General features: G+C 62.9%; 41 protein-coding genes and 2 tRNA genes (1 of these 43 only partly in view). 22 read left to right on the top strand and 21 right to left on the bottom strand.

Annotated features, from left to right (window positions below):
• Positions 1 to 66, bottom strand: partial view of a nucleotide exchange factor GrpE gene (grpE, locus tag ACY3GB_RS22010; protein ID WP_463090613.1) — the beginning only. The gene continues 480 nt to the left of window position 1, outside the view; only the first 66 of its 546 coding nucleotides appear in the window; it begins with the start codon at positions 64 to 66; its stop codon lies beyond the left edge, outside the window.
• A 441-nt stretch (positions 67 to 507) separates the two neighbouring features.
• Here grpE and aceA point away from each other — a divergent pair, with 441 nt between their 5' ends.
• Positions 508 to 1,806, top strand: a complete 1,299-nt coding sequence (gene aceA / locus ACY3GB_RS22005; RefSeq protein ID WP_463090612.1) for an isocitrate lyase — start codon at positions 508 to 510, stop codon at positions 1,804 to 1,806.
• Positions 1,807 to 1,902: 96 nt separating this feature from the next.
• On the top strand, positions 1,903 to 2,382 hold the full coding sequence (gene rraA / locus ACY3GB_RS22000; RefSeq protein ID WP_463090611.1) for a ribonuclease E activity regulator RraA: 480 nt from the start codon (positions 1,903 to 1,905) through the stop codon (positions 2,380 to 2,382).
• Here the strand turns inward: rraA and ACY3GB_RS21995 are convergent.
• The gene (locus tag ACY3GB_RS21995) at positions 2,379 to 2,786 is read right to left on the bottom strand and encodes a GFA family protein (protein ID WP_021478193.1); all 408 of its coding nucleotides are present in this window, start codon (positions 2,784 to 2,786) and stop codon (positions 2,379 to 2,381) included. The genes rraA and ACY3GB_RS21995 overlap by 4 nt on opposite strands.
• 166 nt (positions 2,787 to 2,952) lie before the next feature.
• Between ACY3GB_RS21995 and ACY3GB_RS21990 the strand changes: the two genes are divergently transcribed.
• Positions 2,953 to 3,750 carry a substrate-binding periplasmic protein gene (locus ACY3GB_RS21990; protein WP_463090610.1) on the top strand — a complete coding sequence of 266 codons (798 nt, stop codon included), beginning with the start codon at positions 2,953 to 2,955 and terminating at the stop codon, positions 3,748 to 3,750.
• Positions 3,751 to 3,820: 70 nt separating this feature from the next.
• Here the strand turns inward: ACY3GB_RS21990 and panD are convergent, their stop codons facing one another.
• The 7 genes from panD to ACY3GB_RS21955 all read right to left on the bottom strand — a co-directional run bounded on the left by panD (position 3,821) and on the right by ACY3GB_RS21955 (position 9,495).
• Positions 3,821 to 4,201: an aspartate 1-decarboxylase gene (gene panD, locus ACY3GB_RS21985; protein ID WP_046168240.1), complete on the bottom strand. Its 381-nt coding sequence runs from the start codon at positions 4,199 to 4,201 to the stop codon at positions 3,821 to 3,823.
• 63 nt (positions 4,202 to 4,264) lie between these two features.
• On the bottom strand, positions 4,265 to 5,098 hold the full coding sequence (gene panC, locus ACY3GB_RS21980; protein WP_463090609.1) for a pantoate--beta-alanine ligase: 834 nt from the start codon (positions 5,096 to 5,098) through the stop codon (positions 4,265 to 4,267).
• Positions 5,099 to 5,116: 18 nt separating this feature from the next.
• Positions 5,117 to 5,905, bottom strand: coding sequence for a 3-methyl-2-oxobutanoate hydroxymethyltransferase (gene panB / locus ACY3GB_RS21975; RefSeq protein ID WP_463090608.1), 789 nt, complete (start codon positions 5,903 to 5,905; stop codon positions 5,117 to 5,119).
• Between the two features lie 51 nt (positions 5,906 to 5,956).
• Complete coding sequence (locus tag ACY3GB_RS21970; protein WP_021478188.1) at positions 5,957 to 6,592, bottom strand: deoxynucleoside kinase; 636 nt, start codon at positions 6,590 to 6,592, stop codon at positions 5,957 to 5,959.
• Positions 6,589 to 7,101: a 2-amino-4-hydroxy-6-hydroxymethyldihydropteridine diphosphokinase gene (gene folK, locus ACY3GB_RS21965; RefSeq protein ID WP_463090607.1), complete on the bottom strand. Its 513-nt coding sequence runs from the start codon at positions 7,099 to 7,101 to the stop codon at positions 6,589 to 6,591. The genes ACY3GB_RS21970 and folK overlap by 4 nt, the downstream gene beginning before the upstream one ends.
• Positions 7,098 to 8,450 carry a polynucleotide adenylyltransferase PcnB gene (gene pcnB / locus ACY3GB_RS21960; RefSeq protein WP_463090606.1) on the bottom strand — a complete coding sequence of 451 codons (1,353 nt, stop codon included), beginning with the start codon at positions 8,448 to 8,450 and terminating at the stop codon, positions 7,098 to 7,100. The genes folK and pcnB overlap by 4 nt, the downstream gene beginning before the upstream one ends.
• Before the next feature lie 115 nt (positions 8,451 to 8,565).
• Positions 8,566 to 9,495 carry a LysR family transcriptional regulator gene (locus ACY3GB_RS21955; protein WP_463090605.1) on the bottom strand — a complete coding sequence of 310 codons (930 nt, stop codon included), beginning with the start codon at positions 9,493 to 9,495 and terminating at the stop codon, positions 8,566 to 8,568.
• Between the two features lie 123 nt (positions 9,496 to 9,618).
• On the opposite strand from ACY3GB_RS21955, the gene ACY3GB_RS21950 reads away from it, so the two are divergent.
• From ACY3GB_RS21950 to mobA, 6 genes are all read left to right on the top strand, one after another.
• Positions 9,619 to 10,632 carry a zinc-binding alcohol dehydrogenase family protein gene (locus ACY3GB_RS21950; RefSeq protein WP_463090604.1) on the top strand — a complete coding sequence of 338 codons (1,014 nt, stop codon included), beginning with the start codon at positions 9,619 to 9,621 and terminating at the stop codon, positions 10,630 to 10,632.
• Positions 10,633 to 10,729: 97 nt separating this feature from the next.
• Complete coding sequence (locus ACY3GB_RS21945; protein WP_463090603.1) at positions 10,730 to 11,503, top strand: glycine betaine ABC transporter substrate-binding protein; 774 nt, start codon at positions 10,730 to 10,732, stop codon at positions 11,501 to 11,503.
• 214 nt (positions 11,504 to 11,717) lie between these two features.
• A complete protein-coding gene (locus ACY3GB_RS21940) occupies positions 11,718 to 13,217 on the top strand; it encodes an efflux transporter outer membrane subunit (protein WP_463090602.1) in 1,500 nt (499 codons plus the stop codon).
• Between the two features lie 77 nt (positions 13,218 to 13,294).
• Positions 13,295 to 14,401, top strand: coding sequence for an efflux RND transporter periplasmic adaptor subunit (locus ACY3GB_RS21935; protein WP_463090601.1), 1,107 nt, complete (start codon positions 13,295 to 13,297; stop codon positions 14,399 to 14,401).
• Positions 14,402 to 14,410: 9 nt separating this feature from the next.
• The gene (locus tag ACY3GB_RS21930) at positions 14,411 to 17,467 is read left to right on the top strand and encodes an efflux RND transporter permease subunit (RefSeq protein WP_463090600.1); all 3,057 of its coding nucleotides are present in this window, start codon (positions 14,411 to 14,413) and stop codon (positions 17,465 to 17,467) included.
• Between the two features lie 73 nt (positions 17,468 to 17,540).
• Positions 17,541 to 18,137 (top strand): molybdenum cofactor guanylyltransferase MobA, encoded by a 597-nt coding sequence (mobA, locus tag ACY3GB_RS21925; protein ID WP_463090599.1) that lies wholly within the window; start codon positions 17,541 to 17,543, stop codon positions 18,135 to 18,137.
• 6 nt (positions 18,138 to 18,143) lie between these two features.
• Here the strand turns inward: mobA and fdhD are convergent, their stop codons facing one another.
• Complete coding sequence (fdhD, locus tag ACY3GB_RS21920) at positions 18,144 to 18,956, bottom strand: formate dehydrogenase accessory sulfurtransferase FdhD (protein WP_463090598.1); 813 nt, start codon at positions 18,954 to 18,956, stop codon at positions 18,144 to 18,146.
• Between the two features lie 114 nt (positions 18,957 to 19,070).
• Between fdhD and ACY3GB_RS21915 the strand changes: the two genes are divergently transcribed.
• Both ACY3GB_RS21915 and ACY3GB_RS21910 read left to right on the top strand, forming a co-directional pair.
• A complete protein-coding gene (locus ACY3GB_RS21915; RefSeq protein ID WP_463090597.1) occupies positions 19,071 to 19,352 on the top strand; it encodes a hypothetical protein in 282 nt (93 codons plus the stop codon).
• Positions 19,353 to 19,485: 133 nt separating this feature from the next.
• Positions 19,486 to 21,789 carry an FdhF/YdeP family oxidoreductase gene (locus ACY3GB_RS21910; RefSeq protein WP_463090596.1) on the top strand — a complete coding sequence of 768 codons (2,304 nt, stop codon included), beginning with the start codon at positions 19,486 to 19,488 and terminating at the stop codon, positions 21,787 to 21,789.
• Between the two features lie 28 nt (positions 21,790 to 21,817).
• Here ACY3GB_RS21910 and ACY3GB_RS21905 read toward each other — a convergent pair whose 3' ends face one another.
• The 5 genes from ACY3GB_RS21905 to ACY3GB_RS21885 all read right to left on the bottom strand — a co-directional run bounded on the left by ACY3GB_RS21905 (position 21,818) and on the right by ACY3GB_RS21885 (position 32,499).
• Entirely contained in the window at positions 21,818 to 27,025 is a 5,208-nt protein-coding gene (locus ACY3GB_RS21905) for a PAS domain S-box protein (RefSeq protein ID WP_463090595.1), read from the bottom strand.
• Positions 27,026 to 27,152: 127 nt separating this feature from the next.
• Positions 27,153 to 29,603, bottom strand: a complete 2,451-nt coding sequence (locus ACY3GB_RS21900; protein ID WP_463090594.1) for a GGDEF/EAL-containing response regulator — start codon at positions 29,601 to 29,603, stop codon at positions 27,153 to 27,155.
• 412 nt (positions 29,604 to 30,015) lie between these two features.
• On the bottom strand, positions 30,016 to 30,408 hold the full coding sequence (locus tag ACY3GB_RS21895; RefSeq protein ID WP_463090593.1) for a hypothetical protein: 393 nt from the start codon (positions 30,406 to 30,408) through the stop codon (positions 30,016 to 30,018).
• Positions 30,409 to 30,554: 146 nt separating this feature from the next.
• Entirely contained in the window at positions 30,555 to 32,066 is a 1,512-nt protein-coding gene (locus ACY3GB_RS21890; protein ID WP_463090592.1) for a tyrosinase family protein, read from the bottom strand.
• 271 nt (positions 32,067 to 32,337) lie between these two features.
• Complete coding sequence (locus ACY3GB_RS21885; protein WP_463090591.1) at positions 32,338 to 32,499, bottom strand: hypothetical protein; 162 nt, start codon at positions 32,497 to 32,499, stop codon at positions 32,338 to 32,340.
• 153 nt (positions 32,500 to 32,652) lie between these two features.
• Between ACY3GB_RS21885 and ACY3GB_RS21880 the strand changes: the two genes are divergently transcribed.
• The 6 genes from ACY3GB_RS21880 to ACY3GB_RS21855 all read left to right on the top strand — a co-directional run bounded on the left by ACY3GB_RS21880 (position 32,653) and on the right by ACY3GB_RS21855 (position 44,604).
• Complete coding sequence (locus tag ACY3GB_RS21880; RefSeq protein ID WP_463090590.1) at positions 32,653 to 33,105, top strand: MarR family winged helix-turn-helix transcriptional regulator; 453 nt, start codon at positions 32,653 to 32,655, stop codon at positions 33,103 to 33,105.
• 28 nt (positions 33,106 to 33,133) lie between these two features.
• On the top strand, positions 33,134 to 33,484 hold the full coding sequence (locus ACY3GB_RS21875) for a hypothetical protein (protein ID WP_463090589.1): 351 nt from the start codon (positions 33,134 to 33,136) through the stop codon (positions 33,482 to 33,484).
• Between the two features lie 256 nt (positions 33,485 to 33,740).
• Entirely contained in the window at positions 33,741 to 35,486 is a 1,746-nt protein-coding gene (locus ACY3GB_RS21870) for an Eco57I restriction-modification methylase domain-containing protein (protein ID WP_463090588.1), read from the top strand.
• A complete protein-coding gene (locus ACY3GB_RS21865) occupies positions 35,479 to 38,136 on the top strand; it encodes a hypothetical protein (RefSeq protein ID WP_463090587.1) in 2,658 nt (885 codons plus the stop codon). The genes ACY3GB_RS21870 and ACY3GB_RS21865 overlap by 8 nt, the downstream gene beginning before the upstream one ends.
• A gap of 7 nt (positions 38,137 to 38,143) precedes the next feature.
• Positions 38,144 to 42,310: a helicase-related protein gene (locus tag ACY3GB_RS21860; RefSeq protein WP_463090586.1), complete on the top strand. Its 4,167-nt coding sequence runs from the start codon at positions 38,144 to 38,146 to the stop codon at positions 42,308 to 42,310.
• A complete protein-coding gene (locus tag ACY3GB_RS21855; protein WP_463090585.1) occupies positions 42,307 to 44,604 on the top strand; it encodes a hypothetical protein in 2,298 nt (765 codons plus the stop codon). Before ACY3GB_RS21860 ends, ACY3GB_RS21855 begins: the two co-directional genes overlap by 4 nt.
• Before the next feature lie 351 nt (positions 44,605 to 44,955).
• On the opposite strand, the gene ACY3GB_RS21850 is transcribed toward ACY3GB_RS21855, so the two are convergent.
• From ACY3GB_RS21850 to ACY3GB_RS21840, 3 genes are read right to left on the bottom strand one after another with little or no spacing between them, the layout of a single operon-like run.
• Positions 44,956 to 46,917, bottom strand: a complete 1,962-nt coding sequence (locus tag ACY3GB_RS21850) for a hypothetical protein (RefSeq protein ID WP_463090584.1) — start codon at positions 46,915 to 46,917, stop codon at positions 44,956 to 44,958.
• A complete protein-coding gene (locus ACY3GB_RS21845; protein WP_463090583.1) occupies positions 46,914 to 47,468 on the bottom strand; it encodes a hypothetical protein in 555 nt (184 codons plus the stop codon). Before ACY3GB_RS21845 ends, ACY3GB_RS21850 begins: the two co-directional genes overlap by 4 nt.
• Positions 47,458 to 48,756, bottom strand: coding sequence for a dsDNA nuclease domain-containing protein (locus ACY3GB_RS21840; RefSeq protein ID WP_463090582.1), 1,299 nt, complete (start codon positions 48,754 to 48,756; stop codon positions 47,458 to 47,460). Before ACY3GB_RS21840 ends, ACY3GB_RS21845 begins: the two co-directional genes overlap by 11 nt.
• 1,582 nt (positions 48,757 to 50,338) lie before the next feature.
• On the opposite strand from ACY3GB_RS21840, the gene ACY3GB_RS21835 reads away from it, so the two are divergent.
• From ACY3GB_RS21835 to ACY3GB_RS21825, 3 genes are all read left to right on the top strand, one after another.
• Positions 50,339 to 50,827, top strand: a complete 489-nt coding sequence (locus tag ACY3GB_RS21835) for a hypothetical protein (RefSeq protein WP_463090581.1) — start codon at positions 50,339 to 50,341, stop codon at positions 50,825 to 50,827.
• A gap of 124 nt (positions 50,828 to 50,951) precedes the next feature.
• Positions 50,952 to 51,272, top strand: a complete 321-nt coding sequence (locus tag ACY3GB_RS21830) for a helix-turn-helix domain-containing protein (protein ID WP_463090580.1) — start codon at positions 50,952 to 50,954, stop codon at positions 51,270 to 51,272.
• A gap of 1,239 nt (positions 51,273 to 52,511) precedes the next feature.
• Entirely contained in the window at positions 52,512 to 54,185 is a 1,674-nt protein-coding gene (locus ACY3GB_RS21825) for a recombinase family protein (RefSeq protein WP_463090579.1), read from the top strand.
• Here ACY3GB_RS21825 and ACY3GB_RS21820 read toward each other — a convergent pair.
• The 3 genes from ACY3GB_RS21820 to ACY3GB_RS21810 form a co-directional block, all read right to left on the bottom strand.
• A tRNA-Ser gene (locus ACY3GB_RS21820) sits at positions 54,153 to 54,243 on the bottom strand. The two genes, ACY3GB_RS21825 and ACY3GB_RS21820, sit on opposite strands and share 33 nt — an antisense overlap.
• Before the next feature lie 52 nt (positions 54,244 to 54,295).
• A tRNA-Ser gene (locus ACY3GB_RS21815) sits at positions 54,296 to 54,386 on the bottom strand.
• 59 nt (positions 54,387 to 54,445) lie between these two features.
• On the bottom strand, positions 54,446 to 55,573 hold the full coding sequence (locus ACY3GB_RS21810) for a GNAT family N-acetyltransferase (protein WP_463090577.1): 1,128 nt from the start codon (positions 55,571 to 55,573) through the stop codon (positions 54,446 to 54,448).
• 68 nt (positions 55,574 to 55,641) lie between these two features.
• Here ACY3GB_RS21810 and ACY3GB_RS21805 point away from each other — a divergent pair, with 68 nt between their 5' ends.
• Positions 55,642 to 57,234, top strand: coding sequence for an NAD+ synthase (locus ACY3GB_RS21805; RefSeq protein ID WP_463090576.1), 1,593 nt, complete (start codon positions 55,642 to 55,644; stop codon positions 57,232 to 57,234).
• A gap of 143 nt (positions 57,235 to 57,377) precedes the next feature.
• The coding region (locus tag ACY3GB_RS21800) for a hypothetical protein (RefSeq protein ID WP_463090578.1) at positions 57,378 to 57,671 on the top strand (294 nt) is incomplete at its 3' end.

Raw genomic sequence — 57,671 nt, 5'->3', positions numbered from 1 at the left:
CGCGCTGGCGGTATCGGTCATTTCGTTTTCCACGGCTTCCGCCGTCTGATTTTGGTTCTCTTGCATGACGTTTCCTCGGAATTGCACCAGCTAAATTGATGTCCAGACCCAAGGTAGGGACTTTCGCAGCGATTTCAAGCCCTGATTCGCATATCTCTACATCAAGAAAAAAATAGTCAATGCGCGTATTTCTACGGCTGATTTTTCGCAAAGAATGCATTTGCTGCATTCAAATATTCGTTTGAAGCAGCACATTGTTAGCTAATGAAAATGTTGGATTTTTTCTGTGCTGCACTGCACACAATGCGATTTTTTTGTGCTTATAATGGCCGCACACCAAGGAGAAAGCCGTTGCGGCGGCGCAAAAACGCAGCCGCGCTCGGCCTAGGAAAATCAGGTCGAACAGACCCGGTTTCGACAAAAATCCGGCACACCGGATACGCCGTACAGCCATCGAGGACGCCGGTTCGCCGGCGAGCACAGAAACGTTTCGAGAAGGGTTTCAACATGACGACTCGCGAACAACGCATTGCAGCCATCCAGAAAGACTGGGACGAAAACCCGCGCTGGAAGGGAATCAAGCGTGGCTACAGCGCCGCCGACGTCGAGCGCCTGCGCGGCTCGCTGCAGGTGGAATACAGCCTGGCGCGCCACGGCGCGGAAAAGCTGTGGAAGCTGGTCAACAGCGAACCGTACATCAACTGTCTGGGCGCGCTGACCGGCGGCCAGGCCATGCAACAGGTGAAGGCCGGCGTCAAGGCGATCTACCTGTCCGGCTGGCAGGTGGCTGCGGACAACAACGAATATTCGGCCATGTATCCGGACCAGTCGCTGTACCCGGTCGACTCGGTGCCCAAGGTGGTGGAGCGCATCAACAACGCCTTCACCCGCGCCGATGAAATCCAGCACGCCAAAAACATCGAAAAAGGCGACAAGGGCTATGTCGACTACTTCGCGCCCATCGTCGCCGACGCCGAAGCCGGCTTCGGCGGCGTGCTGAACGCCTACGAGCTGATGAAGTCGATGATCCGCGCCGGCGCCGCCGGCGTGCACTTCGAAGACCAGCTGGCCTCGGTGAAGAAATGCGGCCACATGGGCGGCAAGGTGCTGGTGCCGACCCAGGAAGCGATCCAGAAACTGATCGCCGCCCGCCTGGCGGCCGACGTCTACGGCGTGCCGACGCTGGTGATCGCCCGCACCGACGCCGAGGCGGCCGACCTCTTGACCAGCGACGTCGACCCCAACGATGAGCCCTTCCTGACCGGCGAGCGCACCGCCGAAGGCTTCTACAAGACCAAGAAAGGCCTGGAGCAGGCGATCAGCCGCGCGGTGGCCTACGCCGACTACGCCGACCTGGTGTGGTGCGAGACCGGCACGCCGGACCTGGAGTTCGCGCGCAAGTTCGCCGAAGCCGTGCACGCCAAGCACCCGGGCAAGCTGCTGGCCTACAACTGCTCGCCGTCGTTCAACTGGAGAAAGAACCTGGACGACGCCACCATCGCCAAGTTCCAGCGCGAGCTGGGCGCGATGGGCTACAAGTACCAGTTCATCACCCTGGCCGGCATCCACAGCATGTGGTTCAACATGTACGACCTGGCGCAGGATTACGTGGCGCGCGGCATGTCCGCCTACGTCGAAAAGGTGCAGGAGCCCGAGTTCGCGGCGCGCGACCGCGGCTACACCTTCGTGTCCCACCAGCAGGAAGTGGGCACCGGCTACTTCGACGACGTCACCACCGTGATCCAGGGCGGCGCCTCCAGCGTAACCGCGCTGACCGGCTCCACCGAGGAAGAACAGTTCCATTAAGCCGCCACAAGCGGCGCACCCAAAGCCCGCGTACCCCGCGGGCGATGCCGCCCACCCTCAACGGTGGGCGGCATTTTCATATCCGGGAGAACGATAATGAGCTTGGCCACCACCGATCTTTGCGATGCCTACGACGCGGAAATCCAGGTTCTGGACCCGATCTTTCAATCGTTCGGCGGCAACATCCGCTTCCACGGCCCGATCGCCACGCTGAAGCTGTTCGAGGACAACAGCCTGGTGCGCGCAACGCTGGACGAGGCCGGTCTTGGCCGGGTGCTGGTGGTGGACGGCGGCGGCTCGCGCCGCTGCGCCCTGCTGGGCGATCAATTGGGCGAACTGGCGGTGAAGAACGGCTGGGCCGGGCTGGTGATAGACGGCTGCGTGCGCGACTGCGCGGCCCTGGCCAAGCTGCCGCTGGGGGTCAAGGCGCTGGCCGCGCATCCGCGCAAGTCGGTGAAACGGGGAAGCGGCCAAAAAGACATCGCCGTGCGCGTCGGCGGCTGCGACTTCTCGCCCGGCCAATGGCTGTACGCCGACGAGGATGGCGTGATCGTCAGCGCCCGGCAGCTGGCCTAACCGCCGCAGCGCTGATGCACCGGCAGCGCGCTTTGCGCGTTGGCGGTGCCCCACTCCAGCCGCTGCTCCCACCAGGTATGGTGCTCCGGCACCAGCACCTCGGGCGTGTCCAGCGACGCGGCGGTGACATCGATCTCTTCCGGATCGGACTCGTGGAAATAGGTGAGCGTGGAGCCGCAATGCGGACAGAAGCCGCGCGACACCGCCGCCGACGAGTGATATTGCATCGGCCGCTCGCCGCGCCATTCCAGCTCGTGCACCCTGATGGTGAACCAGGTGACGAAGGCGGCGCCGCTGGCCCGTCGGCAACTGCGGCAGTGGCAATGGGTGATGTGGCATGGCGTGCCGCGCAAGCGATAGCGCACCGCGCCGCACAGACAGCCTCCGGTCAGGCCTACGCTCATCGACGCTCCTTCGCAGGATTGGAATGCGGCGTCCGCCGCCTCTCCATTTCACTATGCCTCAGCCATGCTGCAAGTGCAAAAAAACCATTGCGCCAATCCCGCCAGGCATCCCGGACAGATGGCGAACACCGCATACAATGGAATATGCTCCCCCCGGGAAACCGCCATGCGCCGCATCCTCTCCGCCTTCCTGCTCTGCCTGGCGCTGCCGCATGCGCCCGCTTCGGCCCAGGAACCCGACCGTTCGCCGGTGCGCATCTGCGACGACGGCGACGAATGGCCGCCGTACACCTATTACCGCCGGACCGACGGCAAGCCGACCACCGAAATCACCGGCTTTTCGGTAGAAGTGATCAGCGCCATTCTCGGCAAGCACGGCATACCGTTCTCTATTGTCCTGCCGCCGTGGAAACGCTGCCTGGCCTCGATAGAGGCGGGCGAGAACTACGTGATGGCGCTCAGCGCCAGCAAGAATCCGGACCGGGAAAAGCGCTTCCTGTTTTCAGCGCCCTACTACCAGACCCATTATTACGTGTTCTACGCGAAAGACCGCTTTCCCGGAGGGCTGAAGCTGGACAGCCAGGCCGACCTCAACCGCTATCGGCTGGGCGGCGTCAAAGGCTATGCCTACGCCAGCCTGGAGAGCGTGGACAAGGCCAGAATGATACTCGCCGCCAGCTATCCCGAACTGGTGAAGATGATGAAGGCCGGCCGGCTGGACGTGTTCGCGGAAGACTATGAAGTGATGGCCGGCCTGGCCAGCATCGGCACGCTGGACGTGATCGATGACGCCGCCATCGGACACGCGCCGCTGCCCGGCACCCGTCCCAACCCCTTTCACATGATTTTCAGCCGCAAAAACCCGCGCGGCGAGGCATTGCGGCAGCTGGCGGACGAAGAGCTGGAATCGATGCGACGCTCCGGCCAGTTGGCCCGCCTGTTGGCCAAGTACGTCAAACGCTAGCCCAAAAGCCAATCGCCGCGGGCGGCCCTTTCGGACTGCCGCGCGGCGACAAGGCGGAGCGAATGGATGATCAGGCCGGCTGCGTCGGCGTGGCGCCCTTCACTTCGGTGAGGCGGTTTTCGCCGTCGACGAACACCAGCTTGGGCGAATGGCCCTTCAGCTCGGCGTCCTCGTACTGCGCGAACGAAGCGATGATCAGCAGGTCGCCCGGCGCGGCGCGGCGCGCGGCCGAACCATTGACCGAAATCACGCCGGAGCCGCGCTCGGCCTTGATCGCGTAAGTGGCGAAACGCTCGCCGTTGGTGACGTTCCAGATCTGCACTTCTTCGTACTCGAGAATGTCCGCCGCTTCCAGCAGGTTCTCGTCGATGGCGCAGGAGCCGATGTAATGCAGCTCCGCGTGCGTGGTGGTCACGCGGTGGAGCTTGGACTTGAGCATATTGCGTTGCATGGCAGTTTTCCTTCTCGTTCCGCTTCGCGGCGTCCGGCGCGGCGTCGGCCGTGCCGACGGCTGTCAGCGGAATACCTCGATATTGTCGATCAGACGGGTCTTGCCCAGCCTAGCGGCGGCCAGCGCCACCAGCCGCTTCTCGCCGGCGTGGGCGACTTCCAGCGTGTCGGCCTGGCGCACTTCCACGTAATCCACGGTCCAGCCGGCGGCGGCCAGATCGTCGCGCGCGGCGTTCTCCAGCGCGGCGTAGTCCTGGCTGCCGGCCAGCAGGCCGTCGCGGATCATGGACAGGTTGCGGTACAGCCGCGGCGCCTCGGCGCGCTCCTCGGCCGACAGGTAGCCGTTGCGCGACGACAGCGCCAGGCCGTCGGCGGCGCGGCCGGTGTCCACCGGCACGATTTCGATCGGCGAATTCAGGTCGGCGATCATCGCCTGGATCACGTGCAGCTGCTGATAGTCCTTTTTGCCGAAACAGGCCAGGTCCGGCTGCACGATGTTGAACAGCTTGGTGACCACGGTGGCCACGCCGCGGAAGTGCCCGGGGCGGAAAGCACCGCACAGCTCGTTCTGGATGTGCGGCGGCTCGACGTTGAAGTCCTGCCGCACGCGCGGGTACAGCTCGCGCTCGGTCGGGAAGAACAGCGCGTCCACGCCGGCGGCGGCCAGCTTGGCGCAATCGGCGTCGAAAGTGCGCGGGTAAGCGTCGAAATCCTCGCCCTGGCCGAACTGCAGCCGGTTGACGAAGATGCTGACCACCACCTTTTCGGCGCGTTCGCGCGCCGCGGCCACCAGCTTCAGGTGCCCCTCATGCAGATTGCCCATCGTGGGCACGAAAGCCAGCTTGCCCGCCTGCTTGCGCCAGGCGCGCATCTCGGCCACGGTACGGATGATTTCCATCTCTGTTCTCTTCCGGGCTCAGTAAGTATGTTCCGCCGCCGGGAAGGATTGATCCTTCACCGCCTTGACGTAGGCTTGGACAGCGCCCTGGATGCTGCCGGCCTCTTCCATGAAATTCTTGACGAACTTGGCCTTCTTGCCCGGGTACACGCCCAGCATGTCGTGCAGCACCAGCACCTGGCCGGAAGTCTCCGCGCCGGCGCCTATGCCTATGGTCGGCACCTTGACCGTTTCGGTGATCTCTTTGGCCAGCGGCGCCGGCACGCACTCCATCAACACCAGGCTGGCGCCGACTTCGGCCAGCGCCTTGGCGTCGTTCAGGATGCGCTGCGCGTCCTCGCCCCTGCCCTGCACGCGGTAGCCGCCGAACATGTTGACGTACTGCGGCGTCAGGCCGATGTGGGAACAGACCGGGATGCCGCGCTCCACCAGAAAGCGGGTGGTCTCGGCCATATAGGCGCCGCCTTCCAGCTTCACCATGTGGGCGCCGGCCTGCAGCAGGCGGGCGGCATGGGCGAAGGCTTGCTGCGGGCTTTCCTGGTAGGCGCCGAAAGTCATGTCGCCGAGGATCAGCGCGTTCTTGCTGCCGCGGGCCACGCAGCGGATGTGGTAGAGCATGTCCTCCTCGCTGACCGGCAGCGTGGAGTCCACGCCTTGCATCACCGGCCCCAGCGAGTCGCCGACCAACAGAATCTCCACGCCGGCGTCATCCAGCAGGCTGGCGAAGCTGGCGTCGTAGCAGGTCAGCATGGTGATCTTCTGGCCTTCTTCCGCCAGCTTGTGCAGGGTATTGACGGTTATTTTCATTTCTCGGCTTCCTCGTGTTCCATCTGCGGCGTCGCGCGGGAACCAACCCGGTCAGACGCTCTTGTTGAAATAACTGCGCTGGCCGCGCATTTCCGCAATGCAGCGGATCAATAACTCGAAGTCCTCGCCTCCGTCCACCAGATTCAAATGATCGGTGTTGACGATCAGCAACGGCGCCGACTCGTACTGATGGAAAAACTCGCTGTAGCCGGCATGGACGCGCTTGAGGTAGCCCTCGGGGAAGTTCACCTCGTAGTCCACCGCGCGCGCGGCCACTCGCTGCAGCAGGATGTCCTCGGACGCCTGCAAATAGATCACCAGGTCCGGCACCGGATGCTCCGGCAGCGCCAGCCTCGCCAGGCGCTGGTAGACCGCCAGTTCGTGCTCGTCCAGATTGAGGCGGGCGAACAGCGCGTCCTTCTCGAACAGGAAGTCCGACACCAGCGGCGCGGCCTGCAGCTCGCCGCTGATCATCTCGCGCGCGATGTCCGCCCGCTGCAGCAGGAAGCTCAGCTGGGTGGACAGCGCGTGGGCCGGCATATTGCGATAGAAGCGCGGCAGGAAAGGATTGGCGGCCGGATCCTCGGCTTTCAGCTGCACGCCCCAGTACTCGGACAGCCGGCGGGCCAGCGAAGACTTGCCCGAGCCTATCGGCCCCTCCACCACCACGTATCGCAATTGACTCATGCTTGTTCCTGTTTATTCGGGTTGGCCTCGTCGTCCAGGCGCTCCACGCCGTCGCCGGCCAGCGCCGCGGCCAGCGCGGTCACGTCGCCGACGCCCGGCAGCGTCGCTCCGCCGGCGATCTCGGCCAGCGGCGCCATCACAAAGGCGCGCTCATGCATCCGGGGATGAGGTAGGATCAGCCGCGGATCCTCGAGAAAGACGCCATCGTAATACAACAAGTCAAGATCCAGCACCCTTGGCGCGTTGCGGAAGCTGCGTTCGCGGCCGAAGCGTTGCTCCAGCGCCAGCAATTCGTCCAGCAGCCGATGGGGCGGAAGCGCTGTGTCCAGCAAGGCTACCGCGTTGATGAAATCGGGCTGGTCGGCGTAACCGACCGGCGCGGTGCGGTACAGCGAGGAATGCCTGACCATCTCGGTCTCGGCCAAATGGCCAAGGGCCGCGAGAGCGGCCCTGACCTGCTGTTCCGGCTGCTCCAGATTGCTGCCCAGAGCCACGTAGGCCAGCGTCACTCGGCGCTCTCCCCCGCGCCCTCGGGCTTGCGGCGGCCGCTGCGCCGGCGGCGGCGCTTCTTGGCCGGCTCCTCGGCGCCGCCTTCCTTGGCCTCGGCGATCAGGCGCTCGCACTCGTCGCCGTCGGCGCGCTGGAAGCGCTCCCACCACTCGACCAGGGCGCTCGGCACTTCGCCGGCCTCGCTGCGCAGCGCCAGGAAGTCATAGGCGGCGCGAAAGCGGGGCTGCTCGAGGAAACGGTAGGGGCGGCCGCCGGTGCGGCTGTCGAAGCGCGCCTGCAACGTCCAGATTTCGCGCATGGTCACGCTGAAGCGGCGCGGAATGGCGAAATCGTTGTCCTGTTCGTTCTCGACATCGGAAATGGCGTCCAGCAGCGCCGGCAGGCTCTTCTCGCCGGCCTCGCAGCGGCGCTGCCAGCCCTGGGCCACCTGGCGCCACAGCAAGGTGGCCAGTAGGAAGCCTACGGAAATCGGCTTGTCGGCGCGCAGGCGGGCGTCGGTGCTGTCCAAGCTCAGCTTCAGGAAGGCGTCTTCGCCGCCCTTGTCGTCGATCACCGCGTCCAGCAGCGGGAACACGCCGCGCGCCAGGCCCTCTTCGCGCAGCTTTTTCAGGCAGGCGTAGGCATGGCCGGACATCAGCAGCTTGAGCAATTCATCGAACAAGCGGGCCGGCGGCTCCTTCTTCAACAGATGGGCGTGGGAACGGATCGGCTTCTTGGTGTCCTCGTCGATCTCGAAGCCCAGCTTGGCCGCCAGACGCACCGCGCGCAGCATGCGCACCGGGTCTTCCTGATAGCGGCGCGCCGGCTGGCCTATCATCACCAGCTTCTTGGCGTGCAGGTCCCTGACGCCGTTGTGGTAATCGATGACGGTTTCGTTGGACGGATCGTAGAACAGCGCGTTGACGGTGAAGTCGCGGCGGTGCGCGTCCTCTTCCTGGCTGCCGAAGCTGTTGTCGGCCATGATGCGGCCGGTTTCATTGGTGTCGTCGACGCTGCCGCCGCGGAAGGTGGTCACCTCGATGGTTTCCGGGCCCATCATCACGTGGACGATGCGGAAACGGCGGCCGATGATGCGGGAACGGCGGAACAGGTGATGCACCTGCTCCGGCGTGGCGTTGGTGGCCACGTCGAAATCCTTGGGCGAGACGCCCAGCATCAGGTCGCGCACGGCGCCGCCCACCACGAAGGCCGAGAAGCCGGCCTCCTGCAGACGGGAGGTCACGCGCAGCGCGGCGTGGCTGAGCTGGTCGCGGCGAACGCCATGCTGCGGCAGCGGATAGACGCGCGGCTTGCCGCGGCGCTTGCCCATGGGCAATTCCAGAACTTTACGGATGAGCTTGCGGATCATTTGGAAGATAGTGGCTTGGAATGCTGGATTCGCAAGGTTAGAGATTCAAGGTCGCGATTATAGCCCGAATCCCCGCGGAAAATACACATGCCCCTTCCCTCCCAGAAAACTTGTTTCAATCGGCGCGGTCCGCGCCGGGTTCCGCCAGATACCGTTCTAGGCAATGTTGCAGATGCGCGCGCAGCGCCGCCACCGCCGGCGACAGCATCAAGCGGTGCGGGGTCACCAGGCACAGCGGCGTCGCCTCGGTCTCGTAGCCCGGCAGCAGGCGCGCCAGCCGTCCGGCGCGCAGATCGGCCAGCACATCGAGCCGGGACTTGTAGGCGATGCCGCAGCCATCCACCGCCCAGCGCCGCACGATCTCGCCATCGTCGCTGAGCCAGCGCCCCCCCACCGCCACCGTCTGCCGCTCGCCATCCCGCTCGAAGCTCCAGCGCTCGTGCACCGCCGTTCCCAACACCATCCTCAGGCACTGATGGCCGCGCAAGGCCTGCGGCGTCTCCGGCGCGCCGTGGCGGGCCAAGTAGTCCGGCGACGCGCACAACACGCGGCGGTTGTCCGGCATCAGCGGCAGCGCCACCAGGCTGGAGTCCTCGGGCACGCCGTAGCGCAGCGCCACGTCCACCGGCTGGCGGTAGAGGTTGGCCACCCGGTCGCTGATCCGCAGTTGCAAGCTCAACCCGGGATGTTGCCGCAGAAAGTCGTCCAGCCAGGGCCTGAGCAGGTTGCGCCCCAGATCGGACGGCATCGACAGCGACAGGCTGCCGGACAGCTCGCGCCGGTCCTGTTCCAGCGCCAGCCGGCCCGCCTGCAACGCGTCCAGCGCGCCGCGGGCGTGCTCCAGATAGCGCTCCCCGGCCAAGGTCAACCTCAGGCTGCGGGTGGAGCGCGCCAGCAGCTGCGCGCCCAGCGCCTGCTCCAGCCGCTTCACGGCGGCACTGGCCACCGCCGGACTCAGGTCCAGCTGTCGCGCGGCCGCCGACAGGCTGCCATTGTCGGCGGCGCGGATGAACACCTGCAAATCGTCTACTCGAACCATTTTCATCAAAATTTTATTGAAACTGATTCGTATATTAGCTGGATTTTCTTCAAATCAAACCGCAATACCATGCTAGGCATCACGAAGGCGGACCTTTGCCCCGCCCGGATAGCAAACAAGGAAACCAAAATGAAAGCCGTCGCCTACTACCAGAACCTGCCCATCTCCCACCCCGAAGCGCTGCAGGATGTGCAACTGCCCGAACCGGCCATCGGCGAGCATGACCTGCTGGTCGAAGTGAAAGCCATCTCCGTCAACCCGGTGGATGTCAAAGTGCGCGCCAATATGGCGCCGGAAGCCGGCCAAGCCCGCGTGCTGGGCTGGGACGCCACCGGCGTGGTGCGCGCCGTCGGCGCCAAGGCCGGCCTGTTCCAGCCGGGCGACCGCGTCTGGTACGCCGGCGCGCTGCAGCGTCCCGGCGCCAACAGCGAACTGCACGCGGTGGACGAGCGCATCGTCGGCAAGATGCCGGCCAGCCTGGATTTCGAAACCGCCGCCGCGCTGCCGCTGACCGCCATCACCGCCTGGGAATTGCTGTTCGACCGCCTGCAGGTGCTGGCCAACCCGCAGCCATCCGGCAAGAAGCTGCTGGTGGTCGGCGCGGCCGGCGGCGTCGGCTCCATCCTGGTTCAGCTGGCGCGCCAGCTGACCGGCCTAACCGTGATCGGCACCGCGTCGCGGCCGGAAACCCAAGCCTGGGTCAAGGAACTGGGCGCCCATCACGTGATCGACCACAGCCAGCCGCTGAGCCGGGAACTGAAACGCATCGGCATCGAGAGCGTCGACTACGTGGCCAGCCTGAATCAGACCGACGCCCACTTCAGCGAAATCGTCGAGTCGCTGGCGCCGCAAGGCAAGCTCGCGCTGATCGACGATCCGGCCCCGCTGGACATCACCCAGCTGAAGCGCAAGAGCCTCTCGCTGCACTGGGAATTCATGTACACCCGCTCGATGTTCGCCACCGACGACCAGATCGAACAGCACAAGCTGCTGACCGAGCTGGCGCGGCTGGTCGACGCCGGCATCGTCAAGAGCACGGTGGCCGAACGCTTCGGCGCCATCAACGCCGCCAACCTCAAGCGCGCCCACGCGCTGCTGGAAAGCAATCGCGCCCGCGGCAAGATCGTGCTCGGCGGCTTCTGATCCCGCCTCCGCCCGGGTCGGCGCCGGGGCCTCGCCAGCCCGTCGCCGGCCCGCCCTCCGCCCCAGCCGCCGCGCGCGGCTTTGCCTTGGACAAACGATGAAACCGCTTCGCCTCACCCTGATTACGATAGACCTGTCCTTCCACGCCGCCAGCGCCGCGGCGGTTGCCGCCGTTCTGGAACGGCACGGCGTGGCGGTCGAGGAGCGGCGCGCGCCGCACGAGCGCGCATTCGAGCTGCTGGCTGCCGGCCGGGGCGACATGTTGTGCAGCGCCTGGCTGCCCGGCAGCCACGGCGGCTACCTCGCCCCGATGGAGAACGAGGTGGAAAAGCTGGCCGCGCTCTACGAACCCTACGCGCTGTGGGGCGTGCCGGACTACGTGCCGACAGACGGCATCGCCGCGATCGCCGACCTGAAAAAGCCGGACGTCTCGGCGCGGATGGTCAAGAAGATACAGGGCATCAATCCCGGGGCCGGCATCAGCCGCTTCTCGCGCGAAATCGTCTCCCGCTACCGGCTGGGCGAGGATGGCTACCATTTCGAGAACGGCAGCCTGGAGGACTGCGTCTCCGCGTTCGAGCAAGCCGTCGCGCGGCGCGACTGGACGGTAGTGCCGCTGTGGCAACCGCAGTTCCTGCACTGGCGCCACCGCATCCGCGAACTGGCGGATCCGGAAAACCTGTTGCGCGGCCCAGACCAGGCGACGCTGCTCATCCGCAAGGATGCGCTGGCCCGCTTGCCGCCGGCCGCCGCTGGCGACTTGCGCGCCCTGCGGCTGGGCAACCGGACCGTCGCCTGGCTGGACCATCTGATCAGCCGCGAGGGAATGGCGCCGGACGCCGCGGCGCGGCAGTGGCTGTCGTCCATCTGAGCATCCGCCCGAATCGGAGCGACAACCACGTTCAACAAGACGACATTCACAAAACCACACCATCAACCCAGTAGACATATGAACAAAATCCAGCGAGCATACGGGATTCATTTCCTTGTTCCGTCCAAGAGAGCCGTCGCAAGGAAAGAAATCGGGGAAGGCCGCAGATCCGGATGATGGCCGCGCGGCGTTCCTGCACATTCAGGAGCACGCTGTGTATTCCAGATCCAATCCTCCATCCGCCCGTCCGCGGCCGTCCTGGCGCCGCCTCGCGCTGCTCGCCCTGGTTCTGTCCCAGGCCGGCTGCGCGGTCGGCCCAGACTTCAAATCCCCCATCCTTCCGGACGCCGCCAAACGCGGCTATTCGGAGTCGCCGCTGCCCGCGGCCACCGCCAGCGCCGAACAAGCCGGCCCCGCCGGCGCCGCCCAGCGGCTGGCCAACGGCGGCGAACTGCCCGCGCAATGGTGGACCTTGTTCCGCTCCCCGGAACTGGACCAGCTGATCCGCGCCGCGCTGGAGCACAACCCCACGCTGGAAGCGGCTCAGGCGGCCCTGGTCCAGGCGCGCGAGAACTACAACGCCGCCTCGGGCAGCCTGCTGTTCCCCAATGTCAACGCCCAACTGGGCGGCGGCCGGCAGCGCGCGATCCTGACCGGGACCAACCCCAGCGAATTCAACGTCTACAGCGCCACCGTCAACGTGTCGTACACGCTTGACCTGTTCGGCGGCTCCCGCCGCCAGCTGGAAGGCCTGATGGCGGCCGCCGACTACCAGCGCTTCCAGACCGAAGCCGCCTACCAGACGCTGATCGCCAACGTGGTGACCACCGCCGTGCAGGAAGCCTCGCTGCGCGGCCAGCTGCAGTCCACGCGCGAGCTGCTGAAGGCGCAGGAAGCCCAGCTGGCCATCGTCGACAAGCAAGTGGCGCTCGGCGCCCAGGCGCGCGCCGCGGCGCTGAGCCAGGGCACGCTGGTGGCGCAGACCCGCTCCCACCTGCCCCCGCTGGAAAAAGCGCTGGCGCAATCCCGCAACCTGCTGGCGACGCTGGTGGGCCGCTTCCCCGGCGAAGGCGGCCTGCCCGAATTCCGGCTGGAATCGCTGCGACTGCCGGACGAGCTGCCGGTGTCGCTGCCGTCCGATCTCGCCCGCCAGCGCCCAGACATCCGCGCCAGCGAGGCGCTGCTGCGCCAGGCCAGCGCCAACGTCGGCGTCGCCACGGCGAACCAGTATCCGCAAATCACGCTGAACGGCAGCTACGGCACCCAGCACACGGTGCTGCCGAACATGGATGTCGGCAACACCTTGTGGAACGTCACCGGCGGGCTGCTGCAGCCGCTGTTCAACGGCGGCGCGCTCAGCGCCAAGCGCCGCGCGGCCGAGGCGGCCTACCGTCAGGCGGAGGCGCAGTACCGGGCGACCGTGCTGAAGGGCTTCCAGAATGTCGCCGACAGCCTGCGCGCGGTGGAGGCCGACGCCATGGCGCTGAAGGCCCAGGCCGACGCCGAATCCCAGGCGCGCGAGTCGCTGGAAGTGCATTCCCGGCAGTACAAGCTGGGCGGCATCAGCTACCTGGCCCTGCTGGACGCCGAGCGCAGCTACCAGCAGGCCAAAATCGGCCTGATCCAGGCCCAGGCCGCCCGCTATAGCGACACCGCGGCGCTGTTCGCGGCGCTGGGCGGCGGCTGGTGGCAACAGCCGGCGGCAGCCGACTGACCGACCGCACACACAGATCGCCCGCCGCGAGCGGCGGGCCAGCTAATTCGAATCGCCATTAAAAGAGAAGACGAATCATGACCAAGCGAATGTTGATCATGCTGGGCTGCGTGCTGGCGCTGGTGGTGGCGCTGGGCGTGGGCTTTTTCCTCCACATCCAGAAGCTGATCGCCAGCTCGCCCAAGCCGGGGCCGCAGACGGTATCCACCGCGGTGGCCAAGATGCAGGAATGGCAGCCTCAGCTGGGCTCGGTGGGCACGCTGTCCGCCGTGCACGGCGTGGATGTCAGCAGCGAAGTGGCCGGCCAGGTGCGCAGCCTGCACTTCAAATCCGGCCAGGATGTGAAGGCCGGCGAAGTACTGGTGCAGCTGAACGCCGATTCCGACGTCGCCCAGCTGCGCGCGCTGCAGGCCGCGGCCGAGCTGGCGGCCACCACGCTGAAGCGCGACCGCGCGCAACTGGCCGTGCAAGGCGTCAGCCAGGCCCAGGTGGACGCCGACGAGGCCGACCTGAAGAGCAAGAAGGCGCAGGTGGCGCAGCAGGAGGCGCTGGTGGCCAAGAAGACGATACGCGCGCCGTTCGCCGGCCGCGTCGGCATCTCACCGGTCAACCCCGGCCAGTACCTGAACCCGGGCGACAAGATCGTCACGCTGCAAACCATCGATCCGGTCTACATCGATTTCTACCTGCCGCAGCGCCAGATCGCCCAGATCCGCCCGGGCCTGCCGGTCAAGGTGAAGAGCGACGCCTTCGGCGCCCAGCAGTTCCACGGCAAGATCAATGCGATCAGCCCCAAGATCGACCCCGCCACCCGCAACGTCCAGATCCAGGCCACCATCGCCAATCCGAAACGCCAGCTGCTGCCCGGCATGTTCGGCAACGCCACCGTGGACGTGGGCAGCAAGCAGAACCGCCTGACCCTGCCGCAGACCGCGGTCACCTACAACCCGTACGGCTCGACCGTGTTCATCGTCCAGAAGGGCAAGAACGGTCCCGAGGCGCAGCAGGTCTTCGTCACCACCGGCGACACGCGCGGCGATCAGGTGGCGATCACCAGCGGCCTGAAAGAAGGCCAGGAAGTGGTGACCAGCGGCCAGCTGAAGCTGAAGACCGGCACGCCGATCACGGTCAACAACTCGGTGCGCCCGTCGGATAATCCGAACCCGACGCCGCAAGAACACTAAGGCCGCGCCATGAACTTTACCGACATCTTCATCAAGCGGCCGGTGCTGGCCACGACCATCAGCCTGCTGATCGTCGTGCTCGGCCTGCGCTCGCTGTTCGGCCTGCCGATCAACCAGTACCCGCAGACGCAGAACGCGGTGGTGACAATCTCCACCACCTACTACGGCGCCGACGCCAAGACCGTGGCCGGCTTCATCACCCAGCCGCTGGAGTCGGCGATCGCCCAGGCCCAGGGCATCGACTACCTGTCGTCCTCCAGCAGCAACGGCGTATCCACCATCACCGCTACGCTGCGGCTCAACTACGACGCCAACCGCGCGCTGACCCAGATCAACACCCAGGTCAACTCGGTGAAGAACCAGCTGCCGGCCCAGTCGCAGCAGCCGGTGCTGACGGTGCAGACCGGCCAGACCACCGACGCGATGTACATGGGCTTCTACAGCGACACGCTGCCGACCAACAACGTCACCGATTACCTGGTGCGCGTGGTCAAGCCCAAGCTGGACTCGGTGCCGGGCGTGCAGACCGCCGAAATCCTGGGCGCCCGCCAGTTCGCGCTGCGCGCCTGGCTGGATTCGGCCAAGATGGCCGCTTACGGCGTCACCGCGGCCGACGTCAGCGCCGCGCTGGCCAGCAACAACGCGCTGAGCGCCCCGGGCTCCAGCAAGGGCCAGATGGTCACCATCCCGCTGACCGCCGACACCGACCTGCACACGGTCGCCGAATTCAAGCAGCTGGCGATCAAGCGCAACGGCGACGCCATCGTGCGCCTGGAAGATGTGGCCACGGTGACGCTGGGCTCGGAGAACTACGACTTCAACGTCGCCTTCAGCGGCGTGCGCTCGGTGTTCATCGGCATCAAGGTGGCGCCGGAAGCCAACATCCTCGACGTGGCGGCGCGGGTGCGCAAGGCCTTCCCCGCCGTCCAGCAGCAATTGCCCACCGGCCTGACCGGCCAGATCGTCTACGACTCCACCGACTTCATCAACACCTCCATCCATGAGGTGGTGAAGACGCTGCTGGAAGCGCTGGTGATCGTGACCGTGGTGATTTTCCTGTTCCTGGGCAGCTTCCGCGCCGTGGTGGTGCCGGTGATCGCGATGCCGCTGTCGCTGATCGGCACCTTCTTCATCATGCTGATGCTGGGCTACTCGATCAACCTGCTGACGCTGCTGGCGCTGGTGCTGGCCATCGGCCTGGTGGTGGACGACGCCATCATCGTGGTGGAGAACGTGGACCGCCACATGCGCGAGGGCAAGACGCCGTTCGAAGCCTCCATCATCGCCGCCCGCGAGCTGGGCGGCCCCATCCTGGCGATGACCGTGGTGCTGGTGGCGGTGTACGTGCCGATCGGCTTCCAGGGCGGCCTGACCGGCGCGCTGTTCACCGAGTTCGCCTTCACGCTGGCGGCATCGGTGACGGTGTCCGGCGTGGTGGCGCTGACGCTGTCGCCGATGATGTGCTCGCGGTTCTTCAACGCCGACATGGACAACAGCCCCTTCGTCCACGCCATCGACCGCACCTTCGAGCGCGTGCGCCACGGCTATCGCCGCATCCTGCACAGCCTGCTGGGAACCTGGCCGGTGCTGATCGTGATGGGCGCCATCCTGATCGCGCTGCTGGCGGTGATGTTCAAGATGTCCAAATCGGAACTGGCGCCGGAAGAGGACCAGGGCATCGTCCTGTCCCAGGTGGTGGGCGCGCCGACGGCCACCTCCGAGCAGATGCAGACCTACGCCACCCAGGTGTTCCAGGTGGCCAAGGGCATGCCGGAATACGAGCAGATGTTCCAGATCACCGGCGTGCCCACCGTCAACGCCGGCATAGGCGGCGTGCTGTTCAAGTCGTGGGATCAGCGCACGCGCAGCGCGCACGAGATCCAGATGGACCTGCAGTCGCGCTGGAACAAGATCGCCGGCGCGCGCGTGGCGGCATTCCAGTTCCCGCCGCTGCCGGGCGCGTCCGGCCTGCCGGTGCAGTTCGTGATCAACACCACCGAGCCGTTCGAGAACCTGAACCAGGTGGCGCAGCAGGTGATGGACAAGGCGCGCGCGTCCGGCAAGTTCTACTTCCTGGACGCCGACCTGAAGATCGACAAGCCGCAGGCCACGGTGGTGATGGATCGCGACAAGATCACCGCGCTGGGCCTGAGCCAGCAGGACGTCGGCAACGCGCTGAGCGCGGCGCTGGGCGGCGGCTACGTCAACTACTTCTCGATCGAGGGCCGCTCCTACAAGGTGATCCCGCAGGTGCAGCAGGTCGACCGGCTCAACCCGTCGCAGCTGCTCGACTACTACATCAAGACGCCGAACAACGGCGTGATTCCGGTCGGCACCGTGGCCACGCTGAAGTACGACGTGGTGCCGCAGTCCATCACCCGCTTCCAGCAGCTCAATTCGGTGACCATCTCCGGCGTGCCGGGCGTGTCGCAGGGCGAAGTGCTGCAGTACCTGCGCGACACGGTGCAGCAAGTGGCCCCGACCGGTTATTCGGTCGACTACTCCGGCCAGTCGCGCCAGTTCATGCAGGAATCCGGCGGCTTCCTGGTGACCATGCTGTTCGCGGTGATCATCGTGTTCCTGGCGCTGTCGGCGCTGTTCGAAAGCTTCCGCGATCCGGTGGTGATCCTGGTGTCGGTGCCGCTGGCGCTGTTCGGCGCGATGATCTTCATCTTCCTGGGCTTCTCCTCGCTCAACATTTACACCGAGGTGGGCCTGGTGACGCTGATGGGCCTGATCAGCAAGCACGGCATCCTGATCGTCGAAGTGGCCAACGAGCTGCGCAAGACCGGCCTGTCCAAGCGCGAGGCGATCGAGGAAGCGGCGTCCATCCGGCTGCGCCCCATCCTGATGACCACCGCGGCGATGGTGTTCGGCGTCATCCCGCTGGTGATCGCCTCCGGCGCCGGCGCGGCCGGCCGCTACGCGATGGGCCTGGTGATCTTCACCGGCCTGTCCATCGGCACGCTGTTCACGCTGTTCGTGGTGCCGGCGATGTATATGTTCATCGCCTCGCGCCGCGAAGAGCAGGCCCAGCCGGCGCTGGATGAAGCGGCCCAGCACTGACCCTCGCTCCTGCGCTATGATCCGACAGGCGGCCCCGGCCGCCTGTTTTCATTCCACGCACAGGAAAGCCGCCATGCCAGCCAGCCGTCCCGCCGAATTCGTCACCGCCCTCTTGCTTGCCGGCGGCGAGGGCCGGCGCATGGGCGGCGTAGACAAGGGGTGGGTGGCGCTCGACGGGGTGCCGTTGGCCGAGCGGGCGGCGGCGCGGCTGCGGCCGCAGGCCGACGCGCTGCTGATCAGCGCCAACCGCAACCTGGAACGCTACGCCGCGCTGGGGCGGGTGGTGGAGGACGCGCCGGAATTCGCCGGCGGCGGACCGCTGGCGGGGCTGGAAGCCGGGCTGGCCGCCTGTCTTGGGCCCTGGCTGGTGACCGCCCCCTGCGACCTGCCCTTCCTGCCGGACGACCTGGCGGCGCGCCTGCTGGCGCCCTTGCGGCGCGGCGAGGCCCCGCTCAGCGTGGCCCGTTGCGACGGCCATCCGCACCCGGTCTGCATGGCGGTTTGCGCGGACCTGCTGCCCTCGCTGCGCGACTATCTGCGCGGCAGCGGCCGCAAGGTAAGAGAGTGGCAGGCGCGCGCCGGCGCGGCGATGGTGGACTTCGACGACGCGCCGCAAGCCTTCCACAATCTCAATACCCCAGACGACCTGGCGGCCGCCTCGCGAGGCTGAGCCGCGTCAGGCGGTGTACTCGACGAAACCGTTCTGCCGACAGAAGCTGGCCAATGCGACGCCGGCGCGGCGCGCGATGTCCACCGCCAGCGAGGTGGGCGCGGAAATGGTGGCCAGCAGCGGAATCCCGGCCCTGGCGCACTTGCGCGCCAGCTCGTAGCTGGCGCGGCTGGACATGAACGCGAAACCATCGCCGGGGTCCATGCCCTCCAGCGCCAGCCAGCCTATCAGCTTGTCCAGCGCATTGTGCCGCCCCACATCCTCGAACACCGCCTTCACCTCGCCGTCGCGGCCGCACCATGCCGCCGCGTGCGCGCAGCCCGTCGCCTGCATCAGCCGCTGATGAGCCGGCAATTCGGCCGCCGCGCGCGCGATCGCCGCCGCGTCCGCGATCGCGGGATGGGCCGGCTTCGCCATCGGACCGGGCTCCAGATCCAGCAAGGCCAGGCTCTCGATGCCGCACACGCCGCAGCCGCTGCGGCCTTCCAGCGAACGGCGCCGGCCCTTCAGCGCCAGGAAGGCCGGCTGGGCGATCTCCAGCCTGACCTCGGCGCCGCCGGCGACGAAATCGGCCTCGACGTCGAAAATCTCCGCGCGTCGCCCGACAATGCCCTCGCTCAGCGCGAAGCCCACCGCCAGCCGTTCCAGATCCAGCGGCGTGGCCATCATCACCGCATGCGAAATGCCGTTGAACACCAGCGCCACCGGCGTTTCCTCCGCCACCAGGTCTTGGTCCGGCCGGCGCTCGCCATCGCGGTGGCGCACCACCGCCAGCAATGCCATCCCCGCTTCCATCCCGCCATTGTCTTGCTTGCGCATCCGTCGCCTCGTTTCGCGCCCTCCGAAAAGAAGGCCGCCGTCAAAATCCATCATTCCATCGATTCGCCGCGCCGCCATCGGTTACACTGGCGCGCCCGACTCCGCTCAAGCGCCATGACCGACCTGCCCCCCATAGCCCAGCTGGACCCCAATATCGCCGCACTGCTCGCTCAGCTGTGGCGGGCCGCGACAATCGGCGGCCAGCCCTGGTCCCTGGCGCGGCTCGCCAAGCAGGCCGGCCTGAGCATGAGCACGCTGCTGCGCTGCCTGAACCTGCTGGCTGAACTGGAGCTGGCCCGCATGGAGCGCCGGGACGACGGCCGCGGCCGCGCCTGGCTCAGCGAGGAAGGCCTGGCCTGCTGCCGGCAATGGTTCGGCGCCCCGGGCCAGGATTGACATTATCCCGCCTGCGCCGCCCCGCGCGCCAGCCGCAAGGAATTTACCGCAAGCGGCCGCCATCCTTTATCCTTGCATCTCTTGATCCAAAGCAAAACCGGAACCACACCTTTCCAGCAGGAGCCGCCCCGACATGAGCCATTCCAAGACCAGCGAACGCATCCAGCCGTACGCGCAACCGGCCGGCGGGCTGGACTCCCTCAAGAGCACCACGGTCACGCTGATCAAGGAAAAAGTGCCGGGCAGCCGTTACAAGACGCTGTTCCACCAGAACCAGCCGGACGGCTTCGACTGCCCGGGCTGCGCCTGGCCGGACCGGGAGCATACCTCCACCTTCGAGTTCTGCGAAAACGGCGTCAAGGCGGTGGCCGCCGAGGCGACCTCCAAGCGCATCGGCGCCGATTTCTTCGCGCGGCACACCGTCGCCGAGCTCTTGGAGCAGAGCGACTACGAGCTGGAGCAGCACGGCCGTCTGACCGAACCGCTGGCCTTTGACGCCGCCAGCGACCGCTACCTGCCGATAAGCTGGGATGACGCCTACGCGCAGATCGCCCGCCATCTGAAGGCCTTGCCCGATCCCAACCAGGCCTCGTTCTACGTCTCCGGCCGCACCAGCAACGAAACCGCCTTCCTGTTCCAGCTGTTCGTGCGCATGTACGGCACCAACAATTTCCCGGACTGCTCCAACCTCTGCCACGAGTCGTCCAGCCGCGCGCTGCCGCAGACAGTGGGCGTGGGCAAGGCCACGGTGGTGCTGGAGGACTTCGAGCACGCCGACACCATCATGGTGTTCGGCCAGAATCCGGCCACCAACCATCCGCGCATGCTGAACGAGCTGCGCGCCGCGGCCAAGCGCGGCGCGACGATTGTTTCGATCAATCCCTTGAAGGAAAAAGGCCTGGACCGCTTCGCCAGCCCGCAGCATCCGCTGGATCTGGTCAACGGCGGCGCCCGCATCAGCTCGCTGTTCATCCGCCCGACGCTGGGCGGCGATTTCGCGCTGATCAAGGGCGTGGCCAAGCGGGTGCTGGAACTGGACGACGCGGCCGTCGCCGCCGGCGGGAAACGGGTGCTGGACATCGCCTTCCTGGCCGAGCACTGCGCCGGCTTCGACGCCTTCGCCGCCGACCTGCGCGCCGAAAGCTGGCCGGACCTGGCCGCCGCCTCCGGCGTGCCCTACCAGGATATCGACACGCTGGCCCAGACATACGCGAAGGGCAAGGCGGTGATCGCCACCTGGGGCATGGGCCTGACCCAGCACCGCGATTCCGTCGCGGCGATCCAGATGCTGTCCAACCTGATGATGATGCGCGGCAACATCGGCCGCCTCGGCGCCGGCCTGTGCCCGGTGCGCGGCCATTCCAACGTGCAGGGCGACCGCACCATGGGCATCGAGGACAAGCCGGCCCCGGCCTTCCTCGACCGCCTGCGCGACGTCTACGGCTTCGAGCCGCCGCGCGGGCACGGCCTGGACGCGGTGGACACCATCAAGGCGATGCTGGACGGCCGGGTCAAGGTGTTCTTCGGCCTGGGCGGGAATTTCGCCATGGCGACGCCGGACACGCCGCGCACCTTCGAGGCGCTGCGCAACTGCGATCTGACGGTGCAGATCTCCACCAAGCTGAACCGCAGCCACCTGGTCCATGGCCGCGACGCGCTGATCCTGCCGACGCTGGGCCGCACCGAGATCGACCGGCAGAAAACCGGCCCGCAGGGCGTGACGGTGGAAGACTCGATGTGCATGGTGCACCTGTCCTACGGCATCAACCCGCCGGCCTCGACGCAGCTGCGTTCGGAAACCGACATCGTCGCCAGCATCGCCCACGCGACGCTGGGCGGCGGCAAGGTGGACTGGCTGAGCCATGTCGACGACTACGCGCGGATCCGCGACGAGATCGCCAAGGTGTTCGACGCCTTCCACGACTTCAACGCCCGCGTCGCCAGGCCCGGCGGCTTCCACCTGACGCCAGCCTCGCGCGAGCGGCGCTGGCTGACCCAGAGCGGCAAGGCGCAATTCATCGTCAACGCGCTGGAGAAGGACACGCCGATCGCCCGCGCCCGCGCGCTGCACGGCGACCAGCTGCTGGTGCTGATGACCGCCCGCTCCCACGACCAGTACAACACCACCATCTACGCGCTGGACGACCGCTACCGCGGCGTCTACGGCCAGCGCCGGGTGCTGCTGATCAACCGGGAGGATATGGCCAGGCTGGGCTTCGCCGACGGCGAGCGGGTGGACATCTTCACCGTCTGGCACGACGGCATCGAACGCCGCGCCGACGGCTTCCGGCTGGTGGAATACGACATCCCGCGCGGCTGCCTGGGCGCCTACTTCCCGGAAACCAATCCGCTGATCCCGCTGGACAGCGTGGCCGACGTGTCCAACACGCCGACCTCCAAGTCGGTGCCGGTGCTGCTGAGGCGCGCGGCGGCCTGAGCGCGGGCCCGCCGCCTGCGCGGTCCGGTCAGCCGGCCTCCGCCAGCAGCTCCCTGACGATGACGATCGCCTGCTCGAACTGCAGGCGCTGCACGCAGGCCGCCACTTCGCGCACCGAATCCTCCTGGCCGCTCAGGGGCCTGTCCAGCAAGCCGTCCACCAGGTCTATCGCGGCCAGGTTGCTGTCCTCCAGCAGGGCCAGAATATCCCGCAGCTGCTCCCGCCAGTCGGCCGCCGGCAGCGGCTTCGACGCTTTTCTCGCCTCCTCCGCCGGCAGGCTGTCGAACAGCTGCGCCACGCTGTCATCCAGCAGCCCGCGCAAGCGCTCCAGATCCTCGCCGCCTATCGCCTCCCCCGCGCGCGCGCGCTTCTCCAGCTCGGCGGCCTGCCGGCTCAACGCCTGCGCGCCGAGCGTGACCGCCAAGCCTTTCAGAGTGTGCAGCCCCGAGGCCAGCTCCGGCTGCGCGCCCAGGCGCCCGTTCTCGGCGATGCCGGTCAGCAGCGCGTCGCACTCCGGACGGAAGGTGGACAACGCGGCCCGGTAGACCCGCAGCTTGTTGCCGAAACGGCGCAGGCGCGAGGGCAGCGACTCGATCAACTCGCCCGCTTCCGCCGCATCCCGCGCCGAGGCGTCCTTCGCCGGCGCCGGCCCGCCGCCGGCACCCGCCGCCCTGCCGCTCAGCTCCAGCAGCTTGAGCACCAGTTCGTCGATGTCTATCGGCTTGCCGACGTGGTCGTTCATCCCGGCCTCCAGGCAGGCAGCGCGATCGGACTGGGAGGCGTTGGCGGTCATCGCCAGGATGGGCAGGCTCCGGCAGCGCGGATCGGCGCGGATCCGCCGCGTGGCCTCCAGCCCGTCGATGTCCGGCATCTGCACATCCATGATCACGATATCGAACAGCGGGTCCGCCCCCACCGCCTGGGACACTCCCGACAGCCCCCCCTCCGCCAGGCTGATCCGCGCGCCCTCCTCCTGCAGCAGCTCCGACGCCACCTGCCGGTTGAGCGCGTTGTCCTCCACCAGCAGAATGCGCATGCCGCTCAGCCGCCGGGCCGAAACCGGCTGCGTAATCTGCCTCTCCGCTCCGGTTACCGAACGAACCACCGCGTCCACCAGCTGCTGAGGCGTGATCGGCTTGGTCAGAAAATCGCTGAACGGCGGGTTCGGGCCATCCGCCGCCTCGGCCAGCACCTCGCGCCCGAAAGCCGTCACCATGATGATCACCGGCGGCTTGTCGCGCGACAGCTGCTGCCGCATCATTTCGGCGACGCCGACGCCGTCCAGGCCCGGCATCCGCCAATCCATCAGCACCACGTCGTAGAGCCGGCCGGCCGTATCGGCCCGATGCACTTTCTCCAGCGCCTCCTCGCCGCCGTCGGCGTACTCGGCCTTCCAGCCGACAGTGGAGATGGTGTCCATCAGGATTTCGCCGGCCAGCGGATTGTCGTCCACCACCAGGACGGCCAGCGGCCCCAGCGGCTCGGCTGGAATCTGGGCCAGCGGTTCGTCCGCGGCAATGCCCAGCGTCAACTCGAACCAGAAGCGGCTGCCGCAGCCAAACTGGCTCTCCACCTGCAATTGGCCGCCCATCAGCTCCACCAGCCGCCTGCTGATCACCAGGCCCAGCCCGGTGCCGCCGAAGCGCCGGGTGGTGGACGCCTCGGCCTGGGTGAAGCCTTCGAAGATGCGCGCCAGCTGCTCCGGCGCGATGCCGATGCCGGTATCGCTGACCTCGATGTACAGGCTGACCTCGCCCCCGCCGCGCGACAACTCGCGCACCGTGATCACCACTTGGCCCTGGTTGGTGAATTTCAGCGCGTTGCCGGCCAGGTTGATCAGGATCTGCTGCAGGCGCAGCCGGTCCCCCACCAGCACGGAAGGCAGCGTCGGCTCCATGCGGAACAGCACCTCGACGTCCTTGTCGCTGGTATTGCCCGACAGCACCACCGCCAGTTCGCGCATCAATCCCTCCAGCTCGAACGGGTGCAGGTCCAGCTGCAGCTTGCCGGCATCCATCTTGGAAAAATCCAGGATGTCGTTGAGCAGGCCCAGCAGCGACTTGGCCGCCGCCTGGATCTTGTCCACGTAGTCGAGCTGGCGCTCGTCCAGCCGGGTGTGCTGCATCAATTGCAGCAAGCCCAGCACCGCGTTCATCGGCGTACGGATCTCATGGCTCATATTGGCGAGGAACTGGCTCTTGGCCACGCTGGCCTGCTCGGCCATGCTCTTGGCCTCCAGCAGCTTTTGCTCGTACGCGCGGCTTTCGCTGATGTCGCGGTTGATGCCGGTGACCCTCACCCCGTCGCCGTGGCGCTCCAGCCGGGCGCCCACTTGCACATGGCGGATCTCGCCGCCCGGATGCACCACCCGGAACACCCGCTCCATCGTCTGGCCGCTCGCCAGCAGCTCGCGCAGCGCGGCTTCCACGTCGTCCACGTCCTCCGGATGCACCCGCTCGCGCCAATGCCGGTATTCCAGCCCCTGCTGGGCCAGTTCCGGCGGCTGGCTGTAGATTTCGAACATCCGCGCGTTCCAACTGAGCAGGCTCTCCGAGGGAGACCAGCTCCAGATGCCTAGTTGCGCCACCTCTGCGGCCAGCTGCATCTGATCGCGGGCGGCCACCAGTTCCCGCTGCTGCCGCTGCCGGGCGGTAATGTCAGTGGCGATGGCCAGGTAGCCGACCACCAGCTCGTCGCTGTCGCGCATCGCGGTCACCATCAGCGACACCTGCAGGTGGGTGCCGTCCTTGCGGACATAGGTCCATTCCCGCGTTTCCGCGCCCGAGGCCTCAGGCTCCTGCACCAGGGCGCGCAGTCCCTCCACCCGACGCTCGTATCGCGCGCCCAACTCCTCGCCGTGCTCGCTCAGCTCTTCCGCCAGATGGAAACGAGTCAGCATCGCCTGTCCCACCATCTCGTCTTCCGAATAGCCGAGCATGCGCTGCGCGCCGCTGTTGAACAGCGAAACCACGCCGCGCACGTCGGCGGCGATGATGGCCACTTCCGACGCCGCGCGCAGCACATTGGTCAGCAGCCGGTGCACTCGGGCGAGCTCGGCGTCGGCCAGCCGCCGATCGGTGATGTCGATGCGCAGCGCGATGTAGCGCTCGATGCGGCCGCTGTCGCCGACATGGGGCACGATCACCGTGTCGAACCACCGCAGCCTGCCGTCCCGGGTCCGGTTGCAGATCTCGCCGCGCCATACCCGGCCCAGGCCTATGGTATGCCACAGCGATTGCCAGAACAGCACGGGATGCACGCTGGCGTTCAGCTTGCGGTGGTCCTGCCCCAGCAGCTCGTCGCGGCTGTAGCCGTGGGCCATGCAGAACAGATCGTTGGCCTCGAGGATGCGCCCGTCGGTGTCGGTCGCCGAATACAGCAGTTGCCGGTTGATGGTGCTCAGCAGCAGGTCGCGCTCGCGCAGCGCCGAGGTTATGCGGCTGCGGCTCTCCACCTGTTCGGAAATATCCTGCACGATGGTGTAGAAGCCCTTGACCTCCCCGTCGGCGAAATCCGGCAGATAATGGATCAGCGAATGACGCACAATGCCGTCCGGCCCGGAAATCGGCCGCTCGAAAACCTGAGGCTCTCCCCGCAACGCGGCCTCGGCGTGGGGAAGATTGGCCTGGTACAGCTCGTCGCCCAGCAAGAATTTCATCGAGCGCCCGGGCAAGTCGCCGTGGTCGATGCCGAACCAGGTCCGGTACGCCTGGTTGGCCACGCGGTTGATCTGGTTGCGGTCCCAGTAGCCGATGATGAACGGCACCGCGTCCAGCACCGTCTGCAAGGTGCGCCAGGCCTTGTCCAGCTCCGCCGTGCGGTCGGCTACCTGCCGCTCCAGATTGTCGCTCAGGGCCTGCAGCTCGGTCTTGATCCGCTTCTGCTCGCTGAGGTCCCTCAGCACTTTGGACGCGCCGACGACCTGTCCGGCCTCGTTCCGCACCGGCGACACCGATACCGACACATTCAGCAACACCCCGTCCTTGCGTTGGCGCACCGTCTCGAAATGCTCGATCCGCTCGCCGTTCGCAATCCGCCTCAGGATGTCCGTTTCCTCCACTTTCCGCTCCTCCGGCACGATCAGCTCGGCCAGCGGCCGGCCTATCGCCTCCTCGGCCCGATAGCCGAACAGGCGCTCGGCGCTGTGGTTCCAGCTGGTGACTACGCCCAGCAGCGTCTTGCTGATGATGGCGTCCACCGAGCCCTCGACAATGGCCGCCAGCCGATTCTGCGCCGCCAGCAGCTGCTGGCGGCGCTGCCGGTTGCGCCCCACCACCAAGGCCAGCAGGCTGGCCAGAACGCTCGCGCCCAAACCATCCAGCGCGGTCTGGGTGGCGCTGGGCAGCCGCAGGCTGTCGACAAAGGCAGGGCCAGCCCTCAGCGTCAGCTGCCAGTCGCGGCCGAACAGCCGCTGCCTCTCCGAAGCCGTCGCGATGATCCGGGACCCGCTGGCGCCGCCGTGGAAAAAAACCGCCGCCGCGCCGCCGGTCATATCCGCCAGCTCCACCGCCACGCCCGGCAGATCATCCATCACCCCCGCCATCGCATCGGGCGCGCTGATGGGCGAGAACACCCAGCCAAAACCGGTCCGCAGCCGTTCTTCCTCGGTCGCGGGCGTCACCCCGCCGCGGTACACCGGCAGCAACAGCAGGAAGGCTTGCGCCTTGCCCCCCGGGTGCGGCATCAAGGCGATGGGTCCGCTCAAGCGGGCCTGCCCGCTGCGCATCGAAGACTCGGCCGCAGCCCGCCTGCCGGGTTCGGAGGCGATGTCCAGGCCAATGGCGGGACGACTGTTTTGATCCGGCTCGAAATAGACGACGACGGCGCGCTCGCCGTCATGCGGCCACAGTTGATGGACGGCGAAATCCGGCACGCCATCCTCGCGCTCGCGCCGCTCGAAATCGGCCACCTGCGGCTGCGGCACCCGCCGGACATAGCCGAAGCCCATCAGGCCGGGGTATTCGATGGAAGCGTCCTGGCTCCTCACATAGGTGCGGAAACGCGCGCGGCTGATGCCATGCTCGCCATTGCTGGAGACGGCCCCGCGCGCGCCGCTCAAGCCATATTGATAGCGCTGGATGCGGGCCGCCGCTTCCGCGCCCAGTTGCCGGGCCTCGCGCCGCAGCTCGGACTCCACCCGCTCGCGGTTGTCGAACGCCACCTTCCATCCCAGCAGCAAGCTCAGCGCGGCGCCCAGCAACAACACCAGCAATGCGGCGGCGGGGGTCGACAGCAATGGTTTTTTCATCCAGACAGACGAGTCGCAATGTCCGTTCAAGGCATGCTCCCAAGTTCGTCGTCAAATCATGATGGTTCCGGCCAGGCGCCGTCCGCGCCCTGAAAAGCAGGGAGGATACCGGCCGTCAGGCGAAGCACTTGTCGATTTCGGCGACCGGCTCCGGCCTGCCGTAAAGAAAGCCCTGCATGATGTGGCAGCCCAGCTTGAGAAGCTCGCGGGCCTGCTCCTGCCGCTCCACGCCCTCCGCCACCAGGCGCAGCCCCATGCCCTGCGCCATGCTGACGATGGCGGCGACGATGGCCGCGCTGTCGCGGTCGACCAGCATGTCGCGGATGAAGCTCTGGTCTATCTTCAGCACATCCAGCGGAAATAGTTTCAGATAAGACAAGCTGGAATAGCCGGTGCCGAAATCGTCGATGGCGATGGAGACGCCCAGGCTTTTCAGCTCGGCCAGCACGCTCATCGTCCGCTCGACATCCTGCGCCAGCACGCCTTCGGTGATTTCCAGCTCCAGCAGCTCGGCCGGCATGCCGGTTTCCTTCAGCGTCCGCCTCACCGTATCGCAGAAGTCCGACTCGGTGACTTGCACCGCCGACACGTTGACCGCTATCCGCAAACGCCGCCCCGCGTCCAGCCAGCGCTTGCCGTCCTGGCAGGCCTGCCGCAGCACGAACAGCCCCAGCGGCACGATCAGGCCCGTCTCCTCCGCCAGCGGAATGAAGTGTGCCGGGGACACGATCTCGTTCTTGTCGTTGCGCCAGCGCAGCAGCGCCTCCAGGCCGACCACGCTACCGTCGCGCGCGTCCACCTTGGGCTGGTAGTAGACCAGGAAGCCGCCCTGCTCGGCGCCCATCCGGATATGCCGCTCCAGCGCCTGCCGCGTCAGCAGCGCCTCTTCGATCTCGGCGGAGAAGAAGCGGTAGCGGTTGCGCCCTTCCTGCTTCGCGCGGTACATCGCGGCGTCGGCGTGGCGGTACAGCTCCTCCTGGTCCTTGCTGTCGTCCGGGTACAGGCCGACGCCTATGCTGCCGGAAAGATCATAACGGCTGCCGTCCAGCACATAAGGCTCTGCGATGGCTTTCAGCATCTTGTCCGCCATCGCGCCCGCCTGCTCGATGCTCCCCAGGCCCGGCATCAGGACAATGAACTCGTCGCCTCCCTGGCGGCTGACGGTGTCGCAGGGACGCAGCGCGGCCTGCAGCCGGAGGGCGACCTGCTGCAACAACAGGTCGCCGACCGTATGCCCCATCGAATCATTGATCACCTTGAAATGATCAAGGTCCAGAATGTACAGGCCCAATCTGTCCCCGACATGGGCCGCCTGCTGCAAGGCCTGCTGCGTGCGGTCCTGCAGCAGCATCCGGTTGGGCAGATTGGTCAGCGCGTCATGATGGGCCAGGTGGGTCATCTTCACCGCCATCGCCCGGGCCTCGCTGATATCGTGAAACACGATGATGGCGCCGGTCAGCTTGCCGGTGTGATCCAGAATGGGGGAGGCGGAATCCTCCAGCTCCAGCAGCTGGCCGTCGCGGCGCATCAGCGCGCAGTTCATCGCCATGCCGACCGAGCGCTGCTCGGACAGCACCAGCCGGATCGGGTTGAACATCGCATGCCCCTGGGAGCTCTCCCTGAGCGGCATGATCTTCTCCACCGGCTCGCCCAGCGCCTCCTTGGCCTGCCAGCCCGTCATGTCCTCGGCGATGGGGTTGAGGAAAGTGATGTTGCCGTTGGCGTCGGTGGCGATGACCGCGTCGCCGATGGAGTTCAGCGTGATGCGGATGCGCTCTTTCTCATCGCGCAGCGCCAGCTCCGCCCGCTTGCGCTCGGTGACGTCGGTGATCAGCATCAGGAAGCCGGGCAGCCCTTCCTCGTCCGGACGGAACACCAGCGACACCTGGCCGAACAGCAGGCCGCCCTCGCGCCTAACGAAGCTCAGATCGAACGATGGGCAGTTGCCGCGCATCACGTCCTTCAAGTGATCCTCGATGGCGGCGTAATTGGCTTCGCCCAGCACCTTGCGCACGTGCATGCCGCGCATGGTGGCGGCGGCGACGCTGAACCAGTGACCCGCGATATCATTGCAGAACTGGCAGCACAGATTGTTGTTCCAGTGCGCGACGAAAGCCGGCAGGTGCTGCAGCACGTCGACCAGGTCCTTCTTGACCCGCGCCAGTTGCCGGGTCCGCATCTGAAGCGCCAGGTGGGTCTGGATGCGCGCGCGCGCCACCGGCACATTCAACGGTTTGTGCAGAAAATCGACGCCGCCCAGGCTCAACGCCTGCAGCTCATGCTCGCGCTGATCGTGGGAGGTGACGAAAATCACCGGGATATCCCGCAGCCGGGATGACTCCTTGATCGCCCGGCACACCTCATAGCCGTCCATGCCCGGCATCTCGATGTCGAGCAGGATCACGTCCGGCGCGTTTTTTTGGGCGATCTCCAAAGCCGCCTTGCCGCTGGTGGCAAAGCGCACCTCTCCCAGGCCCTGTACCGCCTCCCTGATCACATGAATATTGCTTGCCACATCGTCGACGATCAGGATGCTCGCCTGCTCGCGTCGCAAGTCGTTGAACATCTCGTTTCCTGGTGACGGCGCAGCTGCATGCGGACGTTGGCGCCCGCATCCGGCATGCCGGCTTGCTGGTCAAATTTCCCGCTTCATGAAACTCATTGTAGTTATGCTATGGGGCTAAGGTTAGGAGAAAGTCCAATCCGCGCCTCGTATTTGCGCCGGTAAGCACGCGCAAAGCCTTGGTTCGCGCCGAGTCGCCATCCTGATACGTAGTATTACGGAAGAATGCGCTCAGAACCGGCTCAACGCCCTTCTGCGGCCGCAGCCGAGCTGCTGGCGCAGACCATGGCATGGCCAAAGCCTGAGTCCTCCGCCATGCATCTGGCCTCGGGTCCGGGCCGCGCCGTTCCAACAAGACTTGGAATCGGCTCGCTCAGGCGAAGTCGAGACCGGCGCGCAGCGCGGGCCGGCCAGCTCACTCGCGCCATATTTCCATACTGTCGATGGCGGCCCGCCCGGCGTTCGCCGCCGGCCCCACCGCTTGCAGCAACAGATGAACGACGCATGGCTCCCGGCGGGTTGCCAGGAGCTTGGGCGACAGCTCGAAACTGACATCCTGCCGGACGCCGGGCCCACTGCCGTAAAAATTGAACTCGCCGACCGGCTCGCCAGGCGCGCCGCGCCGGACCAGCGACACCCGATAGCCGGGATGCGGCCCCCCGTCCGCCCGCAGCCCCCTGAGATACAACGTGACGCGCCTCCCCGCCCCATGGCAGGCTCGGGCATCCAGCGGGATCGCGACATGGACGGCATCGGCCCCGATCTTCACCCCGCGACCGCCTCCATCGTACTTCCCCAGCAAGCGCATGCCGGCCGCGTCCGCCGGCGATGGGGCAGACAAAACCAATGCCAGCGCGGCGCAAGCGAAACGCGTTCCAGGCCTCATATCCCGCCCCCTCCCCGACGCTCGGCGACGGCGCGGCCCGCTCAGAATCCAGGCCGCGCCGCGCCATGTCACGACGCTACCAGCGCGATCTTGTCTATCGTCGGCATCGCCTCGTCATTGCCGGCGGGAATCGTGGGCACCAGCGTGACCTGGGGTTCGCCCCCGCCGTTCTGCTGCAGCCAGGCGCGCGTCTCCGCCCTCAGCAGAAAACTGAACACATTTTTGTCAGAACTGTTTCCCGACTCCTCCCCATCATGCTGGTGGGTGCCGGCCGCGCTGAAGAAGTTGATCTGCCCCACGAAACCCGGCCCACGCATATCCGTCGGGGGGGCGTCGCCGGCATGGACATAGACGCTGTAAACGCCGTTGACGGTGCCATGGGCCGACAAGCCTTCGAAACGCAGGAACAGATTGGACTGTTTGCCGAGCGCGCCCAGCCGGCTCGACAGCATCTCCACCCGCGGCGCGGACGTGGACGTAGACTTCGCGTCTCCCAGGCTGACGGTGACCGGCGCGTTCCCCAGCCTCACCAGACCCGTAGCTTCGGCCGCGAAGCTCTCCAGGCGCATGGCCGGCGCGACCTTGAGCGGCGCTTTCTTGGACGGGAACGGCAGGCTACCCGGCGGCCGCGAGACATAGCTGGAATAGGCGTCCTTGGGAAGCGACAGGTAATTCTTGACCGTCGCGACCACCGCTGCGCCGGTCGGAGACGCGAAAACGAACTGCTGATTGAGGAAGGGGGCATCGGAAGGGTTCTTGCCGCCGGCAAGGTTCCAACTGGCCCAGATGCGGTCGATATTGCAATGGTGGATCCAGAAAATGGGATCGTTCGCCGCCCACGGCACCTGGGCCATGCCCTGGCTGTTGCCGACATCGACATGCAGCGCGCCATGCGGATTCATGTCCGTGTTCGCGCAGAAACCCGCGTCGCCGGCGGAGCCGGAATACAGATTGGACTTCATGCAGTCCAGAGTCAGCGCGCTGCGTCCATCGGTGACATTCTTGCCCGCGTTGGAGCCGGGCCAGCGGGTCTCGCGGTACAACGAGCCCCAGACCGCATCGCCGGGACGGCGGAACTCGATCGGCAGCGCCTGCTGATTAGGATCGGTGTAGTCCCAGTACGGCAGCGTGAAATCCTGTCTGCCGGACACCTGGCGGATGATGTCCTCGAAATAGGTGATGAACATCCGGTGCCAAGGCAGGAAGAAATCCTCGCGCTGCCCGGAGCTGTGGGCCTGACAGGTATTCCACATCTTTTCCGCCAGCGTCCGGTTCGCCGACGGCGACGGATACACCCGGTTCAACTCCTGCTGCTTGGTCCGGTCCCCCCGCACGAAATGGGTGTACCACTGGAATATCCAGTTCAGCGGATTGCCCTCCGGATACAGCGCGGGATCCATCATTTTCTTGACCGCGCCCGCGTAGATCTCCAGCATCGCCTTGCCCTGCGAACTGGCGGCGTTGTAGCGGGTGCCCCGGCTCAGGCGCAGCAATCGGGCCAGCGAGGGTTCGGACAAAGCGAGGCTGCCGAAGACGATGGCCCCGCCCTTCAGCAATTGGCGACGATTCAAATCGGACATGTTTCCTCCCAGATGCGGATCATGGTCATGAATCCGTTCTCGCGCGTTCGGCGTGATGCCGCTTGGCCGCGGCGGGAAAGTGGATGAGATTGCAAGGGACGCCAGGCGAAATATGAGCCGCGATGGATAAACCGGCCATTTTGTTTTCGATTGGCATTATCTTGATTAGATGCCTGTCGCTCGGCCCGCAATCCGGAGCAACACTTAAAACATGAGCAAGCCTTGCCGGCAAACCCAAGAGAAAACAGACCGCGCAACCTCCATTTTCAAGTTATTCCGTCCTGCAATATGCGGAAAACCGCCAGCGCAGATCCAGGCCATTTTCTGTTTTCCGCCGTTTCGCGCGGCCGATGGCTGAAGCGAGCCGGGCGGATGGATTTCGCGCCGCCTGATTGGCGGCGACGCCGTGATTCACATGATTCGTGGTTTTCATCGCAATTTGAACGCGCGGACAGCGCCGATTCATTTTCCGATGGAGGGATGGCGGATTTGAGTTTTCGCGGCTGGCGATAATCCGGCGGCAAGGCTTGGCACCAGCAGGCGCTTTAAGGTATAAGCGATAATCTGGTTTATTATTTATAGCGTTATGAAACTGCGACTCACCGAACGCTTCGGCTTTCTCGTCAGCGATACCGGCCGCCTGTACGGCCGCCTTTTCGATCTGCGCGCGCGCCAGCGGCTGGGACTGTCGCTGGCGCAATGCCGGCTGCTGGGCGCGCTGGCGGCGCATGAGGGCGACGGCGGCTTGTCGCAGGCGGAGCTGGCGGAGCGGCTGGATCTGACGCCGATGGGCGTGGCGACCTTGTGCGACCGGATGCAGGCCGCCGGCTGGCTGAAGCGGGTGCCCTGCCTCAACGACCGCCGCGTCAACCGCATCGAGCTGCTGCCGCCGGCCTACGACGCGCTCAGATCGGCGATGGCCTTGGGAGACGAATTGCAGCGCCAGGCCCAGCAGGGCCTGGACGCCGATGAAGCCCAACAGCTGCTGGTCTTGCTGCGAAAGGTGCACGGCAATCTGAGCGGGCTGCTGTCCAAATAAACGCCGCCATCAGCGGCCGCGCCGCGGCATGACCGCCGTTTCCATCGCGCCGGCCTTGGACGCCGCCATCGCCCGCATGCAGAAAGCCAGCCGGCTTTCTTTCGGCGGAAAAGCGAAAAGCCCCGACGAGTCGGGGCTTTTCAGTTTGGCGGGCCATCAGGGACAAATTTGGGCACTGGCACACATCTGTTTCATTGCGTCTAATTTTGACGAACCGCAAGTGATTTTGGGGCAGCAACGTCTCGACTGGCCCACTAAAAACTCGCGTGCGACATGTTTCTGCCGCAGCGTTGACTATGTAAATGGCTGCCTGTCAACGCTGTCTCGGACGCCTCTGATGACAGCGAAACACATCTGGCGGCTACCAGATTGGTTTTAAGCAAACTCTATTCGTCTTGCGGTTCGGCTTCATCGTCTTCCGGGAAAAATTCGGAGTAGCCACCCGAGGCAGAACCCCCAGCGAAGGCCCTACTTCGACCTACATGACAAATGCCAATGAAGGCGCTCAAAAATTCAAATATACTATTGTCTTAGCGTAGTTGAGTTTAATTGAATCAGTTTACGCCGTTCACTACGCTAGTGATGCGCGGGATTTCGCTGACGAACAATCATCAAAGACTACGGAGGAGGGTCGTATGCAACTGTCGGTCGCCGACTCCCTCTGCTTCCATCGCCTCTGCAAAGCACTCCAGCCGTTGGTCGCGGCCCATGGCTCGGAAAATGTGGTGCTAGCCCTGCTGTCCCATTGGATGGCGGCGGTCGCGCCTCAGCTTACCTGTCCAACGGCCCCGCCACTGGAGGGTGACGCCTCGCTACAGGCCTTTCTAGCCTGGTTAGATGGCGCAGATGTGCTGACCGGAGCCTTCTGGATTAGCTCGGCGTACGCGCAGTTGGTAGACAAGGCGCGCCGCAAGAACCAGGCGATGTATTTCACTTCGCCGCACCTGGCCAAGCGGTTGCTCGACCATGCCGGCGACAGCCTCCTCGACGGCCCCATCGTAGACCCCGCGTGTGGAGGCGCCGCGTTCCTTGCGCCGGTAGCATTGCGCCTCGCGGAACAACTGGAAGGACGGGGGCAATCCAGCGCCGAAATCCTCGCCTACATCGAGCGCAACCTTCATGGCATCGACCTGGACCCGTTCCTGTGCCTGCTTTCAAAGACGTTCCTGCGCGTCGCGCTCGCCCGTCACATCGTCGCGGCAGACTATGAACCTGGCCTCCAGGTCACCGTTGGCGATGGGCTGAGTCGGGCCGCACTTAGCGCCGGCAGCTATGGACTCGTCCTCTGCAATCCGCCCTACCGCAAGATGACCCGTAGCGAGACCGCGCCTTACGTCGAAGACTACGGAACGCTGATGCAGGGGCAGCCCAATCTCTATACGCTCTTCATCGCGCGGGCCATGGAGCTGCTACGCGACGCTGGAACGGCGGTACTCCTGACGCCGATGAGCTTCGTGTCCGGCAAGTCATTCTCGGCACTCCGGCAGCAAATGACGCTCTCCGGACACGTCCGCCGGCTCGACCTCATTCACGACAAGATGGGGGTCTTCCTTGGTGCCGAGCAAGACACGGCCATCACACTCTGGCAGAAGCATTCCACGGAGGCGCGGGGAACCGATATCCATGTATTACAGGCCGAAGGAAACTGGGTCTGGACCGGACGGCCTCCCCTGCCGCCCAGCACCCAGCCCTGGCCCCTTCCGCGCGAAACAGACGACGCGACCTTGTTGCATCTATTCGAGCAACGCCAACACACCCTGGCCTCTTATGGCTACGCCACCAAAACGGGACTCATCGTCATGCACCGGAACCAGTTACCGACGCATGCGAGACGGATGGATGCGCACCATCCCGGCCACCTGATGCCCTTGGTCTGGCAAAGCGACATCTCCGTCAACAAGCCGTTATCCCTTGCGGAAGCCCTCTGGGTAAGCCACCGCTACATCGACATTGGACAATGCGATGCAGCGGGCACCATCCGCCGCCCCGCGGTCGTCATCCAGCGCGTCACCTCTGCAAAGCAGCCGCGCCGCCTGGTATGCGCACCGGTGCCCGAATCGGCCTACCGGGAATTTGGTGGGGTAGTTGGAGAAAACCACGTCTGCTTCATCGAACAGGTCGGGGACACTGCACTCGCCGATACAGAATTGCTGTGCGCCATTCTGCGAACCAGAACTGTGGACCGGCTATTCCGGTGCATCTCCGGGGTCACCAATGTGTCCGCTTATGAATTGGCCGCTTTGCCGATGCCGGACCCAGTGATGGTCAAGCAAGCCATGGCGGCCGGCCTGGGTATCGAAACTGCTGTTCGCATCGGATTTGGACTATCACCTGCGCCCTTCGCGCGTGCCCACCATGAACTACGGACTTGCGATGAATAGCCTACAGAGCGCCGATGAATGCATGGGGGCAGTGGAGTCTGACCCACTGTCCGCCGGCGGCGCACCGTACAATCAAACGGGGAATCAAAGTCACGTAAGCGATTTTGCTCTCCGTTTTTTTGCAAACCACGATGACGAAACGCCCTTGGCCCCCTGCCCTGTGACCGAGGAGTTGGTCGCCCTCTACCTCAAGGTCGCCAAGGAAAAAACGGCGCATCTCGCCTTGGTGTGGCCAGGCTCCCTGTCGATGGTCCCGCTACTGCACAGCCTAGCCTGTTTCCGGTGCTGGAACGATGGCTACAAACGTGGCGTGCGCGGCTTGTACTATCCGGCAAAGCACAACTCTTTCTACCCGTTAAATCACATCTTCGTCAGCCGCTCCAAGCTGTTGGAACTGGCCAACAGGATTATCGAACCCTATTCGGCTCCCCAAAACCCACTCATTCGCGAAGGGCTTCGCACTAAGGACAGCTTCCTGTTTGCGGTCAACAGCATGAAGCGGGAGCTGACCGAAGCGAGTCTCCGGCCCAGTATCAACGAACTGCTTCCGCATTTCCTGCGGGAAGCTCCAGAGCAAGCCTGGCCCAGCTACGCCGACCGCTTCTATTCCCGCCTCAAATCCAAGCTGGCAGCACGCAAACAAGGCAAAGCCCTCCGCAACTGCACGTTCCCCGAACTCGGCGCAGCGCCGTCCGCGCCGGACGCGCTGTTTGCACTCGGGTATCGCCTGAATGGCGAGGACCTCGAAACCGCTTTGAAAGGGCTGCGCAAAACCGCCCCACCGGAAGTCGTGCTCATTGACGCGACCCGCCAGGCGATGCAATCCGTCGGCGGGCAGCAACAGCACATCGTCGCATTCATCATTCAGCTTCGTACCGTGTTCAAGGGGCAATGTCCGGGCATACTGGTCGCGATGGACGACCCACGACAGATGAGTCTGCTTCAGGCCGCGCTGATGCACGCAGAAGAGGACGAACCGACGCGTGGCCGGCTAGCACAGCATGGCTTTCTGTTTACGCCTATCGGCTTCGGCCTGACGGCTGAGGGCAAAGCGCCGGAGCTGAATGTCCAGGACTGCAGGATTCGGGCGGTCGTGACCGACTTCGAAGCCGGCAAGCTTATCGACCAGTTCTATCACTGCGCGAAGCGGCTTGAGGCGCAAAACCAAAATGCCTCGGCCGTGTGGGGCACAATGAACTTCCTAGCAAAGGTCTCCCACTTGCCTGGCGGCTCGCGTGACCTCATGGACGAGCTACATCGGAGGGGTGCCCCACCCCAAGCAATTGCGGCGTTCGACTGGCTGCATTGCAAAGTGCCGTTGCTTGAATTCTTGCGCAGCGGTGAGGCGCTCGCCGAGCGTACCCTGCTGGAAAAGTTGCTCAAACAAGCCGACCAGCTGATGGAGACGCAACGAGACCACACGCCGTTAGGCCTGCTAGTGGTGACCGAGCTCGAGACTGCGGCAAACACCGGACACACCGCTACGGTGGTGGTGCGCTCGTCTTTGCATCGGGACGTGCTGCAGGCGGCGTTGAAGCGAAGCCCCCATCTCCCCGACCTGGTGGCCGACAACCGGCTGTTGATGACCAATCAACTGGTCGCACAAGACCGTCCAATCGAGACGGAGCGCCTCATCTACGCAGATATGAACGCGGCGGTGTTGCGTGACATTGTCTGCGGACGCTTTGCGGGCCGCAACATGGTGCTCGTTCTGACCGCACCGATGGCGGCCCAACTCAAGCACACCATCGAGCCATTGCTGCAGGTGCCCGAGTTTGCGATGTTCCATGAACGGCTCGGCACCATCCTCCAGGACATTGAAGAGCAATTCCAGGCAACCGGTGTCTCGCTGCTAGATGACCTCGAGTTCCGCCAGACCAGCTTCAAACTGACCACGTACGATGACATCGACTTGAGCGTGTCCGACGCGGAGGCCGTGCTGATTGCGCTGGATAACGACTTGATACTGCATCGTGGGCTGCATTCCCATGTCTACACCTACGACCCGTTGCACGCCGCCGATGGTCATTCCGGGTTCCACACCATCCCGGTTGAGGAGTTGGAGGCGGGACAACAGGTGTTCGTGATGTCGAGCGAGCTGCGCGAGCTCATCGAAGCAGTGCTGCAGGACAAGGGGCTCTCAACCGACAAGCACCTGTTATTCGAGCAGGGGCTGCGAATGTATCACGAGCGCGTCAGAAAACAAGTCAACACAATGTTTCATGGCAGCCAAGCGGCTCAGGCGCGGATGCTCCAAGATAGGATTTTTCGCCGGGACTCCTCACTGGCCCCGGAGCTAAACAATATCCGACATTGGCTGAACTTGGGGCATTCGCCGGATACACCGTTCGACAAGCTGGCGCCACAAGCACCGCGCAAATTCAAGCCGTTCTACGCCTTTTGCAAGGAACTGCGCTTTCTGGACGCCGAAATCCACTGGTTCTGGGACTTCGTGATTCGCCCATTGCGAGGAATGCGACGGAAGGACGGTCGTTGGCTCAGCGACATCTACGCGCGCATCCTGTTCGACCCGGAGTCGGCGATTGCGTACATGGGCTTGAGCAAAGACACCATCGACGATTTGCGCCGCCAAGCGCTGGACAACGTGTTCACCGTCTTGGAAGTCGTACTACCCAACCTTGAGGAGTGAGCAGCTCATGACCTTGCTGCGCGCCAACCCGCAGAACATCGACCCCTCGTTGAAGGAAGCAGTCGCCGACTCGTTTCTGAATATCCTGTACGCGCGCGTTGCCGGCGGTGGCGAATTCGGCCAGACGCTGTACGGAGCCAAACCCAGTAGCATCTTGGTGTCCGGGTTCTTGCTGCCGCGTCGCGCCCTGGACGACGGCGACGAGGTGACGAGTCCGATTTGGATTTCGGGGCACGGCCTGGACTTGCAGGTCGCAAAGTCGGGAACCGGGCTGGTGCGCCTGACGCCGCGAATGAGCGTCTACGTCCGGGTGTTGCCGACGGAACAGGATTTGCGCGAGCGCGACGACTGCCGCTTCCGGCTGCGCATGCGTCAGGAGGTGGCGACCCGGTTCAGGACCACCGTCCGAGATGCGCTGAACGCGGCCTGGGAGCCGCTTAAGGCGCAGTACCAGACCCGTGCCGCGTGCCCCAACTGGAGGCAGATTCAAGATGAAGTGCGGGAGCGGGTTCGCCAGGAGTTCGGCCTGCCACCAATGGTCAATCTGATGCCGCGGCCGAGCCACCCCGATGTGGCCGAAGGAATGGGCGAGCAAGAACTGGACGAGGGCGGCATGACGGAAGTTGCGCAGCCAAGCGAGGACGTCATCCACCAGCTGCGCGATACGGACTTCGAGCCGCTCGAGATTCCGCAAAAATGGTACCGCCTGGACGTGGCGCTGCCGCCGCTTGAACTGAACGTGCGGGGCTCGGCGACCAGTATCGCGCAGGCGCTCAATGCGCATGAGGCGGCGATGAAGACCGCGGTGGATACGCGCATCCGGGAATGGCTACTGGACTCGCATCCAGACACCGGCGGTAGCCATTGGGCCTACAAGCGCCATACCAGTATCCTGCCCAGCGAGTACCATGACTGGCCGCGTTGCCTAGCGGTGCTGCGGACAAACAATGCCCCGCCGGCGGTGCCCGACCTCAATGTGCGCTGGGAGGTCGAAGTCAGCCCAGACTGGATAGACCCCAGCCGACTCAACGTTCATATCGCGCTCGAGAACCAGTCAGCCTTACCGGCACGTGGGGACGACAGTGTCGAGACCGCGGTGTTCCAGGTAGGGTTGGACATCGCCCTACCGAAAGCGGAGCACCGCCGGCTGAAACTGGAGCGTGTCGACCCGTCCTACCGCTACAACCGCCATTTAAGCTATGCCGCCATAGGATGCAACGGAGGGGTGGAAGAACGCGACAGCGCGGTAGACGAAGTGGCGCTGAGCACCACCTGGATGCCCAAATATCGCCAGCCGCGCATCGTCCCGAGTACCTACGCTGGTGTCGTCCGCAACATGCGGGCGCTCTCGAAACCGACCTGCCTGGCGGGTCTGACCCCGATACCCGTTGCCTTTGCCAGCTGGCTGGAGATGCTTCCACAACAGGTCAATCTCGAAACGGGCATCGAGGGAGACGCCCAGGCAATCGAAAGTGAACAGGGCCAGTTCCAGAAAGACCTGAGGAGTTGGCAGAGGGAAGGGACCGCCATCCAGGCGGGGCTCGCCATTCTCGAAGAGTCAGCCCAGTTCTGGAAGAAGCGCGGGCCGCAAACAGACGCGCGAGCGGTGCCATTTGAGGCCTGGCTGGCCATGAACGAAGCCATGGCGAACCTGATGCAGAGGCGCGTGAAGGACGATTCCGCGCAGTGGCGCTTGTTCCAGATAGCGTTCATCCTGGCGAACCTGCCTGCGACCGCGACGCGCATGCCCGAGTTTGCCCAGCATTACGTAAAGTCCCGAGATGACGCGGTGACCCTACTGTACTTCCCGACCGGCGGCGGCAAATCCGAAGCATTCTTCGGGCTGCTGCTGTTCACACTGTTCCTGGACCGACTGCGGGGAAAGGCGCTGGGCGTGACAGCGATGATTCGGTATCCGCTGCGGCTGTTGACCATCCAACAGGCGCAGCGCGCCGCGCGGGTGCTCGCCGAGGCCGAGCTGGTCCGACAAGACCACGGGTACGGCGGGGAGGCGTTCTCCATCGGATTCTGGGTCGGCAGTGGTGGCTCGCCTAACTGGCACCGCAGCAAGGGCGTCACCGATATTCCGAATGTCGAAGACGTCGCGCTACCGGAGGCCGCGCTGCGCGACGCCGACGCGAACTATAAAGCCGCGAACCAGGCATGGAACAAGCTCCCATCCTGCCCGTTCTGTGGCACGATGACCGGGCTGCGGCGGTTCCCGGAGCTCGGCGGCACCCTCGCACATGTCTGTACGAATCCAGCATGCCGGTGCAATGCGGGCGGCGTGCAGCCGATTCCCTTCTACATCTGCGACGAGGACATTTACGACCTAGCGCCTTCGGTGCTCTTGGGAACCGTCGATAAGCTGGCACTCATCGGACATTCGGCCCGAACTATCCGCGCCGTGCTCGGGATGCTGGGCACAGCGCCCTGGTATCAGTCCGCGACTGGGCGGTTGCATGCGCCGAATCCAGCGGACCTCAAGGCGGGCCCCGAGAAAGGCGGCTACGAAACGGTGTTCCCGGCCTACAAGAACGGAGCGCGCCTTTTTCACGACCCGTTCCCCTCTCTCATCGTGCAGGACGAGGCGCACCTGCTCGACGAGTCACTCGGCACGTTCGCGGGGCTGTTTGAATCGACCCTGGATGCGATGTTGCACTCGCTCGGGCGCTGGATGGAAGGCATCGTGGCCACGGCATCCGACGGGGAGCGCCGTAGGGCGAAGGTGATTGCCGCTTCGGCCACGGTGTCCGAACCTGAACGACAACTCGAGCACCTCTATCAGCGTCACATCCCGGCAGTCCAATTCCCTTACCCTGGACCGGACCTACATCGCTCGTTCTATGCCTTGCCGGAGGAACCTCCGGCGGACGAGGCCGAGCGTTGCGCATTGGGCGACGACCGGATTGAGCTGCGTGCCCAACTCGCCCGCATCTACTGTGGCTTCATGACCAACGGCCGGCCGCACACCACGACTACCACGACCGTGCTGGCGAATTTCCACCTCACAGTCACGGTGCTGTTCGAGGCGCTGACCAGCGACGACCCGGATACGCAGCATGCCGCGCAGCGTCAGCTCGCCGAGTACATTTCGCCGTCGCGCATTCAGGCAGGACTAGCCGCCAAAGTTAGTCAGGCCCCTCTGAAAGAGCTGGCCACGCTTATCGACCTGCACCGCATTTCCCTGACCTACGTCACCAACAAGAAGGGTGGTGACCAAATCATGGCGGCGGAGTCCGAAGAGGTGCGCAAGCTCCACAAGGCGACCGGGCGTACGCTCGATGCCTTGGTAACCCGACTCATCACCGGTTCGGTTGAACAGGGGGAAATTCAGGCTACCGTCGAGACCGCCCAACGGCGGGTGCAACCAGATGAGCCGCTGCCGCCGCTGCAGGATGCGCTGCGTTCGATTATCGCCACCTCAGCGGTCTCCCACGGCGTCGACGTCGAGGAGCTCAATTCGATGTTCTTCGCTGGCATGCCCTCTGACATTGCCGAGTACATTCAAGCTTCGTCCCGTGTGGGCCGTACGCATGTCGGATTTTGCGTGCTGATTCCCACTCCACAGCGTCGCCGAGACCGTTACATCATCGAGGTGTTCGATGTGTTCCATCGGTTCCTCGAGCGCATGGTCCAGCCGGCCGCCATCGACCGCTGGGCGACCCGTGCCATCGTTCGGGTCGTACCGAGCGTGTTTCAGTCCTGCGTGTGTGGGACGATGGCGATTAGTGAGTTCCTGCGCGCCGAGGATGACCAGAAACCCAACTGGAAGACTAACGAATACATACGGGACTTCATGCCGGCCTTCTGGCGGGACTCGAAGCAGTTCATCGAACTTATTGCCGAGTTCGTCTATCTGGCCATTGGTTTGAAGCAGGGATTCGCGCCGCAGGCTGAGGCGTTCTACCGTGCCGAGTTGTATTCGCGGATTCGGCGTCTGCTCGAGGAAATGGCCCGTGAGCAGAATGCGAATGGGTCGTTGATGGACTTTTTCCGGCAGTTCTCCGACAACCTGCAAAAGCCCATGACCTCATTGCGGGACGTCGACCAGGCGGGGGTCATCAAACTGGCGCACAAGGGATGGCGGGGCGAACGCCTACCGGTCGATGTCGTGAGAGACGTGATGGCATTCATGCGACGAGGTTACGCCGAGGCTGGAGACGAAGAATGAACCACAGAACGACCCGCCAAGGCGGCTTCGATAACGACGCGCCCGAGCGCCCAGCCGCGCCAACCATGAACCGTTCGCAAGGACAGCTGGCCAGTGCTTACGCCCCGGGTGCGTTTTTCACCTTCGAGGGGGGGCTGGGAGCCTGCATTGCCATTCCTGACGCGAATGCCCTCTATCAGACCCCCAGCCTTTCACCCCCGACGCAAAACCAGATTCTTGGGCGATTGAACGAGGCGGTGAGCAGTTGGTTCAACAGGGCCATCAACTGCCGTCCCAACGACGCGAGCCACCCCGTGTCGCCTGAACTCTGCGTGGACATGACGTTGCTCAACAACGAGCGGACAGGGATTCAGCCGGTAGACCGGGGGAGGTTTGTCTTTGTCTCTCCTTCGCAGATGGGATACGCACCGGCCCCCCTGACATTCGTCTGCAACGCATGCGGACTGTTCCGCGGGTTCAAGACCGTGGTGGAGTTCGAGAAGGCCCGGTCCTCGCTGGCCGCACGGCAATGCAGAGCGAACCACGGCCATAGTTGCCAGTGGCGGCAGCTTGATGTGATTTTCGTGCACTGGTCTGGAAACTGGGAACCGGTGATGCCCAGCAAGTACGACTGGGACAGCACTCGCAATCAGTTGCGCGAGCCGATTAATCGCTGCTCACACTGCCACTCCGAGGAATTCATCCTCGACACGAGCTCCCCGAGTATCGGGAAATGGTTCTTCAAGTGTGCGAACCCCAAGTGTGGATTCATCGACGAAGGCGGGTGGCTCAAGAACGATAAAGTCACCATCGAGGTGCTTCGGGACCAGTTCGCTCGTGACCGTATTTCTGAAGGGCGTATGGAGCCGGTCTCCTATCGCGCGTCTTCCGCGCACTACGCCCTTTCCGAGCAGTTCATCTTGTTCGACGCCGAGAGCGACGACCTCTTGGGGCTACTGGACCCCATCAAGGCCGGCGACCTGGAAGCCTTCATCGCCGAGTATTTCGGCTACGGAAAAACACGCCCATCCGACGCGGAGATGGAGCGGGAACTCAAGGCGCGCGGCATGGGTGCGGTTTGGGCCGACTACGCCAGCCGAAAGAAGGTATCGGACACGTTCCACCAGCAGCTCGCCGACGCGCAGGCTTCCGGTAACTCCATGGTCGGCACGATGGAGAACATGGTCGCAACAATCGACAGCGACCTGGCCAAAACGGTAGACGGCTGGTTCGCCGGGCCGTCCCCAATCCTGAAACCGCTTACGGAGCTCCCCGGAGCGCTGACGGGCTTGATGAACGCGCGCGAGCTATTCTCAAGCCGCTACGACCCGTTCCGCCTCGCAGTCGAGCACGAGGCGTTGCGGCGCTCCAAGCTCCATGCACCGAAGGGGACCGGTGGCCGTCTGCCGTTTGTACGCTTCACGCATCTGGATGCCGACCTGGCCCCGCATGATGATGAACAAAAGGCAGCCCAGGAGAAAGCGACGGCTTTGCGGCTCAAGCAGCTTGGCGTCGAAACCATGGGGCTGATTCGCGAATTCGACCTATGCCGGTTCACCTATGGCTATTCGAGGATGCAGCCCGTTCCGACCTTCGAAAAGCGGCAGCGCATGATGCCCGTGCGGTTCAACCTGTTTCCTTCCATCCAAACGGAAGGCGGTGGAAAGCATCCCCTCTACGTCGTCACTCAGGCCAATGAAGCCTTCTACGTAAAGCTTGACCAGGTTCAGGTCTATCGTTGGCTGCGGGAGCTCAATCCCCACGACATTTTCGACTGGAAACCCGAAGACGGTCCGCTGGGGGCGAAGTTGCTCGAACGGGCTTCCCCCTTCGGACGGTATATGGAGCATCTCCCCGCCCGGGCGCCATCATCCAGTTATCTCTATACCTACACGCTGCTCCATTCGTTCTCGCATGTGCTCATGAAGGCTATTGCGGAACACTCGGGTCTCGATTTGGGGTCGTTGGGGGAATATCTGTTCCCTGCTGACCTGGCCTTTGTCGTGTATCGAAACGGCACCACGATGGACCTCGGCAATCTCTCTGCACTGTGGCGGAACGAGAATGAGCGCTTCCTGCGCCATCTACTGCTGCCCAAGACGCTGCAGTGCAACTCGGGGTCGCTTTGCGACGCCAATCCAAAAAACCCCGGTGCGTGCCCGGATTGCATCCTCGTGCCCGAAACCTCGTGTATCGCGATGAACCAGCTGCTCAGCCGCTCAGTGCTGCGTGGAGGCAATCCCCCGCGGGAAGACGGCGACCATGTCGGCTCGCGAATTCCCGGCTTCTTCCAAGTAGTGAACGATGCCTGCTGACTAGGCGATGTAGTGGGCCCACAACGGCTATACGACGTGCTTCTTTTCGACAAGCTTCCTCCTGTTCTCTTGCGTGTGTTTTTTGAGCAAGAGCCAAGATGCCGCCGATAACCTCTCCGAGACACTGTTAGAGCTGTGTGGTCTTTCCCTACCATGAAGAAGATAGACCACTCACGGCCCAGGTCACAAACAAACGGCAGGTACGCCGCGATAGCTGATGCTAGGTGCCACTGCCGAATTCACAGTCTCGGGCAACTTTCAGACATCACAACCACCGAACCTGTCGGTGCTATTGACCGCCTCAGGAGGTACAGCCAGCCCATGCCGGGGATGATTCCTCCAACGCGGCGGCTAGTTGCTACCAAAATCCCCTACAAGATAGGGAATGAGTGGCGGGTTATTAGGGTCGCCATTGACTAGGTGTCGACTGTTAATCTGCAGGTCGATATCGTCAGGTACGGCATTGAATTCGTTGTCGATGATGACAAACTGAGTCTCGACCAGCTCCCCTGCGGCAAGCTCATAAACCAATCGGAAGAACGCCGCGATGACTTCGGGGTTTTCGACAGAGCTGACATTCTTGGTTGGCGTGTCAATAATGAGCACCGGAGGCAACCTGGCGTCGCCCGCTCGAGCGCAGACCCGATGCAGGGCCAGCGCGTAGCACGTCTTGAACAACGCCTTCATTCCTCCGCTTCCAGCGTTGTCGAAGGAAAGCACCACAAGTGCTTCCTCCGCCCCTAAGGGAATATGAGGATAGAAAGTCGTGGGGTCAATCTCCACACGATAGTCGGCTCTAACGTCCGGAAACTTCGCCCGCACCAAGCAGTCTAGGAAGAGCTCGCCCAGTAACTCAACGTTTTTTCGGTCATTGAAAGCCGACTTCTTGGCTGCCTCCAGCTTGGCCTTTAACTCGGTTTCGTCAATCTTCAATGCCTCTGCCTGCGCCTGTTGCTCTTGAAGTACGTCTGGCAGCTTTCGGTATCTCAGCATCGAATCAAGTCGCTGCTCCAGAGTGGCTACCACGCGCTCGTGCTGCAATGCCTGAGAGAGGAACGCTGAGTCATACTCCTTCAGTCTGACCTCCAGCGAACGGTCCGCTGCGCTGCGCTCCGCTGCTATTTCGGCCGCGCGCAACTGAACGGACCGCTTTTGAGCACGCATACGCGCCAAGGTCTCCTTCAGCTCTGCTTGACGAGCGCGCAGGTCCTCGTTGACCACGGATTCGCCGAGCGCCCCTTCTGCATCGGTGATGTGCTCAGGCTGTCCACAAACCGCACAGAGCCGGGCCTCGCGTCCCGGGAGGGTTTGGGTGCATCGAGGGCACGACGAAAAATCAACGCCTCCCAGAACCATCCGAGCGGAAGCTGTTCGCTGAAAGCGAACCGAAAGCATCTGAAGCTCGTTGGTGTGACGCTCAAGCTCTCCGATGCGGAGGTCGATGTCCGAAGAGGCCTGCTCAAGCGCAATCTGTTCTTGGGCAAGGCGTCGCGCGTGGTCACGCAGTTCCTCCGCAGCATGCGGCGCTGGCGAACGTTGCTGCCTCGCAGCCTGTGCGGCCGCGCGCGCGCGGTCGATTTCAGCCATGGTCGATTCAATCTTTTCGTCATAGGCATTGATATCCTCAAGGCCAGCATCCATCAGCGCCTTTGCAAGCGCCTGAGCGCCGGACAACAGCCCCAAGCGTTGCTCGCGGACTTCCTGAAGGTGCGACTCCAACTCAGCGACCTGTTCCGTGCGGTAGCCGAGGACATATCGCAAAGCATCGACGCTCTTTGCACGAATTGCGTAGTTGTCAGAGTCCAGTCTGAAGAAGACGTTGTCCATCCCCTCCTGGTCAAGATAGCAAAAACGAAACAGGTCCCGGAAGCTCAAGCGCTCGAGGCGCTCGTCGGGTGTTCCCTTGCGCCGACGTACGTACGGCGGCTCCTCTTTCGCAAGATGGAATAGCAGGTCCGACAAAACCGCGACGCCCGAGTTGGGCATAACTTCGTTAGTCCCTTTCCTTGCCGGAATCAGAACCTGCAGAGTCTCATCCCCTTCTTGCCAAGCTGCCATCACCTGACTCGAGTCCCTATCACGATACAAGGTCACGGGAACGTCGTTGACTAACACTTCCAAAGCTGCCCAGACCATTTCCGCCTGCAAAGCAGGAGTCCAGGCGTAGCTGCCACCAAGGCAAAAATCGATGAGCCGTCCAATACTCGATTTTCCGGACCCGATGGGGCCGAAGAAGTAGACAACACCAGGCAAGTCGATTCGCTCAATCGATTTGTGGAGCGACAAATGGAGCTTATTTAAAGCTATTCTCATATGGCGATTTCCTCCCCCCACTTCATGTCGGTCAATTCAGGGAAAGTTGCATAGATAAAGTTCTTCAAGTCCGTCCCACTGCGATTGCCAAAACTCTTGGCCACGAGCTTCGCGCGGATGGCAAGGTCTTCAAGTGGTTCTTGGTCCGCGAGTGCAGCAGCCATAGCTTGTCCCTCCGGCGTAGGCCAGAGTTGAACCGTCTTCCCCTTAACATCTACAGCCACGAGTCCTCGGGCCTCCATCAACGCGACCCACCGGCGATATCTGTGGTCCCAGGGGCCATATCGGAACCGAACCATCTTGCTTTCAATGGTCGTGCGCTCAAACTCGGCCACCTCTGCCTTGGCCGGATCCTTCCCGACAGACGTCAACGCACGCTCAAGGCAGTTGGGATAACGCAGCAGAAAGTCCAGCTTTGCAAGCTTCGTTAACCCCTCGACAGGGCGGCCTTTGTCGCCCGCGTGCGCAGCCATCAGCAGTAGTAGCCGTGCCATGTGCAAGTTGTCATCTCGTTCTGTCGCGGCGAGCGCACGGGCAAGTTCAAGCGCCATCTTGGGCTTCCTCTTCCAGCGGGGTGCCCCATGCGAACTTGCATTCGCCTGAAAGCATGCCGGCGATACCCATCAGGGTGTCTTTCGGCTCACGACACACGCGCTCAGGCTCCTCCTTCGAAAGGCTATCCATTCGCTGCAGGATTTGCTTGTAAATCGCGAGGCCACGCGTCTTCTCGTCAGCATGGTCAAAGGTCATCGCCTCGACGTCCTTGCACTCGACCAGCACAGTTTTGACGAGTTGATTCGCGATGGCGTCAAAGTCATCGGGTTCCAGTAACGCTCGCTCCATCAAACGCTGGTCTGCCGAGTCCATTCGCATGCGTAATGGCTCAAATTGACTACCAAGATAGGCATTCCGCATTTTACGGTTCAGCACTTCGGCTCGGCCAGTCGTGGCACCGATGTCTATGCCTGCTCCGCTGTCGACAAACCGGAAGATTGGCTGGCGAACCCTAGCTACGGACTCGGCCGCCGACTCTGGAGTTATGCATTTCCCTCGTATTGCAGCATCAGGCCGACCGTTCGTAGCTAGATACGCGACAGCGCCATCTATCCCATCGACTCGCAGTCTGCAGGCAGCTTGAACCAGCCCTATCAGTTCATCCCTCAAGCGGCAGCACGAAACCGTTGTCAGCCCGGCGCAGCCAGGCAACTCAGGAACAATCGAAGCGGCTAAGGTGTCGTCATACCCCCGAAGGACCGGCCCCTGTGCGAATTTAAGCTTGCGCAGGACTTGAAAGAGCACTGTTGCATCGCCGCCGGTCTTGCCGTGCAGCCTTGCAAAGGCCGCTTTGTATGGTTCTTCCACCTCTGAATGGGTCGAGACCCGGGAACAGCACTGAATGAGGCGGTCAGGGCTCGCTGCAAGCGAGCCCGCCCTTTTTGTCGTGGCGGCCGGCACATAGGGTGCCGCGTTTGAGATGAACTCGTAGCCGTCGATGACAGCTCCATGCGTCCTCTCGAAAGCGCAGAACCGTGTGACAGAGTCAACCAGCGCATCGTCACTCCATCGCCAGTGCGCGTTCTCGCGGCTGTCCGTCTTGACCTGGACGGCAATGTACCGGCCGGTTGGCAACTCCAACAGGTAGTCTTCGTGATGCTCACACCACAGAGCGCGAATTGGACGTTTGCCGGTGAGGCTCTGCGCTAGCAACCACACGCCAATGGCCCATTGATAGCGAAACCGCTCTTGGGTTTCATCTCCCCGGTCCGAGGGCGCCGTCGCAAGTCCATCGACCTGTTCCGGCAGCCCGAGGGGCAAGGGTTCACTTTTCTTCCGTTCCATCTATACTCATCCCGGAATGGTGCCTAGCACTTTGTGCAAGCATCCGACACAGGCTGCTACCTGACAATTTAGTTGACTCAAGCATGGGCCAGTGTACATCGCTCATCGCCACTGAAGACCTGCATCGAGTGCTAATTGGACGTTGACTCATTGCCCCCGTCTGTGGCGCTTTTCTGCGACTGCCGACATTCACGGAGCAGCATCGAACATCGCCTATCAGCCCGAACCAGTCGGCGGGCGGAACATGCGCAAGGGCTCATCATGGCCGATAGCTGCAATACTAGCACAGGGGCATAACTGGCCGCTTCGGCTGAGTTGCATGCATACGCTGGCGGGCAGGTTTCAGAGCAAAGCAGATGTTCAAATGGCTGCATCCCCAGTTTTTTGAACGTCAACTCCAGGCCGGACTCGGCTGGCAAGCCCAAAGTCGTGACGACGGCAGAGCAATCGATATCGGTCGCAACCAGCAGAGAGTACCGGAGGTGGTCAGCGTGGACCGGCACAAATGGTCAGATTCTCCGGAATACGCACCCCTCCTGCCTTCTCCTGCGCGCCGGATGTCTCAGAATCTCTCCCGCATCAGCTTTCCTCGTCGCGCAGGTGGTTAGCACCTCGTCCACGCCGGCAGCAATCGCTGCATCACCGAAACCCATCAATAGATAGGGCGGCCCTTCTATCCAGCGGCATTGCACACGGCGGTTAGCATTCAGGTTCTTGCATCATCGGGGGCATGAAATGTGAATCCTGGAACGCTATCTGGAAGGGAGTTGGTGCGGCAGTAACATTGCCATGAGCCACGTACATCACCCCTCGCAATAACTGGTAAAATAGCTTTTACTGGTCATTTCTGAATCATTAAGAGGAAGAATACTACCAGTATTAGCAGGTGACCTTCTGGCGTTCCCGTATAGCGACACATAAACTCAGGCGGCATCGATACCGTTATTATTCGCCCTACGGTTAAATCGAAGTCGGCCCCAAGCTGAATTTGCCGTCTTGGCGCAGCCGTTGGTAAATGGACGTCACATCACGACGAATATTGGGACCTAACCAAACGAGACCCTCAATCAAGCCATCACAGACCCAACGTCCATTCAAATGAAACACCCCGGTTCTTATGACGGAACCAGTCTCTCCCTGCCCGAGGCTTTGTTGCATAATTAAATTTTGTGCCGCTGCACGGCAAAAAACACCGAGAAAGTTGCCGATACTGATGTGAAATTATCCACCCCAAACATGCCACCGTACTTTCATGATTTTGAGTTATGCAACAAAGTCCATTGAGGGCTAAGGTCAGGATTTCGTGGACGCGCAATAAGGGCAGGCTTTTTCCGTAGCTTGACGACATTGAGGCACAGGTCTATCGGTAGCAGGTATCAAGAAGTATCTGCGGTTTTGATACTTCTCAAAATGGATGATACCGCTTGAAACCAGGGGGCCATCAGCCTGGTAATTGAGACTATGCTGGTCAAACTTGCCCAGTACTGAAAGTCTATCTCCTCCCCCCTCCCAGAGCACGCTATGATTCGGTCAGACGACATGTACTTTTGAGCACACGTATATATGGGATGGGGGATGGACTGTGAGACGTCTCAAAGAGGTAGTCGATAAGCTGTACCACCCACCGAAGGATGGGAGGCGTCAGGTATTCGCGTTATCTCGCCCTGAAGCGGAAAAACTGCCCCGTTTGCCAGCGGTAGCCATGATTTCCATCACTGCGCCAGAGCGACCGATTGCAGCGGTTGACGGCTTCGCCTACTTGCTCCGCCTGAGCTTCGCGGATGTGGACTTCCTGAATTCCTCGCTCTCCAAGAAGGCCCAACAAAAAGCTCAAAATGCGTTCACGCCTTCTCAAGCCTCCCAAATCCTTGGCTTCGTGAATGGCTTGCCTGGTGACGTTCATTCATTAGTTGTGCATTGCGAAGGTGGATTTTCCCGCTCATGCGCCATAGCCCTAGCACTGCATCAACGTTTTGGTTACTTAGCCGAGGTGGAGCGCTTGGCCAAGGGAAATCCGAGCGTGCTGCAACTGATGCTGGCTTGTCGCGCGCCCAATGAAAAAAAACGCTGACACAGGCAGTAGCAAAGGCATTCAACCTCGAAACAATCAGCAAAAATGTGCCGCTTGTTAGCCAATTTCATGTATAAGAGGAAAAATATTGCCCGTTGTTGTGAGCAGCTTTCAGGAGGTGGGTATGGCGATGAACACGGTTATCAAGTCTCAAACGGTCGACGAGATAGAAGAGGAACTAGGCGAACGGTTGAAGACGCTGAGAATACATCGCAACCTCGACCAAAAAACGATTGCCGCCCGCGCGGGCATCAGTGTCCGCACGCTGCGAAACTTGGAAAGCGGCAGTGGGTCATCGTTACGCACGCTGATTCAGGTGGTTCGGGTCTTGGGGCGGGAATCGTGGTTCGAGACAATTGCTCCTATCCCGAGCATCAATCCTCTCATGGTGACAAGGACGGCCGTCCCACGTCAGCGGGCCAGCAAAGCCAGGAAGCCAAGGTGATTATCTGACCACGGCGAGCTAGTACCTGCCCTCCTAGTGCTCGTTGCCTTGCCACCTTGTTCCAAGTCTGGGACAGGGCAACACTCCCCGCGTCTGAGGCACCTGATAGCATCTAGCAAATGGCTATACTCTGGAGCCACTAAATCTCCAGTCCTCGACAATGTGGCTCCTTCCCATGAGCCGCCGTCAGAATCATACAAAATTCAGACAAGACCACGTCGAATAGAACACTTTCCAGACAAAAAAACTGGCTCAACAGAGCAATTCGGCAGGAATCAGACAGCTGAGGCTAGACATTTTCCTACCCACAGGTTCCGGTGCCCCTGCATTTCTCCAATCGCTCGCCAAGTTCTGCCTCAATCTTCTGCAGAGTGCCTTTGCGCACTGCTCGCCTTGTTCATGGTGCCCCTCCAAATCCGCTCACTCGGGCCACCCGCAACAACCGGCATTATTATGTCTATTAAATCCAAAACCGCCAATAAGAGATAAATATGCTGCCGCTTGTTACGAGTTCTACACCGAGCAGCGCAGAAGAGCCGGACGTGGAACAACGATAAAGCTAAAGAAACAAACCAACTCGACCGGAAAGCTATTACCTGATATACGCAGCATCATGCACGAAAGCTCCTTTACTCACCCCCCCCGGGAAGACCTCTTGGTGCGCGACGCAGCAGTCGACAATTTGCTAATTTTATCCTAAATATTACGCCTTCCACACATCGAGTTAAGCTAGCTCACTGCAAGAACAAATGAGAAACATGCCAATTTTGTCGAAAACAATATACCAAGAAATTCAAAAATAGCACAATCGCGGACTCAACAATTAACGTTGACTCAAATTGAAAACGCTCTAAAATAAAAAATGATTATTGTCACTAGGCTATGCCAAGTGATTTTTATTTTAATCAAACCCGAGGTTGCCATGACTGAATTAAAAATTAAATTACGGCAACCAAAATCAAAAAGCCATCGAAAACCAATTAAGCATCTAGTGCTAGCGCAGGATATTGACAACATCACTCCACTCCCACCCCAGAGAAGCACAATAGATAACAACGCAAAAATAGAATATCTAGAGATAACCATCTTCATTTCTGAAAGATTATCGCTGCGCTGCAAATGTTTTCTGAATTTGGAAATTTGGATAGAACCAACTGATAATACTCAGATACGGAACCTTGCTAGGCAAGCCGTGTTACATATTGTTTCACTAAGGCTTCACGGATGGAAGGAGCCCACATGACCAGCACTGAAAACACAACCGAAAATATGTCTGTCGTCCTCTACGCACGCGTTTCAACAGAGAGGCAGGCAGCAAAAGACCTTTCAATACCAGACCAACTAGAGCGTATGCGTACATACTGCAAGGCACACGATTACACCGTATTAGGTGAGTATATTGATGAAGGCCGGTCAGCAACGGACGATAACCGGCCAGCCTTCCGTCAGATGGTTCAAACAATATTGGAAAGCAATAGAGAAATAAGAGCCGTTATTGTCCACTCATTTTCTCGCGCCTTCCGTAATGCGACAGATTTAGCTATATATCTCCGCACGCTAAGCAAGGTCGGCGCACGCCTCGTATCTGTCACACAAGACGTTGATGAGAGCCCAATCGGTAGATTCGTTACGCTCTTTTATGGCCTAGTGGACGAGATGAATTCTGCAGAGAACTCAAAGCACGTACAGCGTGCTCGGCAGGAAAATGCCAGAAGAGGAAATTTCAATGGAAGCAAACCCCCATACGGATATAAAACAAAGGAAACCAAGGCAATTGGTCACACGGGGTATCGAAAAATTCTCGTTGAAGACCCATCCGAGGCATCTATCGTACAAGAAATATTTGACCTTTACGAAGGAATTAATGCCGCTCCGATAGGAATGAAAAAAATAGTTGAGCATTTAAATGCGAAGTGCCTATATCGAGGGCAATTTTGGCGAGTGCAGACTGTTCAGAAAATTCTAAGCGACCCAGTTTATACCGGCGTCTATGAATTTGGGGCGAGATGGGCACGACACAACAAAGTCACTACTCCAGAACGCAGCCATGGCACAATCTTAGGCGACAATAACAAGCCCTCCTTTATAGCCGTCCCCGTACCTATAATTATTGACCAGGAACGGTTTTCACGAGTGGCCACCAGAAGAGTCTCACGGTCCCCGAGGAAAACCCCTCCTTTGCACGTAACGCCCAGAACCTTGTTGACTGGGCTTTGCCGATGCGGTTATTGCGATTCCCCAATGCACATTACTACAGGGAAGAGCGGCCGGTATCGCTATTTGAAGTGCAACAGGCGCAGCACCATCTCCGGCTCAATTTGCAATAGCCCAAACGTTCCGTACGAGCGCTTTGAAAGGCTCATCCTCAGGAGCATCATCGAGAACGTTCTGACAGAGCGCCGGCTACAGCAGATTCTTGATGACTGTCGCATGCACGCAAGCCACCTTCGCATGACTCAAGGTGCAGAACACCAAAAACTCGCCAAGACCGCAGCAGAGGTCACTAGAAAACTGAACAACCTTTACAAGCTTGTGGAAGACGACAAGATATGCGTCGACAGCAGCCTCAGAAAACGCATGCAAGCTTGGCAGGACGAGCTTAAGGAGTTAACAGCACAGCTGCATAGCACCAAAGTCTCAGTTGTGCTACCAGACAACATCATCAACAACATTGATGTCACGGCATTCCGCTCCGCCGTACTATCCATACTGGACAACCCTGATGGTGACGAAGCGAAGGCTTTCTTCCACCTCGTCGTGCAAGAAATTCGCATCTACGCCGACGAAGCGAACCTGGTGGGGCCAAATGTGGGGATGGTGGAGGCAGCGCTGACAATGAAAAAGGGCACCACGCATGCGGTGCCCTCATTCATGTGCAACTGGCGGAGAGGGGGGGATTCGAACCCCCGTTAGGCTATTAACCTAAACACGCTTTCCAGGCGTGCGACTTAAACCACTCATCCACCTCTCCGGAGGTGTCTTGCTAAATTGTCGAAACCGCCAGGCGATTCCGTAATGAATTCTGGCGGAGAGGGGGGGATTCGAACCCCCGTTAGGCTATTAACCTAAACACGCTTTCCAGGCGTGCGACTTAAACCACTCATCCACCTCTCCAGAACCCTGGATCGATACGCTGGGCGTTTCGTTCACAGAGGCTGCGCAGTATATAAGCCCTACTCATCCCGCGCAAGTGTTTTATAAGCCGAATGGGAAAATAACTGATCGACATAATCAGCCACGCCGTCGCGCTCGCGCCGCAGCCAATCGGCAATGGCCGAGCGGAAGCGCGGATCGGCGATATAGTGGGCGGAAACCGTCCGCTCCGGCTCGAAGCCCCGGGCTTGCTTGTGCTCGCCCTGGGCGCCGCCCTCGAACGTCCCCAGCCCCTGGCGGATGGCGTACTCCAGCCCCTGGTAATAACACAGCTCGAAATGCAGGCAGGGCACCTCCTCCAGCGCGCCCCAGTAGCGGCCGTACAGCGCGTCGCCGTCGCGGACGCACAGGCTGGCGGCGATGCCGCGCCCTTCCCGGCTGGCGATGAACATCACGCAATGCCCGGCCAGCCTCTCGCCTATCCGCCGGAAAAACTCCAGGTTCAGATAAGGCAGGGAACCATGCTCCAGATAGGTCTGCCGGTAGCAACGGAAGAACAGCTCCCAATCCGTCGCGGCGATGTCGCCGCCATCCAGCGCGCGCACCTCCACGCCGGCGTCCGCCACCTTGCGCCGCTCCTGGCGTATCTTCTTGCGCTTGTCGCGGCTCAGCGTGGCGAGAAAGTCGTCGAAATCGGCGTAGCCGCGGTTGCGCCAATGGAACTGCACGCCGTCGCGCAGCAGCCAGCCCGCTTCCCGCAGCCGGCCGGCCTCTTCCGCGGTCGGAAACAGCACGTGGGCCGACGACAAGCCATTGTCGTCCACCAGTTGCCGCAGGCCGGCGATCAGACTCGTCTGCTCGTCCGCGCCGCCCAGCAGCCGGCTGCCGGTGACCGGGGTGAACGGCGAGGCCACCACCAGCTTCGGGTAATAGTCCAACCCGGCGCGGGCGTAAGCCTCGGACCAGGACCAGTCGAACACGTACTCGCCGCGGCTGTGCCGCTTCAGATAGGCCGGCGCCAGCCCCACCGTTCGTCCGTCGCGCTCCAAGGCCAGCGGCAACGGCCGCCAGCCCGTCTCGCCGCCGACGCAGCCGGTTTCCTCCAGCGCCGCCAGCCATTCGCAGCCGACGAACACCTCCGCGCCCTCGCCGGCCGGCCACGCCGGTTGCGCGATGGCGGCCACGCCGTCATACAGTTGCAGCTGCAATGCTTTTCCTTTCTGAGAGCCTGTTCAGGTAAAATCGAACGATCAAGAATCATCGGTGCCCTCTCAAGATGCGTATCGCACTCGCCCAGTTCAACCCCGTGGTCGGCGACATCGCCGGCAATGCCAAAAAAATCGTCGACCTCGCCAACGCGGCCCTGGCCCAGGGCGCGGACATCCTGCTGACGCCCGAACTGGCGCTGACTGGATACAGCCCGGAAGACCTGCTGCTGCGCGACAGCTTCTACCGCGAGGTGGCCAAGGGCCTGGACGCCATCGAGCAACTGGACGGCATCACCGTGATCGTCGGCCATCCGGCGCGGATAGGCAATGAGCGCTTCAACGCCGCCACCGTGCTGCGCGACGGACATCGGCTGGGCCAGTATCACAAAATGCAGTTGCCCAATAATGAAGTCTTCGATGAATGCCGCTACTTCACCCCCGGTGCCGCGCCGCTGGTGTTCGAGCAAAACGGCGTCAAGGTGGGCGTGCTGATCTGCGAGGACATCTGGCATCTGGAGCCGGCCGCGGAAACCGCCGACGCCGGCGCCGAGCTGATCGTGGCGCTCAACGCCTCCCCCTTCCACCGCGACAAGATCGAAACCCGCCAGCAGATGGCGCGCTTCCGCGTCGAGGAAACCGGCTTGCCGATGGCCTATGTCCAGCTGGTGGGCGGCCAGGACGAACTGGTGTTCGACGGCGCGTCGTTCGCGCTGAACAAGGCAGGCGAAGTGGTCGCCCAGGCGAAGGCCTACGACGACGAACTGCTGCTGGTCGATTACGCCGACGGCGACTTCCAGCCCGGCAAGCGCGCCGCGCTGCCGGACGCGCTGGAAAGCGTCTACCGCGCGCTGGTGGTCGGCGTGCGCGACTACATCGGCAAGAACGGCTTCCCCGGCGCGCTCTTGGGCCTGTCCGGCGGCATCGACTCCGCGCTGACGCTGGCGGTGGCGGTGGACGCGCTGGGCGCGGACAAGGTGCACGCGGTGATGATGCCCTCGCGCTACACCGCCGACATTTCGGTGACCGACAGCCGCGACATGATCGCCCGCCTAGGCGTGAAGTACGACGAAATCGAGATCTGGCCGATGTACGAGAGCTTCATGGCCGCGCTCGCGCCGTCGTTCGCCGGCCTGGAAATGGACACCACCGAGGAAAACCTGCAGGCCCGCATCCGCGGCACGCTGCTGATGGCGCTGTCCAACAAGAGCGGCAAGCTAGTGCTGACCACGGGCAACAAGTCCGAGATGACCACCGGCTACTGCACGCTGTACGGCGACATGGCCGGCGGCTTCGCGGTGCTGAAAGACGTGGCCAAGACCCTGGTGTTCGAGCTCTGCCGCTGGCGCAACACCGTGTCCGACGTGATCCCGGAACGCATCATCACTCGCCCGCCGTCGGCCGAGCTGCGTCCGGACCAGAAGGATCAGGACAGCCTGCCGCCGTACGAGATTCTGGACGCCATCATGGCGCGCTACGTCGAGGATAACCAGTCCGCCGCCGACATCATCGCCGCCGGCTATGCCGAGGCGGACGTGAACCGCGTGGTGCGGCTGTTGAAGATCAACGAGTACAAGCGCCGCCAGGCGCCGGTGGGCCCGCGCGTCACCCCGCGCGGCTTCGGCAAGGACTGGCGCTACCCGATCACCAACAAATTCAGCTGACGCTCGCCCGGTCGGCCGCCTGCCAGCCGTCGACCGCGCGCGCAGGTCAAAAGCATAGTCATTTCAGCTGCGATATAATCCCGGGATACCCAGACGATCCGCCAAGATCGCGCACCATGGACATTAACAGGACCTTGACCACAATGACCCGCATGAAACTGGCGGCCGCCGCCGCTCTTTCCTCCCTCGCCCTGCTCACCGGCTGCGCCACGCCGCTGGCCGGCAAGACCCCCGACGAAGCCACCCGCAAGGTGATGCTGCAAAACTGGCAGAACGCCAGCTACAACTTCGACGCCCAGATCGGTTTCGACAAGCTGGCCTTCGCGGACGCCGACTCCGACGGCGGCGCCAAGTCGGCCAAACCCGACATCGCCGACATTATCGATCAGGTGGGCCGCTCCATCCGCGTCAACGTCACCGGCGCGGTCGACGCGCCG

Source organism: Chromobacterium sp. Ag138, assembly GCF_055181315.1.
The sequence above is the reverse complement of the archived record's forward strand: the minus strand, read 5'-3'. Positions and strand labels throughout refer to the sequence as shown.

Coding starts and splice junctions, on each gene's coding strand:
- aceA (WP_463090612.1), top strand. CDS start 508: ATGACGACTCGCGAACAACGCATTGCAGCCATCCAGAAAGACTGGGAC.
- rraA (WP_463090611.1), top strand. CDS start 1,903: ATGAGCTTGGCCACCACCGATCTTTGCGATGCCTACGACGCGGAAATC.
- ACY3GB_RS21995 (WP_021478193.1), bottom strand. CDS start 2,786: ATGAGCGTAGGCCTGACCGGAGGCTGTCTGTGCGGCGCGGTGCGCTAT.
- ACY3GB_RS21990 (WP_463090610.1), top strand. CDS start 2,953: ATGCGCCGCATCCTCTCCGCCTTCCTGCTCTGCCTGGCGCTGCCGCAT.
- panD (WP_046168240.1), bottom strand. CDS start 4,201: ATGCAACGCAATATGCTCAAGTCCAAGCTCCACCGCGTGACCACCACG.
- panC (WP_463090609.1), bottom strand. CDS start 5,098: ATGGAAATCATCCGTACCGTGGCCGAGATGCGCGCCTGGCGCAAGCAG.
- panB (WP_463090608.1), bottom strand. CDS start 5,905: ATGAAAATAACCGTCAATACCCTGCACAAGCTGGCGGAAGAAGGCCAG.
- ACY3GB_RS21970 (WP_021478188.1), bottom strand. CDS start 6,592: ATGAGTCAATTGCGATACGTGGTGGTGGAGGGGCCGATAGGCTCGGGC.
- pcnB (WP_463090606.1), bottom strand. CDS start 8,450: ATGATCCGCAAGCTCATCCGTAAAGTTCTGGAATTGCCCATGGGCAAG.
- ACY3GB_RS21955 (WP_463090605.1), bottom strand. CDS start 9,495: ATGAAAATGGTTCGAGTAGACGATTTGCAGGTGTTCATCCGCGCCGCC.
- ACY3GB_RS21950 (WP_463090604.1), top strand. CDS start 9,619: ATGAAAGCCGTCGCCTACTACCAGAACCTGCCCATCTCCCACCCCGAA.
- ACY3GB_RS21945 (WP_463090603.1), top strand. CDS start 10,730: ATGAAACCGCTTCGCCTCACCCTGATTACGATAGACCTGTCCTTCCAC.
- ACY3GB_RS21935 (WP_463090601.1), top strand. CDS start 13,295: ATGACCAAGCGAATGTTGATCATGCTGGGCTGCGTGCTGGCGCTGGTG.
- ACY3GB_RS21930 (WP_463090600.1), top strand. CDS start 14,411: ATGAACTTTACCGACATCTTCATCAAGCGGCCGGTGCTGGCCACGACC.
- mobA (WP_463090599.1), top strand. CDS start 17,541: ATGCCAGCCAGCCGTCCCGCCGAATTCGTCACCGCCCTCTTGCTTGCC.
- fdhD (WP_463090598.1), bottom strand. CDS start 18,956: ATGCGCAAGCAAGACAATGGCGGGATGGAAGCGGGGATGGCATTGCTG.
- ACY3GB_RS21915 (WP_463090597.1), top strand. CDS start 19,071: ATGACCGACCTGCCCCCCATAGCCCAGCTGGACCCCAATATCGCCGCA.
- ACY3GB_RS21910 (WP_463090596.1), top strand. CDS start 19,486: ATGAGCCATTCCAAGACCAGCGAACGCATCCAGCCGTACGCGCAACCG.
- ACY3GB_RS21900 (WP_463090594.1), bottom strand. CDS start 29,603: ATGTTCAACGACTTGCGACGCGAGCAGGCGAGCATCCTGATCGTCGAC.
- ACY3GB_RS21895 (WP_463090593.1), bottom strand. CDS start 30,408: ATGCGCTTGCTGGGGAAGTACGATGGAGGCGGTCGCGGGGTGAAGATC.
- ACY3GB_RS21890 (WP_463090592.1), bottom strand. CDS start 32,066: ATGTCCGATTTGAATCGTCGCCAATTGCTGAAGGGCGGGGCCATCGTC.
- ACY3GB_RS21885 (WP_463090591.1), bottom strand. CDS start 32,499: ATGAAAACCACGAATCATGTGAATCACGGCGTCGCCGCCAATCAGGCG.
- ACY3GB_RS21880 (WP_463090590.1), top strand. CDS start 32,653: ATGAAACTGCGACTCACCGAACGCTTCGGCTTTCTCGTCAGCGATACC.
- ACY3GB_RS21875 (WP_463090589.1), top strand. CDS start 33,134: ATGACCGCCGTTTCCATCGCGCCGGCCTTGGACGCCGCCATCGCCCGC.
- ACY3GB_RS21870 (WP_463090588.1), top strand. CDS start 33,741: ATGCAACTGTCGGTCGCCGACTCCCTCTGCTTCCATCGCCTCTGCAAA.
- ACY3GB_RS21865 (WP_463090587.1), top strand. CDS start 35,479: ATGAATAGCCTACAGAGCGCCGATGAATGCATGGGGGCAGTGGAGTCT.
- ACY3GB_RS21860 (WP_463090586.1), top strand. CDS start 38,144: ATGACCTTGCTGCGCGCCAACCCGCAGAACATCGACCCCTCGTTGAAG.
- ACY3GB_RS21855 (WP_463090585.1), top strand. CDS start 42,307: ATGAACCACAGAACGACCCGCCAAGGCGGCTTCGATAACGACGCGCCC.
- ACY3GB_RS21850 (WP_463090584.1), bottom strand. CDS start 46,917: ATGAGAATAGCTTTAAATAAGCTCCATTTGTCGCTCCACAAATCGATT.
- ACY3GB_RS21845 (WP_463090583.1), bottom strand. CDS start 47,468: ATGGCGCTTGAACTTGCCCGTGCGCTCGCCGCGACAGAACGAGATGAC.
- ACY3GB_RS21840 (WP_463090582.1), bottom strand. CDS start 48,756: ATGGAACGGAAGAAAAGTGAACCCTTGCCCCTCGGGCTGCCGGAACAG.
- ACY3GB_RS21830 (WP_463090580.1), top strand. CDS start 50,952: ATGGCGATGAACACGGTTATCAAGTCTCAAACGGTCGACGAGATAGAA.
- ACY3GB_RS21825 (WP_463090579.1), top strand. CDS start 52,512: ATGACCAGCACTGAAAACACAACCGAAAATATGTCTGTCGTCCTCTAC.
- ACY3GB_RS21805 (WP_463090576.1), top strand. CDS start 55,642: ATGCGTATCGCACTCGCCCAGTTCAACCCCGTGGTCGGCGACATCGCC.